General features: G+C 73.4%; 53 protein-coding genes (1 of these 53 running past the window's edge). 34 read left to right on the top strand and 19 right to left on the bottom strand.

Annotated features, from left to right (window positions below; genetic code table 11):
- Positions 1–689, top strand: partial view of an NADH-quinone oxidoreductase subunit D gene (locus IE108_RS00265; RefSeq protein WP_064729110.1) — the 3' portion only. 463 nt of this gene lie to the left of the window's left edge; only the last 689 of its 1,152 coding nucleotides appear in the window; its start codon lies beyond the left edge, outside the window; the stop codon is at positions 687–689.
- Here IE108_RS00265 and IE108_RS00260 read toward each other — a convergent pair.
- Positions 654–1,742 (bottom strand): SAM-dependent methyltransferase, encoded by a 1,089-nt coding sequence (locus IE108_RS00260; RefSeq protein ID WP_064729111.1) that lies wholly within the window; start codon positions 1,740–1,742, stop codon positions 654–656. The genes IE108_RS00265 and IE108_RS00260 overlap by 36 nt on opposite strands.
- 305 nt (positions 1,743–2,047) lie before the next feature.
- Here IE108_RS00260 and IE108_RS00255 point away from each other — a divergent pair, with 305 nt between their 5' ends.
- Genes IE108_RS00255 through IE108_RS00245 form a run of 3 tightly spaced genes read left to right on the top strand, consistent with a single transcriptional unit; the run spans position 2,048 to position 4,663 of the window.
- Positions 2,048–3,253, top strand: a complete 1,206-nt coding sequence (locus IE108_RS00255) for a sensor histidine kinase (RefSeq protein ID WP_064729112.1) — start codon at positions 2,048–2,050, stop codon at positions 3,251–3,253.
- A 53-nt stretch (positions 3,254–3,306) separates the two neighbouring features.
- On the top strand, positions 3,307–3,981 hold the full coding sequence (locus tag IE108_RS00250; protein WP_064729113.1) for a response regulator: 675 nt from the start codon (positions 3,307–3,309) through the stop codon (positions 3,979–3,981).
- 40 nt (positions 3,982–4,021) lie between these two features.
- Positions 4,022–4,663 (top strand): AAA family ATPase, encoded by a 642-nt coding sequence (locus tag IE108_RS00245; RefSeq protein WP_064729114.1) that lies wholly within the window; start codon positions 4,022–4,024, stop codon positions 4,661–4,663.
- Between the two features lie 31 nt (positions 4,664–4,694).
- Here the strand turns inward: IE108_RS00245 and IE108_RS00240 are convergent, their stop codons facing one another.
- On the bottom strand, positions 4,695–5,801 hold the full coding sequence (locus IE108_RS00240; RefSeq protein ID WP_064729115.1) for a DUF5937 family protein: 1,107 nt from the start codon (positions 5,799–5,801) through the stop codon (positions 4,695–4,697).
- Between the two features lie 166 nt (positions 5,802–5,967).
- Between IE108_RS00240 and IE108_RS00235 the strand changes: the two genes are divergently transcribed.
- Entirely contained in the window at positions 5,968–6,183 is a 216-nt protein-coding gene (locus tag IE108_RS00235; protein WP_064729116.1) for a hypothetical protein, read from the top strand.
- A gap of 127 nt (positions 6,184–6,310) precedes the next feature.
- On the opposite strand, the gene IE108_RS00230 is transcribed toward IE108_RS00235, so the two are convergent.
- The gene (locus tag IE108_RS00230; protein ID WP_064729117.1) at positions 6,311–7,564 is read right to left on the bottom strand and encodes a threonine aldolase family protein; all 1,254 of its coding nucleotides are present in this window, start codon (positions 7,562–7,564) and stop codon (positions 6,311–6,313) included.
- A gap of 169 nt (positions 7,565–7,733) precedes the next feature.
- Between IE108_RS00230 and IE108_RS00225 the strand changes: the two genes are divergently transcribed.
- From IE108_RS00225 to IE108_RS00180, 10 genes are all read left to right on the top strand, one after another.
- On the top strand, positions 7,734–8,789 hold the full coding sequence (locus IE108_RS00225) for a Rossmann-like and DUF2520 domain-containing protein (RefSeq protein ID WP_064729118.1): 1,056 nt from the start codon (positions 7,734–7,736) through the stop codon (positions 8,787–8,789).
- Positions 8,786–9,787, top strand: a complete 1,002-nt coding sequence (gene panC / locus IE108_RS00220; protein ID WP_064729119.1) for a pantoate--beta-alanine ligase — start codon at positions 8,786–8,788, stop codon at positions 9,785–9,787. Before IE108_RS00225 ends, panC begins: the two co-directional genes overlap by 4 nt.
- Entirely contained in the window at positions 9,784–11,517 is a 1,734-nt protein-coding gene (locus tag IE108_RS00215) for an L-aspartate oxidase (protein WP_064729120.1), read from the top strand. Before panC ends, IE108_RS00215 begins: the two co-directional genes overlap by 4 nt.
- A gap of 5 nt (positions 11,518–11,522) precedes the next feature.
- Positions 11,523–12,503 carry a carboxylating nicotinate-nucleotide diphosphorylase gene (gene nadC, locus IE108_RS00210; protein ID WP_064729121.1) on the top strand — a complete coding sequence of 327 codons (981 nt, stop codon included), beginning with the start codon at positions 11,523–11,525 and terminating at the stop codon, positions 12,501–12,503.
- Between the two features lie 4 nt (positions 12,504–12,507).
- The gene (locus IE108_RS00205; protein WP_064729122.1) at positions 12,508–13,305 is read left to right on the top strand and encodes a type III pantothenate kinase; all 798 of its coding nucleotides are present in this window, start codon (positions 12,508–12,510) and stop codon (positions 13,303–13,305) included.
- 122 nt (positions 13,306–13,427) lie between these two features.
- A complete protein-coding gene (locus IE108_RS00200) occupies positions 13,428–14,045 on the top strand; it encodes a hypothetical protein (RefSeq protein WP_107420237.1) in 618 nt (205 codons plus the stop codon).
- A 23-nt stretch (positions 14,046–14,068) separates the two neighbouring features.
- A complete protein-coding gene (locus IE108_RS00195) occupies positions 14,069–14,248 on the top strand; it encodes a hypothetical protein (RefSeq protein WP_064729124.1) in 180 nt (59 codons plus the stop codon).
- A 124-nt stretch (positions 14,249–14,372) separates the two neighbouring features.
- Complete coding sequence (locus IE108_RS00190; RefSeq protein WP_079163610.1) at positions 14,373–14,771, top strand: BlaI/MecI/CopY family transcriptional regulator; 399 nt, start codon at positions 14,373–14,375, stop codon at positions 14,769–14,771.
- Between the two features lie 9 nt (positions 14,772–14,780).
- Positions 14,781–15,290: an amino-acid N-acetyltransferase gene (locus IE108_RS00185; protein ID WP_064729126.1), complete on the top strand. Its 510-nt coding sequence runs from the start codon at positions 14,781–14,783 to the stop codon at positions 15,288–15,290.
- Between the two features lie 264 nt (positions 15,291–15,554).
- Positions 15,555–15,890 (top strand): histone-like nucleoid-structuring protein Lsr2, encoded by a 336-nt coding sequence (locus IE108_RS00180; RefSeq protein ID WP_064729127.1) that lies wholly within the window; start codon positions 15,555–15,557, stop codon positions 15,888–15,890.
- Between the two features lie 20 nt (positions 15,891–15,910).
- Here the strand turns inward: IE108_RS00180 and IE108_RS00175 are convergent, their stop codons facing one another.
- Complete coding sequence (locus IE108_RS00175) at positions 15,911–16,573, bottom strand: SCO3374 family protein (protein WP_079163611.1); 663 nt, start codon at positions 16,571–16,573, stop codon at positions 15,911–15,913.
- Between the two features lie 430 nt (positions 16,574–17,003).
- On the opposite strand from IE108_RS00175, the gene IE108_RS00170 reads away from it, so the two are divergent.
- A complete protein-coding gene (locus tag IE108_RS00170; RefSeq protein WP_064729128.1) occupies positions 17,004–19,529 on the top strand; it encodes an ATP-dependent Clp protease ATP-binding subunit in 2,526 nt (841 codons plus the stop codon).
- Between the two features lie 78 nt (positions 19,530–19,607).
- Here the strand turns inward: IE108_RS00170 and IE108_RS00165 are convergent, their stop codons facing one another.
- Positions 19,608–22,637, bottom strand: a complete 3,030-nt coding sequence (locus IE108_RS00165; protein ID WP_064729129.1) for an NACHT domain-containing protein — start codon at positions 22,635–22,637, stop codon at positions 19,608–19,610.
- Between the two features lie 66 nt (positions 22,638–22,703).
- Positions 22,704–23,369: an HAD family acid phosphatase gene (locus tag IE108_RS00160; protein ID WP_189397546.1), complete on the bottom strand. Its 666-nt coding sequence runs from the start codon at positions 23,367–23,369 to the stop codon at positions 22,704–22,706.
- Positions 23,370–23,925: 556 nt separating this feature from the next.
- Between IE108_RS00160 and IE108_RS00155 the strand changes: the two genes are divergently transcribed.
- A complete protein-coding gene (locus tag IE108_RS00155; protein WP_064729130.1) occupies positions 23,926–24,603 on the top strand; it encodes a M23 family metallopeptidase in 678 nt (225 codons plus the stop codon).
- Between the two features lie 10 nt (positions 24,604–24,613).
- Here the strand turns inward: IE108_RS00155 and IE108_RS00150 are convergent, their stop codons facing one another.
- Positions 24,614–25,201 carry a TetR/AcrR family transcriptional regulator gene (locus IE108_RS00150; protein WP_064731887.1) on the bottom strand — a complete coding sequence of 196 codons (588 nt, stop codon included), beginning with the start codon at positions 25,199–25,201 and terminating at the stop codon, positions 24,614–24,616.
- Positions 25,202–25,379: 178 nt separating this feature from the next.
- Between IE108_RS00150 and IE108_RS00145 the strand changes: the two genes are divergently transcribed.
- The gene (locus IE108_RS00145; protein WP_064729131.1) at positions 25,380–26,978 is read left to right on the top strand and encodes an MDR family MFS transporter; all 1,599 of its coding nucleotides are present in this window, start codon (positions 25,380–25,382) and stop codon (positions 26,976–26,978) included.
- A gap of 26 nt (positions 26,979–27,004) precedes the next feature.
- Here IE108_RS00145 and IE108_RS00140 read toward each other — a convergent pair whose 3' ends face one another.
- The gene (locus IE108_RS00140; RefSeq protein WP_372503094.1) at positions 27,005–27,472 is read right to left on the bottom strand and encodes an ATP-binding protein; all 468 of its coding nucleotides are present in this window, start codon (positions 27,470–27,472) and stop codon (positions 27,005–27,007) included.
- Positions 27,473–27,567: 95 nt separating this feature from the next.
- On the opposite strand from IE108_RS00140, the gene IE108_RS00135 reads away from it, so the two are divergent.
- On the top strand, positions 27,568–28,416 hold the full coding sequence (locus tag IE108_RS00135) for a helix-turn-helix domain-containing protein (RefSeq protein WP_064729132.1): 849 nt from the start codon (positions 27,568–27,570) through the stop codon (positions 28,414–28,416).
- Positions 28,376–28,573, top strand: coding sequence for a DUF397 domain-containing protein (locus tag IE108_RS00130; RefSeq protein ID WP_079163613.1), 198 nt, complete (start codon positions 28,376–28,378; stop codon positions 28,571–28,573). The genes IE108_RS00135 and IE108_RS00130 overlap by 41 nt, the downstream gene beginning before the upstream one ends.
- A gap of 42 nt (positions 28,574–28,615) precedes the next feature.
- Here the strand turns inward: IE108_RS00130 and cseC are convergent, their stop codons facing one another.
- The 5 genes from cseC to IE108_RS00105 all read right to left on the bottom strand — a co-directional run bounded on the left by cseC (position 28,616) and on the right by IE108_RS00105 (position 33,633).
- The gene (gene cseC, locus IE108_RS00125; protein WP_373296881.1) at positions 28,616–30,250 is read right to left on the bottom strand and encodes a two-component system sensor histidine kinase CseC; all 1,635 of its coding nucleotides are present in this window, start codon (positions 30,248–30,250) and stop codon (positions 28,616–28,618) included.
- Between the two features lie 100 nt (positions 30,251–30,350).
- Positions 30,351–31,055, bottom strand: coding sequence for a two-component system response regulator CseB (gene cseB, locus IE108_RS00120; protein ID WP_064729133.1), 705 nt, complete (start codon positions 31,053–31,055; stop codon positions 30,351–30,353).
- A 146-nt stretch (positions 31,056–31,201) separates the two neighbouring features.
- Positions 31,202–31,864 carry a hypothetical protein gene (locus IE108_RS00115; RefSeq protein ID WP_189397544.1) on the bottom strand — a complete coding sequence of 221 codons (663 nt, stop codon included), beginning with the start codon at positions 31,862–31,864 and terminating at the stop codon, positions 31,202–31,204.
- On the bottom strand, positions 31,852–32,391 hold the full coding sequence (locus tag IE108_RS00110; protein ID WP_100048447.1) for a SigE family RNA polymerase sigma factor: 540 nt from the start codon (positions 32,389–32,391) through the stop codon (positions 31,852–31,854). Before IE108_RS00110 ends, IE108_RS00115 begins: the two co-directional genes overlap by 13 nt.
- Positions 32,392–32,700: 309 nt before the next feature.
- The gene (locus IE108_RS00105; protein ID WP_064729135.1) at positions 32,701–33,633 is read right to left on the bottom strand and encodes an HhH-GPD family protein; all 933 of its coding nucleotides are present in this window, start codon (positions 33,631–33,633) and stop codon (positions 32,701–32,703) included.
- A gap of 256 nt (positions 33,634–33,889) precedes the next feature.
- On the opposite strand from IE108_RS00105, the gene IE108_RS00100 reads away from it, so the two are divergent.
- Positions 33,890–35,581: a sensor histidine kinase gene (locus tag IE108_RS00100; RefSeq protein ID WP_079163614.1), complete on the top strand. Its 1,692-nt coding sequence runs from the start codon at positions 33,890–33,892 to the stop codon at positions 35,579–35,581.
- On the top strand, positions 35,578–36,243 hold the full coding sequence (locus IE108_RS00095; protein ID WP_064729136.1) for a response regulator transcription factor: 666 nt from the start codon (positions 35,578–35,580) through the stop codon (positions 36,241–36,243). Before IE108_RS00100 ends, IE108_RS00095 begins: the two co-directional genes overlap by 4 nt.
- A gap of 4 nt (positions 36,244–36,247) precedes the next feature.
- Here the strand turns inward: IE108_RS00095 and IE108_RS00090 are convergent, their stop codons facing one another.
- Positions 36,248–36,892: a phosphatase PAP2 family protein gene (locus tag IE108_RS00090; RefSeq protein WP_189397543.1), complete on the bottom strand. Its 645-nt coding sequence runs from the start codon at positions 36,890–36,892 to the stop codon at positions 36,248–36,250.
- Positions 36,893–37,066: 174 nt separating this feature from the next.
- Here IE108_RS00090 and IE108_RS00085 point away from each other — a divergent pair, with 174 nt between their 5' ends.
- Positions 37,067–37,918, top strand: coding sequence for a hypothetical protein (locus tag IE108_RS00085; RefSeq protein ID WP_064729138.1), 852 nt, complete (start codon positions 37,067–37,069; stop codon positions 37,916–37,918).
- Positions 37,919–37,942: 24 nt separating this feature from the next.
- Here IE108_RS00085 and disA read toward each other — a convergent pair whose 3' ends face one another.
- Together disA and radA are read right to left on the bottom strand one after the other, a co-directional pair.
- Positions 37,943–39,067, bottom strand: a complete 1,125-nt coding sequence (disA, locus tag IE108_RS00080) for a DNA integrity scanning diadenylate cyclase DisA (RefSeq protein ID WP_064729139.1) — start codon at positions 39,065–39,067, stop codon at positions 37,943–37,945.
- 81 nt (positions 39,068–39,148) lie between these two features.
- A complete protein-coding gene (gene radA / locus IE108_RS00075; protein WP_064729140.1) occupies positions 39,149–40,558 on the bottom strand; it encodes a DNA repair protein RadA in 1,410 nt (469 codons plus the stop codon).
- Between the two features lie 485 nt (positions 40,559–41,043).
- Here radA and IE108_RS00070 point away from each other — a divergent pair, with 485 nt between their 5' ends.
- Positions 41,044–42,810, top strand: a complete 1,767-nt coding sequence (locus IE108_RS00070; RefSeq protein ID WP_064729141.1) for a BACON domain-containing protein — start codon at positions 41,044–41,046, stop codon at positions 42,808–42,810.
- A 46-nt stretch (positions 42,811–42,856) separates the two neighbouring features.
- Here IE108_RS00070 and IE108_RS00065 read toward each other — a convergent pair whose 3' ends face one another.
- Entirely contained in the window at positions 42,857–43,669 is an 813-nt protein-coding gene (locus tag IE108_RS00065; RefSeq protein ID WP_064729142.1) for a DUF3109 family protein, read from the bottom strand.
- A gap of 71 nt (positions 43,670–43,740) precedes the next feature.
- Between IE108_RS00065 and IE108_RS00060 the strand changes: the two genes are divergently transcribed.
- From IE108_RS00060 to ilvD, 4 genes are all read left to right on the top strand, one after another.
- Entirely contained in the window at positions 43,741–44,673 is a 933-nt protein-coding gene (locus tag IE108_RS00060) for a Ppx/GppA family phosphatase (RefSeq protein WP_064729143.1), read from the top strand.
- A 152-nt stretch (positions 44,674–44,825) separates the two neighbouring features.
- Positions 44,826–45,671, top strand: a complete 846-nt coding sequence (locus tag IE108_RS00055) for a sugar phosphate isomerase/epimerase family protein (RefSeq protein WP_064729144.1) — start codon at positions 44,826–44,828, stop codon at positions 45,669–45,671.
- Positions 45,668–46,279: a TetR/AcrR family transcriptional regulator gene (locus tag IE108_RS00050; RefSeq protein ID WP_064729145.1), complete on the top strand. Its 612-nt coding sequence runs from the start codon at positions 45,668–45,670 to the stop codon at positions 46,277–46,279. Before IE108_RS00055 ends, IE108_RS00050 begins: the two co-directional genes overlap by 4 nt.
- Before the next feature lie 131 nt (positions 46,280–46,410).
- The gene (gene ilvD, locus IE108_RS00045) at positions 46,411–48,264 is read left to right on the top strand and encodes a dihydroxy-acid dehydratase (RefSeq protein WP_064729146.1); all 1,854 of its coding nucleotides are present in this window, start codon (positions 46,411–46,413) and stop codon (positions 48,262–48,264) included.
- A gap of 43 nt (positions 48,265–48,307) precedes the next feature.
- Here ilvD and IE108_RS00040 read toward each other — a convergent pair whose 3' ends face one another.
- Positions 48,308–50,425, bottom strand: coding sequence for a serine/threonine-protein kinase (locus IE108_RS00040; RefSeq protein WP_064729147.1), 2,118 nt, complete (start codon positions 50,423–50,425; stop codon positions 48,308–48,310).
- Between the two features lie 182 nt (positions 50,426–50,607).
- Between IE108_RS00040 and IE108_RS00035 the strand changes: the two genes are divergently transcribed.
- From IE108_RS00035 to proC, 6 genes are all read left to right on the top strand, one after another.
- Positions 50,608–50,937, top strand: coding sequence for a hypothetical protein (locus IE108_RS00035; RefSeq protein ID WP_064729148.1), 330 nt, complete (start codon positions 50,608–50,610; stop codon positions 50,935–50,937).
- A 43-nt stretch (positions 50,938–50,980) separates the two neighbouring features.
- Entirely contained in the window at positions 50,981–51,493 is a 513-nt protein-coding gene (locus tag IE108_RS00030) for a hypothetical protein (RefSeq protein WP_064729149.1), read from the top strand.
- A 24-nt stretch (positions 51,494–51,517) separates the two neighbouring features.
- A complete protein-coding gene (locus tag IE108_RS00025) occupies positions 51,518–52,324 on the top strand; it encodes a class I SAM-dependent methyltransferase (RefSeq protein WP_064729150.1) in 807 nt (268 codons plus the stop codon).
- A 32-nt stretch (positions 52,325–52,356) separates the two neighbouring features.
- Positions 52,357–53,172 carry an ABC transporter ATP-binding protein gene (locus tag IE108_RS00020; protein ID WP_064729151.1) on the top strand — a complete coding sequence of 272 codons (816 nt, stop codon included), beginning with the start codon at positions 52,357–52,359 and terminating at the stop codon, positions 53,170–53,172.
- Positions 53,169–53,960, top strand: coding sequence for an ABC transporter permease (locus IE108_RS00015; RefSeq protein WP_064729152.1), 792 nt, complete (start codon positions 53,169–53,171; stop codon positions 53,958–53,960). Before IE108_RS00020 ends, IE108_RS00015 begins: the two co-directional genes overlap by 4 nt.
- 226 nt (positions 53,961–54,186) lie before the next feature.
- Positions 54,187–54,999 (top strand): pyrroline-5-carboxylate reductase, encoded by an 813-nt coding sequence (gene proC, locus IE108_RS00010; protein WP_064729153.1) that lies wholly within the window; start codon positions 54,187–54,189, stop codon positions 54,997–54,999.
- Between the two features lie 31 nt (positions 55,000–55,030).
- On the opposite strand, the gene trpS is transcribed toward proC, so the two are convergent.
- A complete protein-coding gene (gene trpS / locus IE108_RS00005; protein ID WP_064729154.1) occupies positions 55,031–56,041 on the bottom strand; it encodes a tryptophan--tRNA ligase in 1,011 nt (336 codons plus the stop codon).
- Positions 56,042–56,801: the final 760 nt, after the last annotated feature.

The raw sequence follows: 56,801 nt of genomic DNA, 5'->3' as shown, positions 1-56,801 counted from the left end.
AGGAGGTCTCCGGCGGGCGCATGCACTACATGTTCAACCGCGTCGGCGGCCTCAAGGAGGACCTGCCGGCCGGCTGGACCACGCGCGCGCGTGCCGCCGTCGCCGCCGTGCGCTCGCGCATGGACGTCTTCGACGACCTGGTGCTCGGCAACGAGATCTTCCGCGGGCGCACGCGCGGGGTGGGCGCGCTCACCCCGCAGGCCGTGCACGCGTACGGGGTCAGCGGTCCGATCGCCCGCGCCTCCGGCGTCGACTTCGACCTGCGCCGCGACGAGCCGTACCTCGCCTACGGCGAACTCCAGGACACCCTCAGGGTCGTCACCCGCGCCGAGGGCGACTGCCTCGCCCGCTTCGAGGTGCTCCTGGACCAGACGCACAACGCCCTCGACCTCGCCGACGCCTGCCTGGACCGGCTGGCCGAGCTGGAGCCCGGTCCGGTCAACCAGCGGCTCCCCAAGGTGCTGAAGGCGCCCGAGGGCCACACGTACGCCTGGACCGAGAACCCGCTCGGCATCAACGGCTACTACCTCGTCAGCAAGGGCGAGAAGACGCCCTACCGGCTGAAGCTGCGCTCGGCGTCGTTCAACAACATCCAGGCGCTGACCGAGCTGCTGCCCGGCACGCTGGTCGCGGACATGGTGGCGATCCTGGGGTCACTGTTCTTCGTCGTCGGCGACATCGACAAGTAGCGCGGCGGCGTCCACGGCGCCCACCGGCTGGAGCAGCCACCCGAAGTCGCCGAGACCGCCCGGCGCGAGCAGTTCGGCCGCCCGCGAGGCGTTCGCCAGGGCGCGCACGTAGGCCGCCGGGTCGCTGGAGGCCAGCGCGAGCGGGGGGCGTGCGCCGGTGACGCCGAGGGCGCGCAGGACCTCGCGCTGGGGGCGCGTGAGGGCTGGTGGGGGCGTGTGCCCCGGAGCGCACCTCTCGGCGTGGGCCGCCGCGACCGCGTCCAGCGCGACGTGCGCGGTGATGTCGCACGACCCGTCCGGCACCGGCCGCGTCTCCCGCCCCGCCCGGAACCCGGTGAGCGTCCCGAACGGCGGCCGGGCGGCCGCGGTGTGCCCGTAGTCGGCGGCCACCGCGAGCCCCGCGTCCAGCGAGGACACCGCCGAGGCCCAGGCGGCGTCCCGGGGCAGCCCGATCTCGGCGCGCAGCCCCTCCTCGCCGGCCAGCGGCCACCACCGCGCCAGCCACGCCGCTTCGGCCCCGGTCGGCGGCCCGCCGAGCCGCTCCGTACCGTCCCCGCGGACCAGCACCCTCCGCGCCAGGCCGGCCGCGTCCACCTCCGCGACGTCCACCGGTACGTTGTCCAGCCACTCGTTGGCGAAGAGCAGCCCGGTGACGCCGTGCGGCGGCTCGGCGCGCCACTCGATCCGGTGGTCGAGGCCCTCGGGCCGCCCGGCGACCTCCACGGCGTACGCGCGCGTGCGGGCCGACACGGCGGCGGGCAGCGCGGCCAGCACCCCGGAGACCAGCTCGCCCCGCCCGGCCGCCATGTCCACGAACGCCAGCGGGTCGGGCCGCCCCAGCGCCGCGTCGACCCGGCACAGCAGCCGCGCCACCGCCCCCGCGAACAGCGGCGACGCGTGCACGGACGTCCGGAAGTGCCCCGCGGGACCCTCCGGGGCGGTGCGGTAGAAACCCCCGGAGCCGTACAGGGCCTCCTGCGTGGCCTCCCGCCAGCCCCGCCAGCCTTCCTGCGCCTCCGGAGCCACTTCGGCCCCTGTCGTCCCTCGCGTCACAGACCCAGGCTAGGGTCTGTCGTCTGGATCAGGCCGGCTATGAGGGACGGTGCCTTGTCGGGCCGCCCGAGCGGGGTGTGGTGCGTGCAGCTGCAAGGCGGAGGAGGGCGACAGGGCGGAGCCCTGGCAACCGACGACAACGCCGCAGATGCGCGTGCCACACCCCGCGACTCCGGCATGATCCAGACGACAGGCCCTAAGGGCACAGGAGAGCGGGGCCTCCACCTTGCGGAGTATGCGCGGGGGATGCGGATCGGCCCTCCGGTTGACCCCTGCACCTATTCCGCTTCCCTACGCTGGGTTACGTGCAGCGCCTCTACGACTTCCTCCGCCGACACCCCACCGGGGTCGACTCCTTCTGGGCCCTCGTCGTGCTCGGGATCACCCTGGTGTCCGTGTCGGGTCCGGGGACGTCGGACGAGGGCACCCACCTCCTGGCGCTGATCATCCCGTTCGCCGTCCTGCTGAGCGTCGTGATCGCGCTGCGCCAGCGGATGCCGGAGCGGATGCTGCTGCTCGCCGTCGCCATCGGCGTGGGGCAGCTGGCGCTGGACGTCTCCACGATGCCGTCGGACTTCGCCTTCCTGGTGATCGTCTACACGGTCGCCGCGACCGGCGCCCGCTGGGCCTCCCGCACCGCGCTCGCCGTGGGGCTGTGCGCCGCCCCCTTCGCCCAGCTGCGCTGGGCCGACGACGAGCTGGGGATAGGGAGCAACATCGCCATAACGGTCTTCCAGGCGGTGCCCTTCGCGCTCGCCTGGGTCCTCGGCGACTCCATCCGCACCCGCCGCGCCTACTTCGCGCAGCTGGAGGAGCGGGCCGCCCGGCTGGAGAAGGAGCGCGAGGCGCAGGCCAAGGTCGCCGTCGCCGCCGAGCGCGCCCGGATCGCCCGCGAGCTGCACGACGTCGTCGCGCACAACGTCTCCGTCATGGTGGTCCAGGCCGACGGCGCCGCCTACGTCCTGGACGCCGCCCCCGACCAGGCGAAGAAGGCCCTGGAGACCATCTCCTCCACCGGCCGGCAGGCGCTCGCCGAGATGCGCCGCCTGCTCGGCGTGCTGCGCACCGGCGAGCACCAGGAGGCCGGGGAGTACGTCCCGCAGCCCGACGTCCAGCAGATCGAGGACCTCGTCGAGCACTGCCGGACCTCGGGCCTGCCCGTCGACTTCAAGGTCGAGGGCACCCCCAGGCAGCTGCCCAGCGGCGTCGAGCTGACCGCCTACCGCATCGTGCAGGAGGCGCTGACCAACACGCGCAAGCACGGGGGGCCCAACGCGGGCGCGAGCGTGCGGCTCGTCTACTTCGACGACGGCCTCGGGCTGCTCATCGAGGACGACGGCAAGGGCGCCCCGCACGAGCTGTACGAGGAGGGCGGGTTCGACGGCCAGGGCCACGGGCTGATCGGCATGCGGGAGCGGATCGGCATGGTCGGCGGGACCCTGGACGCGGGACCGCGACCGGGCGGAGGATTCCGCATCAGTGCGCTGCTGCCGCTGAAACCCGCACACTGACGACCGCCCCCGCACGCACGTACCGCGTTGACACCTGTAAGGAAGAGGCCCCGATGGCGATCCGCGTAATGCTCGTCGACGACCAGGTGCTGCTGCGCACCGGGTTCCGGATGGTGCTGGCGGCCCAGCCGGACATGGAGGTCGTCGCGGAGGCGGGCGACGGCGTCGAGGCCCTCCAGGTGCTGCGCTCGACCGCCGTGGACGTCGTCCTCATGGACGTCCGGATGCCCAAGCTGGACGGCGTGGAGACCACCGCCCGGATCTGCGTGGACCCGGACGCGCCGAAGGTGCTGATCCTGACCACCTTCGACCTCGACGAGTACGCCTTCTCCGCGCTGAAGGCGGGCGCCTCCGGCTTCATGCTCAAGGACGTGCCGCCCGGCGAACTGCTCGCCGCCATCCGCTCCGTGCACAGCGGTGACGCGGTCGTCGCCCCGTCCACCACCCGCCGGCTCCTGGACCGCTTCGCGCCGATGCTGCCCGCCACCGGCCAGGAGCCCCGGCACAAGGAGCTCCAGCGGCTCACCGGCCGGGAGCAGGAAGTCATGGTGCTGGTCGCGCAGGGCATGTCCAACGGGGAGATCGCGGCCCGGCTCGTGCTGTCCGAGGCGACCGTGAAGACGCACGTCGGCCGCATCCTGACCAAGCTGAACCTGCGCGACCGGGTCCAGGTGGTGGTGCTGGCCTACGAGACCGGCCTGGTCCGGGCCGGCGGGGGACAGGGCTGACGGGGCTCCGGCGGTGCCGCCGCGTCGGTAGGGTCTGCGCATGCTCCTGTGGATCAACGGCCCCTTCGGGGGCGGCAAGTCACAGACCGCGCACGAGATACGGCGGCGGCTGCCGGGCAGCGTCGTCTGCGACCCCGAGCACGTCGGCTTCGGGCTGCACCGCACGCTGCCTCCCGAACTCCGCGACGACTTCCAGGACTTGGCGTCCTGGCGGCAGGGTGTGGTGGAGGTGCTCGACCTCGCGCTCACCAGGCACGACGGAGTGGTGATCGCGCCGATGACCGTCACCGAACCGCGGTACTTCGCCGAGACCGTCGGCCGCCTGGGCGAACTGGGGCACGACGTACGCCACTTCACCCTCCTCGCCGAGCGCGAGACCGTGCTGCGAAGGCTGCGCGAGCGCGGCCTCGGCCGCCTCCTGCACCGCGCCGGGTACGCCGTCGGGAAGCGCCCCCGGCCGGGGCGCGAGAGCTGGGCCGAGGCACGGCTCGACCACTGCCTGGAACGGCTGGCCGAGCCGGAGTTCGCGGAGCACCTGTGGACGGACCGCACCACCGTGCCCAGGACCGCCGACCGGATCGCCGTACTGGCGGGGCTCACCCTGCGGCCCAACGACGAGGGCGCCCTGCGCACCCGGATCAGGCAGGCGGGCGTCGCGCTCCGGCACGTCCGGACCGACTGACGCCGGCGCACGCGGGCCGCCCGGACGGGCGCTAGCGGAGTATGCCCTCCAGGAAGTCGCTGCCGAGCCGGGCGACCACCGTCACGTCCAGCTGGTGCAGCACGTACCGGCCGCGGCGGCGGGTGGTGACCAGGCCCGCCTTCTTCAGCACGCCCAGGTGCCGGGATATCTCGGGGGCCGTCATGCCGTGCACCTGCGCCAGCTCGCCGGTGGTGTACTCACTGCGGGCCAGATAGCGGCAGATCCGCATCCGGACCGGGTGGGACAGCGCGGTCATCCGCAGCGTGAGCTGCTCGACCGAGGCGGGCGACGCCAACTCCGGGGAGCCCACCGGGTAGTGCAGCACCGGCTGCCAGGCGTGCCGGTGCAGGACCATCAGGTGCGGCCAGCCCAGGCTGGTCGGCACCAGCAGCAGACCGCCGTCCGCCGTGGCGCTGCGGCCGTCGCCCAGCTTGTCGACGGTGATCCGCGCGGCGTCCTCGTCCAGCGTCACCGCCGGGGAGACGGCGGCCAGCGCCTCGGCGAGGCCCCTGCGGCGCAGCAGATCCGTCTTGTGCCGGGCGTCCGTCGCCAGCTGGTGGCGCAGCCGGGACCAGGCCTCCGCGAAGAAGGCCTCGTCGCAGTCGTGCGCGAACTGCCGCAGCCAGCCCCGGATCCGCGGCGGGTCGACCAGCAGCCGCTCGCTGAAGCGCAGCTGCTGCGGGCCGCGCGCGGCGGCGAGGTCCAGGGCGCGCCGGCGCACCTGCGCGTCGGCGAGCGCGGAGACCCCGCCCGTGCTGTACGGCAGCGCGCAGGTGAACTCCAGCGCCGCGTCCACGAACTGCTCGTCGGACAGCTTGTCCAGCAGGTCCAGGTCCTCGGCGAGGGTGGCGCCGGGCAGCGTGCTGCGGCCCGGCACACCGGCGAACGGCATGAACAGGTCCGAGAAGGTCGTCCGCCACAGGAAGTCGGCCTCGCACATCCGGTCGGCCAGATGCGAGTCGAGCCGGGCGGTGACGCCCGTCGCCCAGCCCTGCAGCCCCGGGTGGTGTCCCGGCTCGGACAGCGCGTGCAGCGCCATGCCCAGCTCGGCCAGGGGCGAGGGCACGACGGCGACCCTCTCCGGCCGCAGCCCCGCGATGTCGATGCGCACGCTCATGCCCCCATGGTGCACGCCGCCACCGACAACGCGGCCGCCGATTGACCGCCGCCGTCAATCGGCGCGACCGCGCGGCGGGACCCGGCGCAGGCTGGGGCCACCGGGGCGACCACCTGGCCGGCGCCCGGCCCCTTCCCACCGCCCCGTCTCCCGAGCAGGTGATCCCGTGAGCAGCACGCAGCAGTACCTCCTCGACGCCTACCGCGCCCGGCAGCTCGGCGAGCCCGCGCCGCCCGCGCCGGGCACCCACGAGTCACGGGTCGTGCGCGAGTGGCGGGAGCGCCGCCGGTTCCGGGCCGTGCTCGCCGGACGCCGGCTCCGCGGCGGCCCGCGGCTCCTTCCGCGCCGTCGACGGTCCCGGGAGCCGGGCGCCCTGGGGTGAGGGTCCACCGCGTACGTCTAGCGCGCGGGTCCGCCGCGTACGTCCGCCGCGAGGGCCTGCCGCGTACCTCTGCCGCGCGGGTCCGCTGCGTACGTCGTCGCGCGGGTCCACCGCGCGGGCGGGCTGCTCAGTCCTCCAGCGCCGCGACGAAGCCGGCCACGGACGCCCGCACGTCGTCGGGCGTCCACTCCAGGCCGGCCGCTCCCACGCCGACCTCCGCCACGGAGATCCCGGGCCCGGCCGGGTCAAAGGGTCCGGAGAACAGCAGGACACCCGTCTCCTCGCCCTGCCGGAGCGCGGCCTCGCCCAGCGCCTCGGCGTCGTACGGCAGCCAGACCCGGAACTGGTGAGTGTGCGGCACCTCGGGCGTCACGCGCGCCCAGGGGACGCCGGCCGCCGCGAAACCCTCGCGCAGCGCCGCGGCCACCACGCGCGCGTGCGCCACCTGTTCCGGCAGCCGCGGCAGCGCCCGCTCCAGGCCGGCCAGCGCCGACAGGGCGGTGGGGAACTGCTGGAACAGGTTGCCGCCGTAGCGGTGCCGCCAGGCCCGCGCCTCCTCCACCAGCGTGCGGGGGCCGGCGAGCGCGGCGCCGCCGAAGCCGCCCAGCGACTTGTAGTACGAGACGTAGACGCTGTCCGCGAGGCCCGCGATCTCCTCCAGGGGCCGGCCGAAGTGCGTGGTGGTCTCCCACAGCCGGGCGCCGTCGAAGTGGACCACCGCGTCCCGCTCCCGCGCCGCGGCGACGACCTCGGTCAGCTCCTCCCAGGTGGGCAGCACGTACCCGGCGTCCCTGAGGGGCAGCTCCAGCATCAGCGTGCCGAAGGGCTCCTCGAAGTCGCGCACCTCCGCCGCCGTCGGCGGCCGGGGCTCGCTGGTCAGCCGCACCGGGCGCAGGCCGCTGACCCGGCTGAACGCGTTCCGTTCGTGCACCTCGGGGTGGCTGAGGCCGTGCAGGGCGACCACCGGATCCCCGGTGCGGCCGGCCCAGCAGCGCAGGGCGACCTGCTGGGCCATGGTGCCCGTCGGGAAGAAGACGGCGGCCTCCAGACCGAGCAGTGCGGCGGTCCGCTCCTCCAGGGCCTCGACGACGCCGTTGCCGTACATGTCGACGGGTCCGTCCAGGTCGTGGAGGTCCTGGACGTCGTCGAGCAGGGCCAGCCGTTGGCGGAGGGTCTGCAGATGGCCGGGCCGGTCCAGCACCCGGCGGGCGGTCCGGTGCACGGCGATCCGCCGTTCCCGCGTCCGCCGGTTCCGCTCCGCCGTGGGCGACTCCCCGTCCGCCGAAGGAAAGCCTTCCTCCGCCGAGGGAGACCCTTCCTCCGCCGAGGGCGCCTGCCCGGCCGTCGCGCCGCTGTCCTGCTCGTGCACGGTGTCGGTCATGCGGGGATCATGCCGGGCGGCACCGCGCGGGGCATCCGGTTTCCGTCGGCGCGGGGCCCGGACGACCCACAGCCTGTGGACAACCGGACGCTCCCGGAACCAATCGCGTTAACATGACGAGAAATCGTCCGGTACCCCGAGCGGACTGGAACGGGAAGGCCGCCGTCGCGTGAACACAACCCCACTGCCCGACCCCAAGGACCGCCCCGCGCGGCTCACGGTAGGCGTCGTCGGCGCCGGACGCGTGGGCCCCGCGCTGGCCGCGTCCCTGCAACTCGCGGGGCACCGCCCGGTGGCCGTGTCCGGGGTCTCCGACGCCTCCAGGCGCCGCGCCGCCGCGCTCCTGCCCGACGTGCCGCTCATGGCGCCCGCGGAGGTGCTCCAGCGCTCCGAACTGGTCCTGCTGACCGTCCCCGACGACGCCCTGCCGGGCCTGGTGGCCGGGCTCGCCGAGACCGGCGCGGTGCGGCCGGGCCAGCTGCTGGTGCACACCTCCGGGCGGTACGGCGCGCGGGTGCTGGACCCGGCGCTGCGGGCCGGCGCCCTGCCGCTGGCCCTGCACCCGGCGATGACCTTCACCGGCACCCCGGTGGACGTCCAGCGGCTGGCCGGCTGCTCCTTCGGCGTCACCGCCCCCGAGGAGCTGCGGCTGGCGGCCGAGGCCCTGGTCATCGAGATGGGCGGCGAGCCGGAGTGGATCGCCGAGGACCGGCGCCCGCTGTACCACGCGGCGCTCGCGCTGGGCGCCAACCACCTGGTCACCCTGGTCGCCCAGTCCATGGAACTGCTCCGCACGGCCGGCGTCGCCGCCCCCGACCGGATGCTGGGCCCGCTGCTGGGTGCCGCCCTGGACAACGCCCTGCGCTCCGGCGACGCCGCCCTCACCGGCCCCGTCGCGCGCGGGGACGCGGGTACCGTCGCCGCGCACATCGAGGAGCTGCGCGAGCACGCGCCGCAGGCCGTGGCCGGCTACGTGGCGATGGCCCGCGCGACCGCCGACCGCGCGCTGGCCCACGGGCTGCTGAAGGCGGAGCTGGCGGAGGACCTGCTGGGGGTACTCGCCGAGGGACGGCCCAGCGGCACGGGCGCCGGCGGCAGCTCCGGCCCGGGCGGCGGCCCCGCCCCCGGCGACCCGGCCGGCCCCCACGGACCGCCCGGCCCCACCGCCCCCGAGGACCCCACCGACCCCGACGACCCCCGCGGCCCCGAGGGAGACGACCGATGACCGCCGCCCCGCCCGTCCTCCTGCGCACCGCCGACGAACTGCACGCGCGCGTACGCGGCGGCCGGCGTGCCGTCGTGATGACCATGGGCGCCCTGCACGAGGGCCACGCCACGCTCGTCCGCACGGCGCGCGACCTGGTCGGCCCGGACGGCGAGGTCGTCACCACCGTCTTCGTCAACCCGCTCCAGTTCGGCGCCGGCGAGGACCTCGACCGCTACCCGCGCACCCTGGACGCCGACGTGGAGATCGCCGGCCGGGCCGGCGCGGACGCCGTCTTCGCCCCCTCCGTCGACGAGGTCTACCCCGGCGGCGAACCCCAGGTGCGCGTCACCGCGGGCCCCATGGGCGAACGCCTGGAGGGCGCCTCCCGCCCCGGCCACTTCGACGGCATGCTCACCGTCGTCGCCAAGCTCCTCCACCTCACCCGCCCGGACCTCGCCCTCTACGGCCAGAAGGACGCCCAGCAGCTCGCCCTGATCCGCCGCATGGTCCGCGACCTCAACTTCGGCGTGGAGATCATCGGCGCCCCCACGGTGCGCGAGGAGGACGGCCTGGCCCTCTCCAGCCGCAACCGCTACCTCTCCGCCGCCGAGCGCCGCACCGCCCTCGCGCTCTCCCAGGCGCTCTTCGCGGGCCTCGACCGGCTCGCCGCCCAGGAGGCGCTGCGCGCGCGTGCCCGCGAGGTCCCGGCGACCGAGTCCCGCGCCGAGGCGCTGAGCGCCCTCGGGGAGTCCCGCGCGGCGGCCGACGCCCACGCCGTGGCCACCTCCGCCCCCGGCAGCGCCACGGCGGTCCGGGCCGCCGCCCGCCAGGTCCTGGACGACGCCGCCCGCGCCACCCCGCCGCTGGAGCAGGACTACCTCGCCCTCGTCGACCCCGCCGACTTCACCGAGATCGACGACGACCACACCGGCGAGGCGATCCTCGCCGTCGCCGCCCGGGTCGGCGCGACCCGGCTGATCGACAACGTCACCCTCACCTTCGGAGCCGCCTCGTGACCAGCACAGGCATACGACTGCACGCCCCCGCGCCCGGCTGGGCCGTCGACGCGGACGTGGTGGTCGTCGGATCCGGCGTGGCGGGCCTCACCGCCGCCCTCCGCTGCGAGGCCGCCGGGCTGCGCACGGTGGTGGTCACCAAGGCCCGCCTCGATGACGGCTCCACCCGCTGGGCGCAGGGCGGCATCGCCGCGGCCCTCGGCGAGGGCGACACCCCCGCCCAGCACCTGGACGACACCCTGGTCGCCGGCGCCGGCCTGTGCGACGAGGAGGCCGTGCGCATCCTGGTCACCGAGGGCCCCGACGCCGTACGCCGCCTCATCGAGACCGGCGCGCACTTCGACGAGTCCACCGAGGGCGGCCTGGCGCTCACCCGCGAGGGCGGCCACCACCGCCGCCGCATCGCGCACGCCGGCGGCGACGCCACCGGCGCGGAGATCTCCCGCGCACTGGTCGAGGCCGTACGCGCGCGTGGACTGCGCACCGTCGAGAACGCCCTGGTGCTCGACCTCCTCACGGACGCCGAGGGCAGGACCGCCGGCGTCACCCTGCACGTGATGGGCGAGGGCCAGCACGACGGCGTGGGGGCCGTGCACGCCCCCGCCGTGGTCCTGGCGACCGGCGGCATGGGCCAGGTCTTCTCGGCGACGACGAACCCGTCCGTCTCGACCGGCGACGGCGTCGCGCTCGCCCTGCGCGCGGGTGCCGAGGTCAGCGACCTGGAGTTCGTCCAGTTCCACCCCACCGTCCTCTTCCTCGGCCCGGGCGCCGAGGGGCAGCAGCCCCTGGTCTCGGAGGCGGTGCGCGGCGAGGGCGCCCACCTGGTGGACGCGGACGGCGTGCGCTTCATGGAGGGGCAGCACGAACTCGCGGAACTCGCCCCGCGGGACATCGTCGCCAAGGGCATCCTGCGCCGCATGCTGGAGCGCGACGCCGAGCACATGTACCTGGACGCCCGGCACTTCGGCGCCGACATGTGGGAGAGCCGCTTCCCCACGATCCTCGCCGCCTGCCGCACGCACGGCATCGACCCGGTCACCGAGCCGATCCCGGTGGCCCCGGCCGCCCACTACGCCTCCGGCGGCGTCCGCACCGACGCCGCGGGCCGCACCACCGTCCCCGGCCTCTACGCCTGCGGCGAGGTCGCCTGCACCGGCGTGCACGGCGCCAACCGCCTCGCCTCCAACTCCCTCCTGGAGGGCCTGGTCTACGCGGAGCGGATCGCGGCCGACATCGCGGCGAGCCACGCGGACGGCGGCCTCCACACGCGCGTGCCCGCCCCGCTCCCGCACCCCGCCCACCCGGCGCACCCCCTGCTGCCGCCGGAGTCCCGCCTCGCCATCCAGCGGATCATGACCGAGGGCGCCGGCGTCCTGCGCTCGGCGGACTCCCTCGACCGGGCCGCCGAACGGCTGCACGACCTGCACACCGAGGCCCGCGAGGCCCTGCGGGACCACGGCAAGACGTCCGAGCCCGGCGTCGACACCTGGGAGGCCACCAACCTCATGTGCGTGGCCCGCGTCCTGGTCGCCGCCGCGAGCCGGCGCGAGGAGACCCGCGGCTGCCACTGGCGCGAGGACCACCCGGACCGGGACGACACCGCGTGGGGCCGCCACGTCGTCGTACGCCTGAACCCGGACCGATCGCTCGCCGTGCACACCACGGACACGCCAGAATTCCCCCCGACCGTCCGGGCATCCCGGCCCACGCAGCGTCCCCAGGAGCAGTGAGAGCAGTGAACACCCCCGACCTTCCCCTCGCCCCCTCCGGAGGCTGCGGCGACGGCTGCGCCTGCGGCGCGGAGACCGACGAGGACGCCTACCTGGAGTGCGGCCTCGACCCCGCGCTCGCGGCGCTCCTGCTGGACTCCGGACTCGACCCCGTGGAGGTCGAGGACATCGCGAACCTCGCGATCCAGGAGGACCTGGCGGGCGGTGTGGACGTGACGACCGTCGCCACCATCCCCGAGGACGCCGTGGCCACCGCCGACTTCACCGCCCGGGAGGCGGGCACGGTGGCCGGCCTCCGGGTCGCGGAGGCGGTCCTCTCGGTCGTCTGCACCGACGAGTTCGAGGTGGAGCGCCACGTCGAGGACGGCGACCGCGTCGAGCCCGGCCAGAAGCTCCTGTCCGTCACCACCCGCACCCGCGACGTCCTCACCGCCGAGCGCAGCGCGCTGAACCTGCTGTGCCGCATGTCGGGCATCGCGACGGCCACGCGCGCGTGGGCGGACGTCCTCCAGGGCACGAAGGCCGCGGTCCGCGACACCCGCAAGACCACGCCCGGCCTGCGCGGCCTGGAGAAGTTCGCCGTCCGCTGCGGCGGCGGCGTCAACCACCGCATGTCCCTGTCCGACGCGGCCCTGGTGAAGGACAACCACGTGGTGGCCGCCGGCGGCGTCGCGCAGGCCTTCGAGGCGGTCCGCGAACGCTTCCCCGAGGTCCCCATCGAGGTGGAGGTCGACACCCTGCACCAGCTCCGCGAGGTGCTGGACGCGGGCGCCGACCTGATCCTGCTGGACAACTTCACCCCCTCCGAGTGCGAGGAGGCGGTCGCCCTGGTGGCCGGCCGCGCGGCCTTGGAGGCATCCGGCCGCCTGACCCTCGCCAACGCCAAGGCGTACGCCGACACGGGCGTCGACTACCTGGCCGTGGGCGCACTCACCCACAGCGCACCGATCCTGGACATCGGCCTCGACCTGCGAGCGGCGGAGTAGGGCCATGCTGCTGACGATCGACGTGGGCAACACCCACACCGTGCTGGGACTCTTCGACGGCGAGGACATCGTCGAGCACTGGCGCATCTCCACGGACCCGCGCCGCACGGCCGACGAGCTGGCGGTCCTCCTCCAGGGCCTGATGGGCATGCACCCGCTGCTCGGCGACGAGCTGGGCGACGGCATCGACGGCATCGCCATCTGCGCGACGGTCCCCTCCGTCCTGCACGAGCTGCGCGAGGTCACCCGCCGCTACTACGGCGACGTCCCCGCCGTCCTGGTCGAACCGGGCGTCAAGACCGGCGTCCCCATCCTCACCGACCACCCCAAGGAGGTCGGCGCCGACCGCATCATCAACGCCGTCGCCGCCGTCGAGCTGTACGGCGGCCCGGCGATCGTCGTGGACTTCGGCACGGCGACGACGTTCGACGCGGTCAGCGCGCGCGGGGAGTACATCGGCGGCGTCATCGCCCCCGGCATCGAGATCTCGGTCGAGGCGCTCGGCGTGAAGGGCGCCCAGCTCCGCAAGATCGAGGTCGCCCGGCCGCGCAGCGTGATCGGCAAGAACACGGTCGAGGCGATGCAGTCCGGCATCGTCTACGGCTTCGCCGGCCAGGTGGACGGCGTGGTCAACCGGATGGCCCGCGAGCTGGCGAGCGACCCGGAGGACGTCACGGTCATCGCCACGGGCGGACTCGCGCCGATGGTCCTCGGCGAGTCCTCCGTCATCGACGAGCACGAGCCGTGGCTGACCCTGATGGGCCTGCGCCTGGTCTACGAACGCAACGTGTCCCGCATGTAGCGGGCGGGCCCCCGGGGAGCGGGGCGCCGCGGACTCCCCGGCCGACCAGCCGAGTGGGTGGGCGCCCGCGCCACACCCGCCCCCTATGCCGAGTTTGTCTGATTAGCGCGTATCGTCACCGCATGCCCACGCCCTACGGAACCCGCGGCGGCATGGCGTTCGGTGCGCAGGAGCTGTGTGTGCTCCGGCGCGCCCTCGCCGTTGCCCTGAACCCCAGTCCAGTCTCGGCCGAGGAGGCCCAGGACTGCCTCCGCCTCGCAGAGTCGCTCGACGAGGCGATGCGGGAGAGCGCGCGGCTACGCGCCTTCCTGGTGGCCGACCTCGCCCGGTACCGCGCCGCCCTCCCCGGCACCGCCACCGGCTACCTCGCGCTCCTGGACGAGGCCCTGGGCGCCGGCCACCGCCCCCACGCGGACGACCTCGCCGCCCTCGGCGCCCTGCGCGCCAACCCCGCCGCGGCGGCGCTGCTGGCCCGCTGCGCGCCCCACGCCGACCCGCCCCCCGCGGTGCGGACGCCCGTCGTCCGGCTCCCGGCCGCCCGCTCCCACCTCCAGGCCCTTCCCGGGGGCCAGCAGGCCGACAAGCCGCCCGCGCCCAAGCCCGCCCAGAAGCCGTCCCCCCGACCGGCCCCGGCGCCCGCCGCCCCGAAGCGCCCCGTCCCGACCCCCGGCGAGGTCTTCCCCCGCCGCAAGCCCGCCCCGCCCGCCCCGGGCTCCCGGCACCACCTCGCGGCCGGCTGACGGCCCCTGGCTACCCTGGAGCCATGGACTACGTCTCCGCGCTCCTGCCCCCGGCCGTCATGGCCGTCTTCTTCATCGGTCTGATCCGGGTGATCGTGAAGACCCAGGGCGGCGCCAACAAGGCCAAGGAGGACGCGGCCGTGGACGCCGCCCTCGCCCGGGCCGAGGGCGCCCGGCAGCAGTCCCCCCACCCCGAGGGCTGATCCCACCGGGCGTACGGCTCCACGGGAGCCGTACGCCCTTTCCGCATCCTTTTGCCGGTAAAACCGCACGTCCGGCACGCGATCGGCCGGATCTCCCACTATCGTGCTGAGGGTGCCTCGCCCATTGGGAGAACTCGAAGACGCGGTCATGACGAGGGTGTGGAAGTGGAACCGCCCCGTGACCGTTCGAGAAGTCCTGGAAGACCTCCAGCAGGAACGGTCCATCGCGTACACCACCGTGATGACCGTTCTGGACAATCTCCATCAGAAGGGCTGGGTCCGCCGGGAGTCGGAAGGCCGGGCCTATCGATATGAGGCGGTCTCCACCCGCGCCGCCTACGCGGCCGCGCTGATGAACGACGCGTGGTCGCAGAGCGACAACCCCGCCGCCGCCCTCATCGCCTTCTTCGGCATGATGAGCGAGGAACAGCGGCAGGCTCTCAGAGACGCCATCCGCATCGCGCAGGGACCGGAAACCCCCGCGCCGGGCCCCGGCTCGGTACCGGAGGCCGGCGAGCGATAGCGTCCCCACATGCCAAATGCCCTCACCGTCCGGCGGGCCCGTACCAGGGATGTCCCGGACGTACGCCGGCTCCTCGACGCGTACGTGCGCGACCGTATCCTGCTCGACAAAGCGATGGTCACCCTTTACGAGAGCATCCAGGAGTTCTGGGTCGCGGAACGGGACGACAACGCCGAGGTGGTCGGCTGCGGTGCCCTGCACGTGATGTGGGAAGACCTCGCGGAAGTGCGCACTCTCGCGGTGAAGCCCGGGCTCAAGGGGGCCGGGGTGGGCCATCAGTTGCTGGAGAAGTTGCTGGACACCGCGCGCTGGCTCGGTGTTCGCCGCGTTTTCTGCCTGACCTTCGAAGTGGACTTCTTCGTCAAGCACGGCTTCGTGGAGATCGGGGAGACGCCGGTCGACACGGATGTCTACGCGGAGCTGCTGCGTTCCTATGACGAGGGCGTTGCGGAGTTCCTCGGTCTCGAACGAGTGAAACCGAACACCTTGGGCAACAGCCGGATGCTTCTGCATCTGTGATCGCCGGACAGCGCTCGGCAACCGCGGTCCTTCGCGGCCTTCGCCAGGTTTATTCGACCGGAACACCCTTCGTGGGTTCCCTATGTCCGAAACGCGCATGTTTCCGGCCCGGAGCCGGGCTGCCGGTCTCCGTCGAGGGTTTGTGTTTTTCCGGCAAAAGCGGTTTGCTTTCCGGCGTAGTGCAGTACTGCATATAACAAGGGGCGGCGATACGGCGGACGCCGACGGAGCTCCGGCCCTCAGTTATCGATGAAAGGAAATCCGGTGGCACAGAAGGTTCAGGTCCTTCTTGTCGATGACCTCGACGGCGGCGAGGCAGACGAGACCGTGACGTTCGCGCTCGACGGCAAGACGTACGAGATCGACCTCACCACCGCCAACGCGGACAAGCTCCGCGGCCTTCTCGACGCCTACGTCAAGGGTGGCCGTCGTACCGGTGGCCGCGCCTCGGGCGGCCGCGGCAAGGCGCGCGCCTCCTCGGGCGGCAGCCAGGACACCGCGGCGATCCGCGCCTGGGCGAAGGAGAACGGCTACGAGGTCAACGACCGCGGCCGTGTTCCCGCGATCATCCGCGAGGCGTACGAGAAGGCCAACGGCTGATCACCCCCTCCGCGTCACCGTCACCGTCGCCGACGGCCGCCCGCACCGGCCGTGCCGGCGGCGAGCCGGACCCGGTGGACTTGCGTGGCCAGGGTGTGGACGAGCCGTGCGAGATCCGGGGCGTCTGCGCCGCCGGGGACCGACAGCGCCGGCAGCGAGGCCTCGGCCTCGCCCCCCGGCTTCGGGGGCCGCAGCCAGAAGGCGGCCCCCTGCCGCCCCTCGCGGCCCGGTGCCGGCCCGCCGGCGGGCACGAGGGGCGCCTCCATGAGGCCGCCCGCGCCCACCGCCGACAGATCGAGCGGCAGCGAGCCCCACTCCAGCCACTCCAGCAGCCCGGGCACCTCCTCCGCGCCGCCCGCCGCCACGAGCAGCAGCATCCGCTCGCCGAGGACGGCCACCGGGCCCGTCGGCCCGAGCCGCGCGAGCGCCGCGTGACCGGCCTCGGCCGGGACGTCCAGGACGTCGAAACGGACGCCCACACGCAGCCGGAGCGGGACCCCGGGCGCCGTCGGCCACCCGAGCACCCGCTCGTACCAGGACCGCACCCCCTCCTCCCGCCGCGGACCCGCGCCGGGAGGCCGGCGCGGCGGCGGAACGACGACGGGGCCCGTGGGGCTCCCGTGGAGCACGGGGGCGACGGGGTACGCGTGGCCCGCGGGAACCGGGGGCAGGGCGCCGACCATGCCAAGTGCAACAGTCGAAAAGGCGCCCGAGTTACGCTGGGTGCCGGTCCGGATGCACAGAGTGCCGGAATCGGGGGCGCGCAGGGGTGCGGGGAGGCGCGAGGTTGTTCGCCCGTAGCGGAGGGAACCGGTGCACGCGGCATGGAGTGTCCGTCCCAGCGGGTAAGACATCCCTAGTGGGAGGGGGCGACACGCAGCCCGGGCCGTCTCGCGTTCGCCATCGGCGTACTGGCGAGTGGGGTAAGTGCCTGGCCTGCGGGAACATCGTCTCGCACCATCGGGTTGTGGCAGATGTCGGCGTCAGGGGTCAGGAGGCCATCGACGGTGTCGGCAGTTGGAATGAGCGGTCCCCGCTTGCGGGACTAAGCTGCGGAAGGACAGGGAGGGGAAGTTCCCCTTACTGCCTGACCGCTCTGAGGAGCGATTAACGATGTTCGAGAGGTTCACCGACCGCGCGCGGCGGGTTGTCGTCCTGGCTCAGGAAGAAGCCCGGATGCTCAACCACAACTACATCGGCACCGAGCACATCCTCCTGGGCCTGATCCACGAGGGTGAGGGTGTCGCCGCCAAGGCCCTTGAGAGCCTCGGGATTTCGCTCGAGGCGGTCCGCCAGCAGGTGGAGGAGATCATCGGGCAGGGCCAGCAGGCCCCGTCGGGTCACATCCCCTTCACCCCCCGTGCCAAGAAGGTCCTGGAGCTGTCGCTCCGCGAGGCCCTCCAGCTGGGTCACAACTACATCGGCACGGAGCACATCCTGCTCGGCCTGATCCGTGAGGGCGAGGGCGTCGCCGCCCAGGTCCTGGTCAAGCTGGGCGCCGATCTCAACCGGGTGCGGCAGCAGGTCATCCAGCTGCTCTCCGGTTACCAGGGCAAGGAGACCGCCGCCGCCGGCGGTCCTGCGGAGGGCACGCCCTCCACGTCCCTGGTCCTCGACCAGTTCGGACGGAACCTCACCCAGGCCGCCCGCGAATCCAAGCTCGACCCGGTCATCGGGCGCGAGAAGGAGATCGAGCGGGTCATGCAGGTGCTGTCCCGCCGCACCAAGAACAACCCGGTGCTCATCGGTGAGCCCGGCGTCGGCAAGACCGCCGTCGTCGAGGGCCTCGCGCAGGCCATCGTCAAGGGCGAGGTGCCCGAGACCCTCAAGGACAAGCACCTCTACACCCTGGACCTCGGCGCCCTGGTCGCCGGCTCCCGCTACCGCGGTGACTTCGAGGAGCGCCTGAAGAAGGTGCTCAAGGAGATCCGCACCCGCGGCGACATCATCCTGTTCATCGACGAGCTGCACACGCTGGTCGGTGCGGGTGCCGCCGAGGGCGCCATCGACGCCGCCTCGATCCTGAAGCCGATGCTGGCCCGCGGTGAGCTGCAGACCATCGGTGCGACCACGCTGGACGAGTACCGCAAGCACCTGGAGAAGGACGCGGCCCTGGAGCGCCGCTTCCAGCCCATCCAGGTCGCGGAGCCGTCGCTGCCGCACACGATTGAGATCCTCAAGGGCCTGCGCGACCGGTACGAGGCGCACCACCGCGTCTCCATCACCGACGAGGCCCTGGTGCAGGCGGCCACGCTCGCCGACCGCTACATCTCGGACCGCTTCCTGCCGGACAAGGCGATCGACCTGATCGACGAGGCCGGCTCCCGGATGCGGATCCGCCGGATGACCGCGCCGCCGGACCTGCGCGAGTTCGACGAGAAGATCGCCGGCGTCCGCCGCGACAAGGAGTCCGCGATCGACTCGCAGGACTTCGAGAAGGCCGCCTCCCTGCGCGACAAGGAGAAGCAGCTCCTCGCCGCGAAGGCCAAGCGGGAGAAGGAGTGGAAGGCCGGCGACATGGACGTCGTCGCCGAGGTCGACGGCGAGCTGATCGCCGAGGTCCTCGCGACCGCCACCGGCATCCCGGTCTTCAAGCTCACGGAGGAGGAGTCCTCGCGCCTGCTGCGCATGGAGGACGAGCTCCACAAGCGGGTCATCGGCCAGGTCGACGCCGTCAAGGCGCTGTCCAAGGCGATCCGCCGTACCCGTGCCGGTCTGAAGGACCCGAAGCGTCCGGGTGGCTCGTTCATCTTCGCCGGTCCCTCCGGTGTCGGTAAGACCGAGCTGTCCAAGGCGCTCGCGGAGTTCCTCTTCGGCGACGAGGACGCGCTGATCTCCCTCGACATGTCGGAGTTCAGCGAGAAGCACACGGTCTCGCGGCTCTTCGGTTCGCCTCCCGGCTACGTCGGGTACGAGGAGGGCGGCCAGCTGACCGAGAAGGTCCGCCGCAAGCCGTTCTCCGTCGTCCTCTTCGACGAGGTCGAGAAGGCCCACCCGGACATCTTCAACTCGCTGCTTCAGATCCTGGAGGACGGTCGCCTGACCGACTCCCAGGGCCGGGTCGTGGACTTCAAGAACACGGTCATCATCATGACGACCAACCTCGGCACGCGGGACATTTCCAAGGGCTTCAACCTCGGCTTCGCCGCCGCGGGTGACAAGAAGACCAACTACGAGCGCATGAAGAACAAGGTCCAGGACGAGCTGAAGCAGCACTTCCGGCCCGAGTTCCTCAACCGCGTCGACGACGTGGTCGTCTTCCCGCAGCTCAGCCAGGACGACATCCTGCGGATCGTCGACCTGATGATCGGCAAGGTCGACGAGCGCCTCAAGGACCGGGACATGGGCATCGAGCTCTCCCAGTCCGCCAAGGAGCTGCTGTCCAAGAAGGGCTACGACCCGGTGCTGGGCGCGCGTCCGCTGCGCCGCACGATCCAGCGCGAGGTCGAGGACACGCTGTCGGAGAAGATCCTCTTCGGCGAGCTGCGCCCGGGCCACATCGTGGTCGTGGACACGGAGGGCGAGGGCGACGCCCAGACCTTCACGTTCCGCGGCGAGGAGAAGTCGGCGCTGCCCGACGCCCCGCCGATCGAGCAGGCGGCCGGCGGCGCTGGGCCGAACCTGAGCAAGGAGGCGTAACCCTCCTGGGGTGAGCCTGGAAAGGGGCCGCCCGGGACTTCGGTCCCGGGCGGCCCCTTTCGTCGTATCCGGCGTCCCTCAGTCCAGGGTCACCTCGGCGCCCGGGAAGAGGGCCGTGAGGCGGTCGCCGTCGAGGACGGCGCCGGGGGCGGCTTCCAGAGCCACCATCCGTAGGCCGGGGAGGCGGGAGGCGAGAACCGACAGGTCCTCGTCCCCGTCCAGGGCGGTGAGGAAGAGGTCCTCGACGCCCGGGAGCACGGGCATCGCCCCGCTGCCGTCGGGGAGGGCGCGGCTGTGCAGGCCCAGGATGGTGAGATCCGGCAGCCGCTGGATCTCCGCCCAGTCCTCGGCCGTGAGCGGCGTGCCGGTCGCCAGGTACAGGGCCTGGAGAGTCCGCCAGTGGACGAGGCCCCGGAGACCGGTGCCGGCGATGGCGTCGTCGCCGAGGTAGAGGTACCGCAGGGGCGCCTCCGTCGGGAGGGCCGCCGGCAGCCGGGAGCCGGGAAGCCGGGTCGCCACGGTCAGGTGGGTGAGCGACGACAGGGCCGGCAGGCCGGTGAGGTCCGCGGTCCGGCTGATCAGCAGGGACGTGAGCGGAAGCCGTGCGAGCGGCCCCAGGTCGCGGACCTCGTGGCAGTCGAGCAGCAGGAGCCGCAGCGAGGTGAAGAGGCCCGGCAGGCCGTCCAGCTCGGTCACCTCGGTGTTGTTGACGAGGTGCAGCTCCTCGACGGCCCCCGGCTCCGCCACGCAGGCGGTGATCTCGGCCGCCCGGTGTGCCCCGAGGAACGTGAGGTGGGTCCACGGCGCCATCACCGGGAGCGCCTCGCGCTGGGCCTCGGTCCGGCAGGTCAGGAACAGGTCCGTGCGGTCGAGGTGGTCCAGCACCTCGGTCGCGTACGTCCGCGTCTCGAAACGGCCCCACGTCCCCACCAGCTGCCGCCGCACGTCCAGTGAGGAGTGGTCCCGGAAGCGGCGCAGCACGGCCAGCGAGCCCCCCGGGTCCCGCTCGGCCAGCAGGGAGGCCGTCACCGTCACGCCGTGCGCCTCCGTGTCCGTCAGCCCGTCCGGCCCCGGCAGCAGCTCCAGGACCAGGGGCCCCGCCTCCGCGAGGACCCTGGCGTCCCGCGTCGAGGCCGGCGGGATCAGCGTCGCCGCCCGCGCCTCCACCTCCGCCCGCACCGCGGGATCCAGCGCGGTCGCGTGCTCCAGGCAGGCCAGGGCCAGCAGCGTCAGCCGCGGGGTCCCGGCCGCCAGCAGCCGGCGCAGCAGGACGGCGCGCTCGCCGGGCCTGGCGTGGGCCACCGCCATGCGGATCACGTCCTCCCACTGGGTGTCGCCCGCGTGGCCGGAGAGGACGTCGAGGTGGCCCTCCTCGACGGCGTACCGGGCGCCCAGGTAGTCCTGGAACGTGCGGTGCACGAAGTGCAGGGTGCCCTCGTCGGTCCTGCGCAGGAGCCCGCTGCGCAGGACCAGGGCGCGCAGGACGGTCCCCGTGTCGCCCTGCCCCGCCGCCGAGGCGACCGACGGCAGCGCGCGCTCCACGATGCCCTCGGCCGTGGCGACGTCCATCTCCGTGCGCCCGCTCAGCACCAGCGCGTACGCCAGCCGCTGGAGCAGTTCGAGCTGCGCCTCCTCGCCCAGCTCGACCGCCTCCATGCCCCGCTCCCGGTCCCGGCGGGCCAGCAGCATCGTCAGGGCGGCGTCGTACAGCTCCTTGCGGCCGGTGGGGAGGTAGCCCCGGCGCTCCCGGTGCAGGGCGCAGATCAGGCCGCACATCAGCGGGTTGGTGGCGAGGCCGGCCAGGTCGCGCTTGGTGTGCAGGGAGTCGAGGAGCCGGGCCTCGTACTCGGGGGCGCGGGCGGCCTCGTGCCAGCGGTGGACGAAGGTCGTGACGTCCGGCTGCCGCATCGGCGTGAGGGCCAGTTCCCAGAAGCCCTCGGCGGCCAGCCAGTCGGGGCGTACGGCCGTGGGGCGGGAGGTGAGCAGCCAGCGGTTGCCGGGGTAGGCGCGGATCAGGGCGAGGAGCCAGTCGCGGGTGCGGTGGCGTTCGGCGGCCGGGATCTCGTCCAGGCCGTCGACGAGGACCAGGCCCCGGCCGGCCGTCAGCACCCGCTCCGCCCAGCCCTCGGGCGGGGTGAGCGGGCATCCCACGGCCGTGAGGAAGGCGGTGGGCGCCGGGAGCGTGCCCGCCCAGACGAGGGTGCGCAGCGGCAGGACGTACGGGATCCGGGCGCCGTCCCGCGCCGCGGTCACCGCCAGCCACTGCACCAGCGTCGTCTTGCCGGAGCCCGCGTCGCCGCGCAGCAGGACCCGGTCGTGGGCCGCCAGCGCGCTCTCGGCGGGGAGGCGGACCGTGCGTTCCCGCTCGGCGTGGTCCCCGAAGAGCGGGGCGCGGTCCTCCTCGGCGGTCGCCTCCAGGCTCAGGTAGGCGACCTCCAGCGGCCACCGGTCCGGGGAGTCCCGCAGGTCGACGCCGTAGAGGGTGAGGTGGTCGTGGCGTTCGGCGGCGTACGGCAGATAGCGGCGTTCGAACGCCGTGTCCCGCGCGTCCGGGCGGGGGACACGGGTGATCAGTTCGTCGACCTTCGCGATCAGGTCGGCCTGGCCGCGGGTCTGCTCCACCAGGGTGCGGGCGACGAACGTGGAGCGCCGGGTGAAGAACTCCAGGATGTGCAGGCAGGCCCACTCGGTCGCGGTGTCGAGGAAGTGGCCCGCGTCGGCGGAGAAGCCGCCCCAGGGCCCGGCGGCGGTCCGCAGCCGGGCGGCCAGCTCCCGGTGCCCGAGCCGCACCGCCTGGACGTCGTCCATCTCCAGGTCGCCCAGCGCGAGCAGCCGTGCGGCCAGGGCGTCGGCGACGGCGGTCTCCTCGTCGCGGGGGAAGGGCGGCTCGCCCGGGGAGGCGAGGGAGTCCGCGACCAGCCGGCCGGCGAGCCCGCGCACCTGCTCGTCGCCGAGGGTGCGCTGCTCGCCCCGGAAGGACACCAGACGGGTCAGCCGGACCGGCCGGTCGACCAGCCCGGCACCGGGGCCGCCGGCCGCGAAGAGCCGCTTCACCAGCGGGGCGACCAGAGCGGACGCCAACTTCCCGCCGAGCACGGCCGGTTCCATCCAAGACCCCCTGGTCGGTGCTGGTCGGTCGACCAGGGGAGCCTATCCGGCGTCAGGACGCCGGTGTCAGGACAACTGGCCGTCGTAGTCGGGCAGCTTGAACGTCTTCTCGGCGTGCCCTCCGGACAGGTCGGTGGCGCTGTTGCCGATGTTCGCGATGATCGTGTAGCCCTTCGACTCGATCTTCGCCCGCTGTTCCGTCTTGTACTCGGCGACGTTGCGGAACAGGTCGACGAAGCCCCGGACGTAGAGACCGGAGGACTCGTAGCCGGCGTGGTCGAGGTTCCACTCGGTGGGCAGCCCGATGATGCCCGGCCGGGCGGTCACGAAGAACAGCGCGACGCCGCGCTCCTGGGCGTACCGGGCGGCCTCCAGCACCGGCCGGTTGGCGGGCTGCGGGTAGCTGAAGCCGAAATCGGTCTCCAGGGAGGTGTTGTCGATGTCGAGGACGATCGCCTGCTTCTCCCCGGGCCGGGCGTCGCCGATCCGGTCCTTCAGGTACGGCAGGGCGGCGTCCATCACGGCCCGGCAGTCCCGCTGCCAGGTTTCGTAGTCGACGTCCGCCGCGGCCGCCGTCGCGGTCGCGGCGGGGGGAGCCGCCGGGGCCTCGGGGACGGCGGCGCCGGCGGGGGTGACCGTCGCGGCGAGCGCCGCCGCGGTGACGGCCGCCGTGCCGGCGGCCTGCTTCCAGGTGCGCCGGGACTGTCTGGTCTGTCCGGTCTGTTCGGTCATGGGGGGCTGGATTCCTCTCATGCCTGCGCGGATGCCTGACGGCACCAAAGTTGTCGCGAGCATGCTCGCCCCAGCAAGTGGCCGGACGGCAACGATTGGGTTACTGAGTAGTAGTTACCAGGCCGCCCCCGGCCCCGGGGCTGTGACGTGGGCCATGAAGCGAGCCCAGGTGAACGCCCTTGCCAGGGGGGCGGGTTAACCGGGACGGGAGTAGCCCGGGTCACATTCGGCGGTCCTCCGGCCATGATCGCCGGTGACATGGCGCACAGGCCTTTCGTCCTTTACTACGGGGAATAGTGGAGGCGGCGGGAACCGCGAAATCGGACATAACGGTGCACGGTGGGCGGCGGCCGCCGTGCGCCTGAGCTGGTTTTGTCCGGAATGGGGGCTCTGTCAAGAGTCGGGAAGTATCGCGCTCAAGTACTAAATAAGATCGTAGGTCACACCTTTGTGCGGTTCGGGGCCGCCGGGTTACCAAGGTTGAGCCCGGCCGACGAGCGCCCTGTGCGTCTCGCTCGGAGGGGCTTTCCTCTGTACCCGTCCCCATGAGGTTCGAATGTTTCCGCGTGTCACGTCCCGTTCTTCCCGTACGACCCTTCGCACCCGCGCCGCGGTGATGGCCGCCGGCCTCGGAGCCTCGGTCGCACTGGGAGCCGGGGTCGCGGCCGCCACCGGCACCACGGCGGCCTCCACCTCCTCCACCACGGCGAGCGCCGTCGAGGCCCAGGCCGCGGCGCAGGCCAAGGCGGCGAAGGCCGAGCAGGCCGGCGCCAAGAAGGCCACCGCCAAGAAGACGGCCACCAAGAAGAAGGCCGCCTCCTGGGTGGACCCGGTGAAGAAGTACAAGCTCAGCGCCAGCTTCGCCCAGAACGGCGGCATGTGGGCGCACAAGCACAGCGGCCAGGACTTCGCCGTGCCGATCGGCACCAACGTCGTCGCCGCGCACGGCGGCACCGTGGTCAAGGCCGGCGGCAACGGCGCCGGCGACGGCCCCGCCTACGGCAACGCCATCGTCGTCAAGCACGGCAACGGCACGTACTCCCAGTACGCCCACCTGTCCAAGGTGAACGTCAAGATCGGCCAGGTCGTGAAGACCGGCCAGTCCATCGCGAAGTCCGGCAACACGGGCAACTCCAGCGGCCCGCACCTGCACTTCGAGATCCGTACGACCGCCAACTACGGTTCGGCCGTCGACCCGGTCTCCTTCCTGCGGGACAAGGGCGTGACCGTCTGACGCACGGGCGTCACGCCTGCCCGGCCCCCCGGTGGGCCTGGGTCACCAGATCGATGGCGACCTCGAGAACAGCCGCGCGCTGTTCCTCGGGGTCGCCTTCGAGGTCCCGCAGGGCGAACATCCCGGCGTGCATCGTGAAGAGCGCGCTGATGCAGCGGACCTGGTCCACCAGGTCGGCCTCCGGGTCGATGAGGATGTCGCGCAGACCGAACATGCGGGTCTTGAACAGCTCGCCGATGCGCAGGTCGCGCACGGTCGCCTGGTTCTCCTGCATGAAGCGGAAGAGCGGCGCCGCGCCCGCCAGCGCCTCGCTGTAGCGGCGGATGATCTCCTGCTTCGTCTCCAGGCCGTGCGGCTGCTCCCGCCCCCAGGCGATCAGGTCCTCCAGCGGTCGCGAGAGGTCCTCGAAGATGCTGACCAGGATCTCTTCCTTGGTCTTGAAGTGGTAGTACAGCGCGGCCTTGGTGACGTCCAGGGCCTCGGCGATCTCCCGCAGCGAGGTCTTCTCGTACCCCTGCTCGGCGAAGAGTCCGAGGGCCACGTCCTGGATGCGCTGGCGGGTGTCCCCGCGGCGTCGCTGCTGCCTGGTGCCGTTCATCGTGCCGCCCATTCTCCCGCGCACCTCCTGTTCAGCGCACTCTGCCCGCTCCGCGCCCTTTCCCAAAAACTTACTTGACGCCCGGCTAGTTACGCGACTACCTTCCCGAGTGTAGTCAGCTTGCCGGTCGGCAAGTAAGTGGACCGGAGTACGGCGGTGGCCGGGGGAAGTGGGAGCGATGGCGGAGACAGCGCAGGCGGACACCGGTGAGGCCGGTGCCGGCAAGCAGCCGAGGAGCGTGCGGGTGGTCCTGCTCGCCCTCATGATCGCGATGATGCTCGCGATGCTCGACAACATGATCATCGGCACCGCGATGCCGACGATCGTGGGCGAGCTGGGCGGTCTGGAGCACCTGTCCTGGGTGGTCACCGCGTACACGCTCGCGACCGCGGCCTCGACCCCGCTGTGGGGCAAGCTCGGCGACATGTACGGGCGCAAGGGCTCGTTCATGACCTCGATCGTGATCTTCCTGGCGGGCTCCGCGCTCAGCGGCATGGCCCAGGACATGGGCCAGCTCATCGGCTTCCGCGCCGTCCAGGGCCTGGGCGCCGGCGGTCTGATGGTCGGCGTCATGGCCATCATCGGCGACCTGATACCGCCGCGGGAGCGCGGCAAGTACCAGGGCATGATGGCCGGCGTCATGGCGCTGGCGATGATCGGCGGACCGCTGGTCGGCGGCACCATCACCGACCACTGGGGCTGGCGCTGGTCCTTCTACATCAACCTGCCGCTCGGCGCGATCGCGCTGGTGGCCGTCAGCGCCGTCCTGCACCTGCCGAAGAAGCGCAGCCAGGCGCGGATCGACTACCTGGGCGCCGCGCTGCTGACCGTCGGCATCACGGCCATCGTGCTCGTCACCACCTGGGGCGGCACCGAGTACGCCTGGACCTCCGCGCGGATCATGGAGCTGACCGGCATCGGCGTCGCCGCGCTGGTCGGGTTCGTGTTCTGGCAGACCAGGGCCGCCGAGCCGATCGTGCCGCTGCACATCTTCCGCAGCCGCAACTTCACGCTGATGTCCGTGATCGGCTTCATCGTCGGCTTCGTGATGTTCGGCGCGACCCTCTTCCTGCCGCTGTACCAGCAGTCGGTGCAGGGCGCGTCCGCGACCAACTCCGGGCTGCTGCTCCTGCCGATGCTGGGCGCGATGCTCGTCACGTCGATGGTGGCCGGGCGGGTCACCACCAACACCGGCCGGTACAAGATCTTCCCGGTGCTGGGCGGCGCGCTGATGACGGTCGGCCTGTTCCTGCTGTCCACCATGGACACCGACACCACCCGCTTCACCTCCGGCCTCTACATGGCCGTCGTCGGTCTCGGCATGGGCTGCCTGATGCAGATCACGATGCTGGTGGCGCAGAACAGCGTGGAGATGAAGGACATGGGCGTCGCGTCCTCGTCCACCACCCTCTTCCGCACCCTCGGCTCCTCCTTCGGCGTCGCGATCATGGGCGCGCTGTTCAACCACCGCGTCCAGGACGTGATGGCGGAGCGGGCGGGGGCGCTGGGCTCCAAGGTGACCGAGAGTTCGGCGCAGCTGGACGCGGCGAGCCTGGCCAAGCTGCCCGAGGCGGCGCGCGAGGCCTACCAGCACGCGGTGTCCTCCGGCACCCACGGCGCGTTCCTGCTGGGCGCGGCGGTGGCCGTCCTGGCCCTGGTCGCGTCGGTCTTCGTGAAGGAGGTCCCGCTGAAGGGCGCGGGCCCGCAGGCCGCCGACGCCTCGGCCGGCGGCGAGGACGGGGCGAGCGCGAAGACGCCGGTGACCGAGACGGTCTGACCGCACGGCGGTCCGCCGCCCGCTCACTAACAGGCCCCCGGGTGGCTTCGTCCGCCCGGGGGCCTTCGTCGTACGTCCCGCCGCGGCACGCACTCGAACCACACCGTCTTGCCCCGCCCGTCCGCGTACGGCGTGACGCCCCACCCGTCGGCCACCGCCGCGACGATCACGAGCCCCCGCCCGCCCTCACTCAGCGCGTCGGCGTCAGCCGGGACCGGCAGCTCCGGGCAGTCGTCGGCGACCTCCACCCGCAGCCCGTCCGGCCGGAGCAGGAAGCACACCCGGCACCGACGGCCCGGCACATGCCGTACGACATTGGCGACCAGCTCCGTGAGCGCCAGCTCGGCGGCCTCGGTCACCTCGGCCAGCCCCGAGCGGACCAGGTACAGCCGCAGGACGCGGCGCAGGTGCCGGGCCGAGTGCGCGCCCATGGCGAACTCGGCGTGGTACTGGCTGTCGACGTCCGCCGCCTGCGGACCGGTTACGTGATTCACGCCACGACTCTGCGACCCGCTGCGTACGCTCGACTACGCACAGAAACGAACGTCGTGAGGCGTTGCCGACCGCAGTCCCGGAGCGAGGTGCCGCAGTGGCCAACATCCAGTCTCTCGACCCGACCGCCTCCCCCCTCGACTACTACGGCTGGGAGCTGCGCCGCCAGCGCGAGGCGCACGGTCTCAAGCAGGGCCAGCTCGGCGACATCATCTTCTGCACCGGCTCACTGGTCGGCCAGATCGAGACCACGAAGAAGGTCCCGACGCGGGACTTCTCCGAGCGGGTGGACGCCGCGCTGGGGACGGACGGTCTGTTCTCGCGGCTGATCGGCCTGGTGCTGCGCAGCCAACTCCCGGCCTGGTTCCAGCCGTACGCGGAGATGGAGGCGAAGGCGGCGTACATCTCGACGTACCAGGCGCAGCTCGTGTACGGGCTGTTGCAGACGGAGGAGTACGCGCGGGCGGTGCTGGCCACGGGCAAGCCGGACGATCTGGAGGGCTTGTTGGCCGCCCGGATGGAACGCCAGCGCATCCTGGAGCGGGAGCGGCCGCCGCTGGCGTGGGTGGTGCTGGACGAGGCCGTACTGCATAGGCCGATCGGCGGCCCCGAGGTCATGCGGCGGCAACTGGCCCGGCTGTTGGAGTTCGCCAGTCACCGCTGGATGCATGTGCAGGTGCTGCCGAACAAGGCGGGAGCGCATGCCAGCCTGGCTGGTTCGTTCAACTTCCTGCGCTTCGACGACAACCTGGACGTCGTCTACACGGAGGACATCATCTCCGGGCACATGACGGCCAATCCGGAGACCGTCAGGGAAGCCGCCCTCCGATACGCTCGCTTGCAGGCTGCCGCCCACTCCGTGGAGGATTCGGCCGAACTGATCATCCGCGTGATGGAGGAACGCTATGGAGTCTGCTCCCAGCCCGAGGAACCTTCAGTGGCGTAAGTCCAGTTACAGCGGAAACACCGGCGGTGACTGCGTCGAGGTCGCCGATGGCTGCCCGGCCGGCGCCGTCCCCGTACGCGACAGCAAGAACCCGGACGGCCCGGTCGTGACCGTAGGTGGAAAGGCCTGGCAGTCGTTCGTCGACGGCCTGCGGTAGCCGCCGCAGCCGTGACCCCGTGGAGCCTGCTCGGCCTCGCCGCTAGACGCCGCCCGAGCCCGCCCGGTCCGGCAGCATCGGATAGCTGCCCGTGTTGGTCGGCGCGTGCTCCGGCAGCCACAGGACGGCGACCGCGCCCTCGGCCGGTACGTGGTCGGGGGCGCCCGCCGGGCGGACGTTGCGGAAGGTGAGCCGGGCGCCCAGTACCCGGGCCTGGCCGGCCGCGATGGTCAGGCCCAGCCCGTGCCCGCGGCCCGCCCGGTCCGCGCTGCCGGTGCGGAACCGGCTCGGCCCCTCGGCGAGGAGGTCCTCGGGGAAGCCCGGTCCGTGGTCGCGGACCCGGATCACCCGGCCCTCGACGCTGACCTGGACCGGCGGGCGGCCGTGCCGGGCGGCGTTGGCGAGCAGGTTGAACAGCACCCGCTCCAGGCGGCGCGGGTCGGTGGTGACCGCCGACTCGTGGATCACCCGCACCTCCACCGCCGGGTCCTTCGCCGCCACCCGCCGGGACACGAAGTCGCCCAGCATCAGGTCCTGCAGCTCGGCCCGCTCCGAGGCCCCGTCGAGCCGCGCCACCTCCAGGACGTCCTCGACGAGGGTCCGCATCGCCTTCGCCCGGTCCAGGACCAGCTCGGTCGGCCGGCCCGGCGGCAGCAGCTCCGCGGCGGTGAGCAGCCCGGTCACCGGGGTGCGCAGCTCGTGCGCGATGTCCGCGGTGACCCGCCGTTCGGCCTCCAGCCGCTTCTGCAACGCGTCCGCCATCGCGTCCACCGCGCTCGCGAGGTCGTCGGTCTCGTCCCGGACGACCCCGCCGATGGCGTCCCGCACGCGCACGTCCGGCTCCCCGTTGGCGACCTGGTTGGCGGCGGCGGCCGCGTCGCGCAGCCGCCGGGAGAGCTGGCGGCCGATGAGCACACCGAGCGCGCTGCCGCCGAGGACCACCGCGATGGAGCCGATGACCAGGGCCTGGTCGAGATCGGTGAGGATGTCGGCGCTGCGGTCGGTGAAACCGGAGTGCAGGGACATCACGTGCCCGTCCTTGAGCGGCACCGCGGCCCAGATGTCGGTCACCCCGTCGTCCCGCTCGGAGACGTACGTCGCCCGCCGCCCGGCCTCGACCTTGCGGCGCAGCTCCGCCGGCAGCTCGGGGTCGTCGATCTTGGCGTTCGGGAAGTTCTGCCGCCCGGACAGCTCGTAGTTGCGCTGGGCGATCAGGACCCGGTCGTCGGCGAGGTCCCGGGCGTTGTCCAGCATCGAGACCCGGGCGGCGTTGTGCACGACCAGGCTCAGGACAACGGCCACCAGCGCGCCGACCAGCGCGATCGCCGCGCTGAGCTTCCAGCGCAGCCCGGTGCGGATGCCCCGGGCGCGCAGCCCGCGCGGACGCGGACCACGCGTGGCGCCGCCGGACCCCGCACCGCCGCGCGAACCCGCGCCGCTCGTGGCCGCCGTACCGCTCTCGCGCCCGGTGCCGCCCGTGGCCGCCGTACCGCTCTTGCGCCGTCTACCGCTCCTCGGCCCCGCGCCGCTCCTCGGCTCCGCGCCGCCCGTCGGTCTCGCACCGCTATCCGGACCCGCACCGCTCTCCGGTCCCGCGCCGCCGCCCGCTCTAGCGGCGCCGCCGGCCCTCGCACCCCCGTGCGGCCCGGCCACCCCCTCCGGACCGCCGCCGCTCATCGACCCCGCGGCGCCGCCCGGCCCCGTAGGGCCGTCCGGACGTCCCTCGGGTGAGGCGGACCGGCTTCGGAAGAACCCCCGCATGTCCCGCGCCCCCGCCTCAGGCCTTCAACTTGTAGCCGAAGCCGCGGACCGTCTCGATCCGGTCCTGGCCGATCTTGGTCCGCAGCCGCTGCACGTGCACGTCGACGACGCGGGTGTCCCCGCCCCAGCCGTAGTCCCACACCCGCTCCAGCAGCTTGTCGCGCGAGAGCACCGTCCCCGGCGCCGAGGAGAACTCCAGCAGCAGCCGCATCTCGGTCGGGGTGAGCGCCACCGGCCGTCCGGCCCGGCGCACCTCCATGCCGTCGGTGTCCACCTCCAGCTCGCCGAAGGTAAGCACGCCCCCGGTGTCCGCGTGGCCCGCGGTCTCCGCCCGCTCCCCGCCACCGGCGTGCCCGAAGCGCCGCAGCACCGCCCGGATCCGGGCGACCAGCACCGCCCCGTCGAACGGCTTGGTGACGTAGTCGTCGGCGCCGGCCTCCAGACCGAGGACGACGTCGATGGAGTCCGCCCGCGCCGACAGCATGATCACCGGCACCGTGGACTCGTCCCGGATGCGGCGGCACAGGCTGACCCCGTCGAGACCGGGGACCATGACGTCGAGCAGCGCGATGTCGGGCCGGTCGGTCCGGAAGGACTCCAGGCCGGACAGCCCGTCGGGCATCGCGGTGACCGCGAAGCCGTCCCGCTCCAGGGCGAGCTGGGTGGCCTCGCGGATGACGTCGTCGTCCTCGACGAACAGGACGTGGGTCTGGTCTGCCATCCCGGTGCTCTCAGTCCTCGTTGTGGTGGGTCGGGGGCGGTGGCCGGACGCGGGTGCGGACGTCCACCGGATCGGACGCCGGGGACGCGCGCCGCGTTCACCCGGTCATCGCGGTGGGCGCCCCGATCGGTTCACGCCCGTCCGCCTCAGCCGTCGGTGTCCGGGGCCGGGGTGGGCGCGTTGCCCGCGGCGTTGCTGTAGTCGTTGTGGGTGCGGTACTGCTCCGAGAAGCGGCCCGACGCCCACCGGTAGGTGATCACATTCTCGCCGGACGGGCTGGACACGGGGTCGCCCCGCTCGTACACCTGCTTGGTCACCACCAGGTCGCCGCGGTCGATCTCCGCGTAGACCGGGGGCTCCTCGGTCCGGAACACGTTCTGGTAGGCGCCGTCCTCCTCGCGGTACACGTAGCTGCCCACACCCACCGCGTCACCGCAGGTCAGGACGTTCACGACGACGTCCTCCGCCGATCCGCCGGTCAGCTCCCCGTACGACACGTCGACGGGGTACTCGTCGGCGACGCACGGCTTCAGCTCGTGCTTGACCTCCGCGGAGACCGAGGGGTCCGACTTGACCAGCCGCACCGCGTCCACCCGGTCGGGGACCTTGGAGGGGGAGGCCGCGGGGGAGGAGGCCGCGGCGCCGCCGACCGCGTCCGCGTGCGCCGCGCCCTCGTCGCGGGTGCCGGTGCCGCCGGCCGCGCAGCCCGACAGGCACACGCCGAGGGCGACGAACACGGCCACCGCCGCACTCGCCGCCTGCGTGCTCCGGGCCTCCCCGGGTGATCGACCGACGCTCAGGCCGCGCAACGCTCCCGCTCCTCACGCTCCAGCGCCCGTGCGTCCAGATCGCGGGCGACCAGCTCCTCGCGGAGCCGGGCGAGCGCCCGGTGCAGCGTGCTCTTGACCGTCCCCGCCGACATGCCCAGGGCCGCGGCGGTCTCCTCCGTGGACATCTGCTCCCAGTGTCGCAGCACCACGACGCTGCGCTGCTTCGGGGCGAGGACCTTCATGACGTCCATCAGCAGGGCGCGGTCCGCGTGCTGCTCGGTGGAGTCGTCCACGCAGGACTCGGGGAGCTGCTCGGTCGGCACCTCCTCCAGCTTCCGCGCCCGCCACCACTCGGTCCGCGTGTTGATCATGACGCGGCGCAGGTAGGCGTCGGCCAGCCGCTTGTCCTCGATGGTCGACCAGCGGCGGTACGTCCGCGCCAGCGCGGTCTGGAGCAGGTCCTGGGCGTCGACGGGGTCCGGGACCAGGCGCCGTGCACTGCGCAGCAGCGCGTCCTGCCGGGTACGGACGTACTCCTCGAACTCGAGCACCTCGCCCATGGTCAACCGCCTTCCGATCCCCGTACTCCGCCGGTGCCGTCACCGCCGGCCCACTGCCTGTGGTCCCTGGTCTTGCCGTGCCCGCCGGGCACAGAAACGAAGGTAGGGAAGCGTTGTCACGGCGCTGTGCGAAGCAGCCTGCGGGGAACACTCGGCTGTCCGTCGGTTGTGTAACGGAAGTAGGAACCGGGTAAAGCGGCCGACCACTTGATGGGAGTAAAGGGTGATTTGTCCGCTGCCGGGACGGTGACGGAGGCCGACGGAACCGGCACTTGTGTCACACCCGTACCCGCGGCCCCTGTCCCGCGCCGTACGTCAGCTCAGCGGCAGCCGGTACAGCCCGTCCGCCAGCGGCTCCACCAGACCGTCGGAGACGAGACCGTCCAGGGCGCGGGCCCGCTGGACCGGTTCGTGCCAGACCTGGTCGAGGGCCGACTGCGGCACCGCTCCGGACGCCTCCCGCAGCACCGCGAGCAGCCGGCCGCGCACCTGCCGGTCGGTGCCCGCGTACGTCTGGCCGCGGCGCGGCGGCCCTTCGTGCGCGGGCTTGCCGGCCAGCCGCCAGGCACACTGCCCGGCGATCGGGCAGCGCCGGCACGACTCGTTCTTCGCCGTGCAGACCAGCGCGCCCAGCTCCATCGAGGCGGCGGCCCACCGGGCGGCCCTGCTCTCCTGCTCCGGCAGCAGCGCGCGCGCCAGCTTCCGCTCGGCGGCGGTGGTGGCGTTCGGCGGGTACTGCACGCCGGTGACCGCGCGGGCGAACACCCGGCGGACGTTGGTGTCCAGCACGGGGTGCCGCTGCCCGTAGGCGAAGGAGGCGACCGCGGCGGCCGTGTACTCGCCGATGCCGGGCAGCGCCAGCAACTGGGCGTGGTCCGAGGGCACGTCGCCGCCGTGCCGTTCCGTTATGGCCGCGGCGGCGCCGTGCAGGCGCAGGGCGCGGCGCGGGTAGCCGAGCCGGCCCCAGGCGCGGACGGCCTCGCCGGGTGCCTCGGCGGCGAGGTCGGCGGGGCGCGGCCAGCGCGCCAGCCACTGCTCGTAGACGGGCAGGACGCGGCTCACCGGCGTCTGCTGGAGCATGAACTCACTGACCATCACACCCCACGCGCCGGCCTCCGGGCGCCGCCACGGCAGATCGCGGGCGTGGTCGGCGAACCAGTCGATGACGGGGGCGTGCAACGGCACGCCGGACGAGGCGGCGGCGGGGTCGGAGGGTCCGCTGTGCGAGGACTTCGTGGGCGCAGTCATGACCCTCCGATCCTGCCACGCCGGAACCACCCCGCGGGCGCACCGCCACCCGGTGGCGCCGGGCACACCCACCGTTCGCCGCGCGCCCGAAGCGGTGACGTCGGGTGCCGGAAGGTTTCAGCGGATGCCTTGACCGTTCGGTGGCCCGGATGGGGGGAGGTCTCGCGTCCGCCGGGGTCCCCGGACCGTCCGGCGGTCGGGGCACCTGACGATCGGCAGGGGCGCCGCCCCGCCCGGCACTTGTAGCGTCGGGCGGATGGAAGGTACCCGTCCGGCCGCCGGGGCCGGAGCAGGCGACGCCGGCCCCGGCACCCGGGCGCACGCCGGACCACGCGCCCCCGTGCCCGCGGCCTCCCGCGCCCCCGGTACGCGCCCCGCCCGGCTCGCCCCCGTCGGCCGGGGCGCGCTGTTCTGGTGCGCCCTCGCGCTCCCCGCCGTCACGGCGGACCGGATCGGCCTCAACGAGCCGCGCCCCCTCTGGCAGCAGCTGACCGGACTGGCCGTGCTCGCCACGGCCGCCGCGCTGGCCCGGCGCGGCCCGCTCGCCGCGTTCGCACTCGCGGCCGCCCTGAGCCTGGCCGACACCCCCGCGCTGTTCAGCGTCTCCTACGGCCCCGCGCTCGCCGTCCTCGCCCTGCTGCTCGGCCTGCGCGCTTCACGGGCCCACCCCGCGGTGGCCGTCCTCGCCGGCACCGCCGTCGTCGGCGTCGCGCGGATCGCGCTCGTCGGCGTCGACCCGGCGCCCGAGGTGCTGGTCCTGACCGGCACCCTGCTCTTCGTCTGCGTCCTGCCCTGGCTGGGCGGCCGCTACTGGCGCCAGAGCCGCGCGCTCGCCGAGGCCGGCTGGACCCGGGCGGCGCGCCTGGAGGACGAGCGACGGCACGCGGAGGAGCGGGCCAGACTCCGTGAACGGGCCAGGATCGCCCAGGACATGCACGACTCCCTCGGCCACGAACTGAGCCTGCTCGCGCTGCGCGCCGCCGCCCTCCAGGTGGCCCCGGACCTCGGCCCCGCCCACCGCGCCGCCGCCGCCGAACTGCGGGTCGCCGCCGCCGACGCCACCGACCACCTGCACCGCATCATCGGCGTCCTGCGCGAGGACGACGAGGACGACCGGGAGGACGGGCCCCTGCCCCTCGCCCCGGCCGGCGAGAGCGTGGAGCAACTCGTCGCCCGGGCCGCCGAGTCGGGACTGCCCGTCCGCTGGGAACCCCGGCACACCCCCGACCCGCCCGCCGACCCCGGCGGCCTCGCCGACCGGCTCCTCTACCGGATCGTGCGCGAGGCGCTGACCAACGCGGCCCGGCACGCCCCCGGCGCCCCCGTCGCCGTGTCCCTCACCGGGCAGGCCTCCGGCACGACGGTGACCGTCACCAACACCGCTGCGACCGGGCCCGGTTCCCCCTCGGCCGGGGGCTCGGGCCTGCTCGGGCTGCGCGCCGCCGTCGCCTCCCTGGGCGGCGAGTTCACGGCGGGCCCGCACGGGGAGGGCTTCCGCGTCCGGGCGTACGTCCCCGCCGTCCGTACCGCGGCCCCCGCCCCGGCTCCCTCACCCACCGCCCCCTTCACCCGCGCCCGCCGCCGCGTCGCCCTGGGCCTGGGCGCCGCCGCCGTCGCGGGTCTGGTCCTGCTCGGCGCTGCCTTCGGCTGGTACGCGTACACCGAGACCCGCTCCGTGCTGACCCCGTCCGCCTACGCGCACCTGCGCACCGGCACGCCGTACGAGGAGATGGCACCGGTACTGCCGTCGCGCGAGGCGCACGACCCGCCCACCGGCCGCGCCCCCGCGCCGCCCCCGGGCGCCGACTGCCGCTTCTACCGGGCGAGCGGCGAACTCCTCACCTCCATCGACCACTTCCGGCTCTGCTTCGACCGACGCGACCGCCTCGTCGCGAAGGACGTCGTCCCGGGCCTGCACGACGCACGACGAGAGGAGATCCGACGGTGATCCGGGTCCTGCTGGCCGACGACGAGGCCATGGTCCGCGCGGGAGTACGCGCCATCCTGGCGAGCGGCGGCGAGAGCGAGGTCGTCGCGGAGGCCGGCGACGGCCGCGAGGCGGTCGAACTGGCCCGCGCCCACCGCCCCGACGTGGTCCTGCTGGACATCCGCATGCCCCGCCTGGACGGCCTCACGGCGGCCGAGGAGATCGTGCGCACCGTCCCCGGCACCGCGGTCGCCATGCTGACCACGTTCTCCGAAGAGTCCTACGTGGCCCGCGCCCTGGCCGCCGGCGCCACCGGCTTCCTGCTCAAGTCCGGGGACCCGTACGAACTGATGGCGGGCGTCAGGGCCGTGGCGGAGGGCGCCGCCTTCCTCTCCCCGAAGGTCGCCCGGTACGTCGTCGAGGACCTCGGCCGGGACGGCGGCCGGATCGCCCGCGAGGAGCACGCCCGCACCCGCGTGGCCCGCCTGAGCCCCCGGGAACGCGAGGTCCTCGGCCTGGTCGGCGCGGGCCTGTCCAACCCGGAGATCGCCGCCCGGCTGCATCTCGTCGAGGGCACGGTGAAGGCCTACGTGAGCGCGGTCCTGGACCGGCTGGAGGTGCGCAACCGCGTCCTCGCCGCGATCGTCGCCCATGAGGCGGGACTGGTCGACGCGGACGCCTGAGCCGTCAACGGCGCCGGTGCGCGGGGGAGCCGGCCCCCGACTCCACCGCCCCCGGCCCGGTCACCCACCGCACCACCGGCGCCGACGAGTCCCGCATCGCCCCGGCCACCCGCGTCGCCGGCCGTATCCCCAGGCGTACCGCCGCGACGGCGACGACCGCGCCGAGCAGCAGCCCGGCGACGACGTCGTGCGGGTAGTGGACGCCGACGAAGACCCGGGAGAAGGCCATCAGCAGGGCGAGCGGCACCGTCACCCGGACCGCCGTCCAGCGGACCAGGGCCAGGGCGGCGGCCGCACCGCCCGCGATGGTCGCGTGGTTGCTGGGGAAGGACCAGTCACCGGTCGGCGGGCACTGCGCCAGCGAGGACACCGCCCCGGCGACGGCACGGCACGGACGCTCCTCCTCGACAAAGGACTTGAGCAGCTCACTGCACACGTACGCCACAGCCGTGGCCAGGGGTGCAAGGACCGCGATCGCGAACGCTCGCGGGTCGCCGCGCCGCGACCGCCACCAGGCCACGACGAACAGCGCGCCGAACACCAGGAGTCCCGCCTCCGTCCCCACCTCCGCCGTGTGCCGGACCCACGCGGGGCTGTCCTGGGCGATACCGGTGATGTCACGGTAGAGAGCGTCGTCCTCGAAGGTCATGCTCACGGACGGTAGGCGGACGCCGGAAACGGTCACACCCCGCGATCGACACCCGCGTCACCCGACGATCGGCAGGGGGTCCGGTCGATCTCCGGAATGATGATCCGTAAAAGTTGCGGGCCTGAACGGCGGGTGGGACCGGGGAACGCGCGGATCTCTCGTACAGTTTGCGCCGTGGGATCTCTGCGCAATCCGGTCGGGCCGCTTCCCTCCTCCATCTACTGGCGACGGAGGGCCGTACTGCTGTCCCTGCTCGCCCTGTTGGCGCTGCTGATCACGTGGATCGTGGTCTCCGGCGGCGGAGGCGGCGGCAAGGGCCGCGACGACGGAGCCGACGGCAAGAATCCGGCCCCGTCGATCACTCCGGGGCCCTCGGGCTCCGGGCCCGCGATCAGTGAGGCCCCGGGCGGCCGGGACGAGTCGGAGGGCACCGACTCCGGTGGCACCGGCTCGGGTTCGGGCTCCGGAGGCGGGGACGGCTCGGACGAGGGCGCCGGTTCGGGCTCCGGCTCCGGCGGCGGCTCCGGCGACCCGGGCAGCGCCGGCGGCGCGGGCTCCGGGGGCGGCGCGGTGACCGGCGTCGGCGCGGGGGACGTGCTGCCGGGCGGTTCGGCCCTGCCCAACTGCACGCCGGGCGCCGTGAAGTTCAGCCTGCGCAGCGTCCGCAACAGCTACACGCCCGGCCAGACCCCGGCCTTCGAACTGACCGCGCGGAACACGTCCGGCGGCGACTGCAAGGTCGATCTGGGCCCCGAGCACGCGGTGTTCACCATCACCCCGGCCACCGGGGACGACGCCTACTGGGCCTCGGACGACTGCGTGAAGGACAAGAGCAAGGCCAGCCTGAAGTACCGGGTGGCCGCGGGCAGCGGCATCACCTACACGGTGAAGTGGGACCGCAGGCCGAGCGCCCCCGAGTGCGGTACGCCCCCGGCGGGCTCGGCCAAGGCAGGGACGTACCTGGTGGAGGCCAAGGCACCCGGCTTCGAGAAGGTCCGCACGTCCTTCGTGCTCAAGGACGACTGACCCGACCCGGGAAGGACCGCGCGGTCAGACGTACCGCTCCAGGATCGACGACTCCGCGAGCCGCGACAGCCCCTCGCGCACGCTGCGGGCCCGCGCCTCGCCGACGCCGTCGACCGTCTGGAGGTCGTCGACACTGGCGGCGAGCAGCTTCTGCAGCCCGCCGAAGTGCTCCACGAGGCGGTCGATGATGGCGCCCGGCAGCCGCGGCACCTTCGCCAGCAGCCGGAAGCCGCGCGGCGAAACCGCCGAGTCCAGCGTCTCGGGGGACCCGGTGTAACCCAGCGCCCGGGCCACCGTGGACAGTTCGAGCAGCTCGGCGTGGCTGAGCTTGTCCAGCTCGGCGAGCGCCTCGTCGACCGTACGGGACCGCTTGGCGGTCGGCTCGGGCACGTAGTCCCGCACGACCAGCTCGCGTTCGGGCTCCACGCCGGCGATCAGCTCGTCCAGCTGGAGCGCGAGCAGCCGCCCGTCCGTCCCCAGCTCGACCACGTACTCGGCGATCTCGGTGGCGATCCGGCGCACCATCTCCAGCCGCTGCGCGACCGCCGACACGTCCCGGACGGTCACCAGGTCCTCGATCTCCAGCGCGGAGAGCGTGCCGGCGACCTCGTCGAGGCGGAGCTTGTAGCGCTCCAGGGTGGCCAGCGCCTGGTTGGCCCGGGACAGGATCGCCGCGGAGTCCTCCAGCACCCGCCGCTGCCCGTCGACATAGAGGGCGATGAGCCGCATGGACTGCGAAACGGACACGACGGGGAAGCCGACCTGCTTGCTGACCCGGTCCGCCGTACGGTGCCGGGTGCCGGTCTCCTCGGTCGGAATGGTCGGGTCGGGCAGCAGCTGCACACCCGCCCGCAGGATCTTCGACAGGTCCGAGGAGAGCACGATGCCGCCGTCGAGCTTGCACAGCTCGCGCAGGCGGGTCGCCGTGAACTCGACGTCCAGCACGAAGCCGCCCGTGCACATCGCCTCGACGGTCTTGTCCGACCCCAGCACCATGAGACCGCCGGTGTTGCCGCGAAGGACCCGTTCCAGGCCGTCCCGCAGCAGGGTGCCGGGCGCCACGGCGCTCAGCGAGGCGCGCATCAGGCCATCGGCACCGGCACTCCCACCGGACTTTCCGGGAGCTGCTGCCCGGTCGTTGGCTGCCACTGCACTCCTCCGGTCGCAGGTTCTTCTGGCGCGCCCGCGTCGCACACTCGGTCGTACGGACGGGCGAGACCAGGGCAAAGTCTACCGGCGGTCCTCCTCCTCCCGTGGGGCGTCTCGCCGACGCGAGCGCGGAAGCACCCGCAGGGCGTCCCCTATGTCCGCGACTTCCAGGACCTTCATGCCGTCGGGAACCCTGCCGGGGTCGCTCGGTACCAGGGCGTGCGTGAAGCCCAGCCGGTGCGCCTCGGAGAGCCGGCGCTGCACGCCCGTGACCCGTCTCACCTCCCCGGCGAGGCCGACCTCACCGATCGCGACGAGGTTCTTGGGCAGCGGGGTGTCGCTGGCCGCGCTGGCCAGCGCGAGCGCGACGGCGAGGTCGGCGGCCGGCTCGGACAGCTTCACCCCGCCCACGGTCGCGCTGTAGATGTCCCGCTTCCCCAGCGCGCTGATCCGGCCGCGCTGCTCCAGCACCGCCAGCATCATGGACACCCGGGACGTCTCGAGCCCCGAGGTCGTGCGCCGGGGCGACGGAATCTGGGAATCCACGGTGAGCGCCTGCACCTCGGCCACCAGCGGACGGCGCCCCTCCAGGGTGACGGTCAGACAGGTACCGGGCACCGGCTCGGCGCGCCGGGTGAGGAACAGCCCGCTGGGGTCGGCCAGCCCGGTGATGCCCTCGTCGTGCAGCTCGAAGCAGCCGACCTCGTCGGTCGTCCCGTACCGGTTCTTGACGCCCCGCACTAGCCGCAGCCGCGCGTGCCGGTCGCCCTCGAAGTGCAGCACGACGTCCACCAGGTGCTCCAGCAGCCGCGGCCCGGCGATCGCCCCGTCCTTCGTGACGTGACCGACCAGCAGGGTGGACATCCCGCGCTCCTTGGAGGCCCGGATCAGCGCGCCCGCCACCTCCCGCACCTGTGCCATGCCGCCGGGAGCGCCGTCGATCTCGGGCGAGGCCACGGTCTGCACGGAGTCCATGATGAGCAGCGACGGCTTGACCGCGTCGAGGTGCCCGAGCACCGCCGCGAGATCGGTCTCGGCGGCGAGATAGAGGTGATCGTCGATCGCCCCGATCCGGTCGGCCCGCAGCCGCACCTGGCTCGCCGACTCCTCACCCGTGACGTACAGCGTCCGGTGCTCGTCGCTCGCGGACTTCGCGGCGACGTCCAGCAGCAGCGTGGACTTCCCGACCCCCGGCTCGCCCGCGACCAGCACCACGGCCCCCGGCACAAGACCCCCGCCGAGCACCCGGTCCAGCTCGGGCACACCGGTCGACCGCGCGGTCGCCTGCCGCCCGTCGACCTGCCCGATCGGCACGGCCGACGTGGTCACCCGCCCCGGCGCCGTCGTCCGCACGGCGGGCGCGCCGTACTCCTCGACGGTGCCCCAGGCCTGGCACTCGGGACAACGACCGAGCCACTTGGCCGTCTGCCAGCCGCACTCGGTGCAGCGGTAGGACGGCCGTTCCTTGGTGGACTTCGCACGAGCAGCCATGCACGAACCGTAACGGCCCCCACTGACACCGTGCCGGGCCCGCCCCCGGGCGACCCGAACCCGGCGTTCCCCAGTCACCCGGGGTGGGTGCGGGCCGGGGGTGGGTGACGCAACCCGGCGTAACGGGGCGCCGCCCGCGCCCACCCGTGCCGCCCCAGCGGCACGACTGCCCGCGGTAGCGAAGGCGGGTTGGCCGCGGACGGCGAGAAGGGGGTGTGCCGGGGGGTGTCCGCCCGCAGCGGTTGGCGCGTCAACGCCCCGCACATCTTGAGTCACCGATTCCGCGCCGTTCCGAGGACGGACACCCCCCGGCGCACCCCCGACCCACCCCCGAACCGAAGGCGCTACACGCACCCCCACCGGACCAGCCACAGGCCGCCGCAGGCACCTCCTGTCCCCTTATGAGGGATCGTTTCACCCGTACGGATTAAATGTGTCCAACGCGCCAGTTCGCGCCACCCACAGCCCCCTACGGTCGCCGAGTGATGAGGAGCAGTCCGGAGACCACGACCCGCACGACCGGCGCACACCGGGCGCACCGGGAGGCGCGCGACCGCGCCGCGGCGCGTTCGCTGGCGCAGCGACCTCCCGCGCGGTACGCCGCCTACGACGCCTATCTGGACGGCCTGTTCACGTACTGCCTGTCCGTCCTCTGCGACCACGCCGCCGCCACCGACGCCCTGAGCGACGTCCTAGCCCTGGCCCAGCGCCGCGGCCACCGCCCCCACCGCGCCCCCGGCGCCGCCCAGGACCGCAGGGCCTGGCTGTACGCCCTGGCCCGCTGGGCCTGCCTGCGCAAGCTGGCCGAAGCCAAGCAGAAACGTCAGAGCAGCCACCACACCCCGTCAGGCCCCGCCAAGACCACCTCCACCCCCACGCCCACCCCCACCTCCACGCCCGAACCCACCCCACCCGACGAGGCCACCCAGCAACGCCACCGCACCGAACTCGCCCTCCTCGCCTGGCCGGAGGCCGCCGGCACCACCCCCGAGCAGCGCGAGGCCCTGGAACTCGCCGTCCGCCACCGCCTCGCCCCGCACGAGGTGGCCGCGGTCCTCGGCATGGACCTGGCCACCGCCCGCGAACTCCTCGCCGCCGCCGCCTGCGAGGTCGAACGCACCCGCGCCGCCCTGGCCGTCGTGGAGACCGGCACCTGCGGCGGCGTGGCCCGCCTCACCGGCGACAACCGGTACGTGCTCAGCGCGGCCCTGCGCCGCGAGCTGGTCCGCCACGTGGACGACTGCCCCCGCTGCCGCCGCACCGCCGAGCGCGCGATCCCCGGCCGCTGGCCCGGCACCACCGTCACCCCGGCCGAACTCCCCGTCCTGGAGGCCCCGCGCGCCGCACTGCAGAGCACCCCGGCGCACCCCACGCGCGCGCGTCCCGCCGCTCCCCGCTTCGACCGCCGCGGCTTCCCCATGGACCCGAAGGACCGCGCGGCCCGCCGCGACCGGCTGCGCGCGCGTGCCGTGACGACCACGGTCGTCGCCACCGTCGTGGCCGCGCCGGTGTTCGCCCTGTGGGCGGCCTACCGCGGTACGCCCGTCGTCGAGGGCGAGGACGGCCGCTCGTCGAGCGCCAGCGAGGCGCAGAGCCCCGACGGCCTGGACGGCGACTCGGGCGGCGCGGGCTACGAGAACGCGGGCAACGCCAGCACCACCCCCGGCGCGGGCTTCGGGAAGAACGGCGGATCCGACGTCTCCGTGGAGGTCGTCAGCGTCTCCGGCGCCGACGAGAAGGGCGCCGCCGCCCTGCGCGTGACGGCCGGCAACCACGGCGACACCACGCTGATCACCCTGACCGCGACCGCGACCGGCGACGCCCCCGTGCGCTGGTCCGCGTCCACCGGCGCGTCCTGGCTCTACCTGAGCGAGTCCTCCGGCACCCTGCGCCCCGGCCAGTCCCTCACGATCCGGGTGCACGTCGACCACCTGCGCGAACCGTCCGGCCACTGGACCGCCCGGGTGGCCGTCTCGCCCGCCGGCGCGGTCGTCACCATCGACGGCTACGGCACGGCGCCCACACCGTCCCGCCCGGGCCCGCGCCCCAGCACCCCCGGCCACTCACCGTCGCCGTCCGCCCCGGACCCGGACCCGTCGCCCTCGACGTCGCGGCCGGACCCGGACCCGACGCCCACCGACGACCCGTCCCCCACGCCCACCGACCCGACCCCCACCGGCCCGTCCCCGACGGGCGGCACCGGCTCACCCCCGCCGACCGACACCGACGCCCCGAGCCCGACGACCCCCTAGAAACCACGCCCCACGAGCACCCCGGAACGCGGCACCGCGGCACCCCTCAGTGAACGGGATCCGCCGGATGCGGCGCCACCAGCGGCAACCGCGACGCCAGCCGCTCCTCGCACAGCTCGACCAGCCGGTCGTACCCCGCCTTGCCCATCAGCTCGATCAGCTCGGGCCGGTACGACACGTACACGGGGTCGCCCGCGCCGTGCGCGGAGGTCGCCGAGGTGCACCACCAGTGCAGGTCGTGCCCGCCCGGCCCCCACCCGCGCCGGTCGTACTCACCGATCGACACCTGGAGCACGCGCGTGTCGTCGGGCCGGTCGATCCACTCGTACGTCCGCCGCACCGGAAGCTGCCAGCACACGTCCGGCTTGGTCTCCAACGGCTCCCGCCCCTCCTTCAGGGCCAGGATGTGCAGCGAGCAGCCCGCGCCCCCGGCGAAACCGGGCCGGTTCTGGAAGATGCACGAGCCCTGGAAGGGCCGGGTCTGCCGGGAGCCCTCGTCGTCCTCGGAGATCCAGCCGTCGCGCGTGCCCTCGGCGTGGTGCTGCCAGATGTCCGGCGTGAGCCGCGCCACGTGCTCGGCGACGCGCTTCTCGTCGTCCTCGTCGGAGAAGTGCGCGCCCAGCGAGCAGCACCCGTCGTCCGCGCGGCCCGCCTGGATGCCCTGGCAGCCGCTGCCGAAGATGCAGTTCCAGCGGGAGGTCAGCCATGTCAGATCGCACCGGAAGACCTGCTCGTCGTCCGCCGGATCGGGGAACTCCACCCACACGCGGGCGAAGTCCAGCCCCTTCTCGTCGCCCACTACGCGCCTCTTGTCCTTCTTGGCCGACTTTTCAGCCTTCGCCTTTTTCGTCTTTGGCACGGCTCCAGGGTAAGACGCCGGAGCCGGATCGGGGCACCGCCGCCCGCCCCGCGGGCAGTAGCGTTCCGTACATGAGACTCGGTGTCCTCGACGTGGGTTCGAACACGGTGCACCTGCTGGTGGTCGACGCGCACCCCGGCGCCCGCCCCCTGCCCGCCCACTCGCACAAGGTGGACCTCCGCCTCGCCCAGCTCCTCGACGAGGACGGCGCCATCGGCCCCGACGGCGTCGACCAGCTGGTCGAGGTGGTCCACGAGGCGCTCCAGGCGGCCGAGGACAAGGGCGTCGAGGAGATCCTGCCGTTCGCCACCTCGGCCGTGCGCGAGGCGAGCAACGCCGACGACGTCCTCGCGCGCGTGCGGACCGAGACCGGCGTCGAGCTGACGGTGCTCAGCGGCGCCGAGGAGGCGCGGCTCACCTTCCTCGCCGTCCGCCGCTGGTTCGGCTGGTCGGCGGGCAAGCTGCTGGTCCTGGACATCGGCGGCGGCTCCCTGGAGATCGCCTACGGCATGGACGAGGAACCGGACACGGCCGCGTCGCTGCCGCTGGGCGCGGGCCGCCTCACCGCGGCCTGGCTGCCCGGCGACCCGCCCGACCCGGACGACGTCAGGGCGCTGCGCCGGCACGTCCGTACGGAGATCGCCCGGACGGTCGGCGAGTTCAGCCGCGCCGGTGCCCCCGACCACGTGGTCGCCACGTCCAAGACCTTCCGGCAGCTGGCCCGCATCGCGGGGGCCGCCCGCTCCGCCGAGGGCCTCTACGTCCAGCGCGAGCTGAAGCGGGCCTCCCTGGAGGCCTGGGTGCCGCGCCTGGCCGCCATGACCGCCGCCGAGCGCGCCGAACTCCCCGGCGTCTCGGAGGGCCGCTCCGGCCAGCTCCTGGCCGGCGCCCTGGTCGCCGAGGCCGCGATGGACCTCTTCCGCGTGGAGACCCTGGAGATCTGCCCGTGGGCCCTCAGGGAGGGCGTGATCCTCCGGCGCCTGGACCACATGGGCCAGCCGTGACGCGCCCCGAGGGAGCGCGGGGCCGTATCGACCAGCGGCTCCGCCGCGTGGGCCCGAGCGACCACACGGGACCCGCGGCCGCCCCGCGGCCGTCACCGCAACGGCGAACGGGCCCCCACACCCTCCAACCCGCACCCCGTACCCTGACCCCCGTGGCAAATCCCAGGGACGCAGTGCGTATCCCGGACGCGAAGGTCGCCCTGTCGACGGCTTCCGTCTATCCGGAGTCGACGGCGACGGCCTTCGAGATCGCCGCACGCCTCGGCTACGACGGCGTGGAGGTGATGGTCTGGACGGATCCGGTCAGCCAGGACATCGACGCGCTGCGCAGACTCAGCGACTACCACCGCGTGCCGATACTGGCCGTGCACGCACCGTGCCTGCTCATCACCCAGCGCGTCTGGTCCACCGACCCCTGGGTCAAGCTCCAGCGCGCCCGCGCCGCCGCCGAACGGCTCGGCGCGAGCACCGTGGTCGTGCACCCCCCGTTCCGCTGGCAGCGCCAGTACGCGCGGGACTTCGTCGACGGCATCTGGCGGATGGCCGACGAGACGGACGTCCGGTTCGCCGTCGAGAACATGTACCCCTGGCGCTACCGCGACCGCGAGATGCAGGCCTACGCCCCCGACTGGGACGTGACCAAGGACGACTACCGCCACTTCACGATCGACCTCAGCCACGCCTCCACCTCCCGCACCGACGCCCTCGACATGGTCGGCCGCATGGGCGACCGCCTGGGCCACGTCCACCTCGCCGACGGCAAGGGCTCCGCCAAGGACGAGCACCTGGTCCCCGGCCGGGGCGACCAGCCCTGCGCGGAGCTGCTGGAAGGGCTCGCGGACACCGGCTTCGACGGCCATGTCGTCATCGAGGTCAACACCCGGCGCGCGATGTCCGGCGCCGAACGTGAGGCCGATCTCGCCGAGGCCCTGGCCTTCGCCCGCCTGCACCTGGCGTCGGCGTCGCCGGCCTCCGCGGCGAAGGCGCGCGGCCGGTGAGCGACGCGGGCGGGACCACCCGCCGCCGCGGCCGGCCCCCGCGCGCGGAGTCCGGGGACACCCGCGACCGCATCCTCGACACCGCCCGCGAGGAGTTCTCCGAGCGCGGCTTCGAGAAGACCTCCGTGCGCGGCATCGCCAAGGCCGCCGGCGTCGACGCGGCGCTCGTGCACCACTACTTCGGCACCAAGGAGCAGATCTTCGAGGCGGCGATCGAGGTCGCCTTCGCGCCCGCGCTGGAGGCGCCGACCGCCATCGGCGACGGCCCCCTCGACCGGGTGGGCGAGCAGCTGACCCGCTTCATCTTCGGCATCTGGGAGAACCCGACGACCCGCAAGCCGGTGCTGGCCATCGTCCGCTCCGCCGTGAACAACGACGCCGCCGCCACCGTCTTCCGCCGGCTGATCGCCACGCAGGTGATGCAGCGGGTCGCCGCCCGCCTGGACGCCCCGGACGCCGAACTGCGCGTCGAGCTGGCCGCGGCGCAACTCGTCGGCTGCGCGATGCTCCGCTACGTGATCCGGGTGGAGCCGCTGGCCTCCGCCGACCCGGAGCGGATCGTGGCCCGGCTGGCCCCGGTCGTACAGGGCCACCTCACGGGCCCCTGAGGCCACGCCCGAGCCACGACCGGGGCCCGTACGCGAGACGAGCGTCCCGCATTCCGGACACCCTGTCCCGACCCCTGGATGACGGGCGTACGCTCGACGGCAGTCATAACTCTCCGAAGGAGCGAGCGACGATGCCCGAACTGAGGTCCCGCACAGTCACCCACGGCCGCAACATGGCGGGCGCCCGCGCCCTTATGCGTGCCTCCGGTGTACCCGGCGCGGACATCGGGCGGAAGCCGATCATCGCCGTCGCCAACAGCTTCACGGAGTTCGTGCCGGGCCACACCCACCTCGCCCCGGTCGGCCGCATCGTCAGCGAGGCGGTCGTCGCGGCCGGCGGCATCCCGCGCGAGTTCAACACCATCGCCGTGGACGACGGCATCGCGATGGGCCACGGCGGCATGCTCTACTCCCTGCCCTCCCGCGACCTCATCGCGGACAGCGTGGAGTACATGGTCGAGGCCCACTGCGCCGACGCCCTGATCTGCATCTCCAACTGCGACAAGATCACCCCGGGCATGCTCAACGCGGCCCTGCGCCTGAACATCCCGACGGTCTTCGTCTCCGGCGGCCCGATGGAGTCCGGCCGGGCCACCCTGGTGGACGGCACGGTCCGCACGCTGGACCTGGTCGACGCGATGTCGGAGGCGGTCAACGAGAAGATCTCCGACGAGGACATCCTCCGGATCGAGGAGAACGCCTGCCCCACCTGCGGCTCCTGCTCCGGCATGTTCACCGCCAACTCGATGAACTGCCTGACCGAGGCCATCGGCCTCTCCCTGCCGGGCAACGGCTCGGTGCTGGCCACCCACACGGCCCGCAAGGCGCTCTACGAGAACGCCGCCCGCACGGTCCTCGACCTGACCCGCCGCTACTACGAGCAGGACGACGACTCGGTCCTGCCCCGCAACATCGCCACCCCCGCGGCCTTCGGCAACGCCATGGCCCTGGACATCGCGATGGGCGGCTCCACCAACACGATCCTGCACCTGCTGGCCGCCGCCCAGGAGGCCGAGGTCTCCTACGGCCTCGCCGAGATGGACGCCCTCTCGCGCAGCGTCCCCTGTCTCGCCAAGGTCGCGCCCAACGTCGCCAAGGACCGCACGTACTACATGGAGGACGTGCACCGCGCCGGCGGCATCCCCGCCCTCCTCGGCGAGCTGCACCGCGGCGGCCTGCTCAACGAGGACGTGCACTCCGTGCACAGCCCGTCCCTGGCCGACTGGCTGAAGACCTGGGACGTGCGCGGCGGCTCCCCCTCCCAGGAGGCCGTGGAACTCTGGCACGCGGCCCCCGGCTGCAAGCGCTCCGCCGAGGCCTTCTCCCAGTCCGAGCGCTGGGACTCCCTGGACGACGACGCCGAGGGCGGCTGCATCCGCTCCGTCGAGCACGCCTACTCCAAGGACGGCGGCCTCGCGGTCCTGCGCGGCAACCTCGCCGCGGACGGCTGCGTGGTCAAGACGGCCGGCGTCGACGAGTCCATCTGGACCTTCGAGGGCCCGGCGGTCGTCTGCGAGTCCCAGGAGGAGGCCGTCCAGAAGATCCTCACCCAGCAGGTCAAGGAGGGCGACGTCGTCGTCATCCGCTACGAGGGCCCCAAGGGCGGCCCCGGCATGCAGGAGATGCTCTACCCGACCTCGTACCTGAAGGGCCGCGGCCTCGGCAAGGCCTGCGCCCTGGTCACCGACGGCCGCTTCTCCGGCGGCACCTCGGGCCTGTCCATCGGCCACGCCTCCCCGGAGGCGGCGGCCGGCGGCACGATCGCCCTCGTCGAGGACGGCGACCGGGTCCGCATCGACATCCCGAACCGCTCCATCGAACTGCTGGTGGACGACGCCGAACTGGCCCGCCGCGACCAGGCGCTGAACGGCGTGTACGCCCCGAAGAACCGCGACCGCAAGGTCTCCGCTGCCCTCAGGGCGTACGCCGCCATGGCGACCAGCGCGGACAAGGGCGCGGTCCGCGACGTGACCAAGCTGGGCTGACCCGCCCGGGACTCCGCCCGCAACCCAGTCGAGGACCCCGCCCCTACCAGGAGGCGGGGTCCCGCGCGTCCAGGCCGAACACGGTGCCGTCGGGCGCGGCGGCGAAGACGTGCCCGCCGGCGACCAGGGGCGAGGGCAGCGAGGCCGGGACCCGGTCGGAGTCGGGGCCGAGCCGCGTCCGGGTCTGGCCGAGGAGCTTGCCCGTGCGGGCGTCGACGCCCAGCAGCCGCCCGTCGGGCGCGGTGACGTACACGTGCCGGCCGTCGGACGCGGGAGCCGAGCCCCGGCTCACCCCCGTCTCCAACCGCCACTTCTGCCGCCCGGCCGCCATGTCGACGGCCACCAGCGAACCGCCCGCCCCGGCCAGGTACACGGTGTCCCCGTGCACGCCGGCCACCGCCTGCTCGACCGGGATCGGCAGGTCCACCCGGCGGGTCTCCCCGGTGGCGGGCGTGTAGCGCACGACGGCCCGCGCGTCGCCGTGGGCCGCCTCCTCGGGGACGAGGTACACGGACCCCTCCGCCGCCCCCACCAGCGCCAGCGACCCCTCCAGCTCCGCCTCCCACCGCACCTCACCGCCGGCCGGGTCCACCGCCGTGACCCGGGTGCGGCTCCCGTCCGCGGTCTCGCTCGTCGCGTACGCCGCGGGGCGCCGCTCCCCGGCGAACGACGTGAAGTACGGCACGGCCTGCCCGGGGATCCGGTGCGCCCAGCGCGTCCGCCCCGAGGCACTGTCCACGCCGGTCACCATCCCGTCGGCGCGGGTGAGCACGATCATGTCGCCGACGGTCCGCATGCCGTCGTACTGGGGCATGCCCGCCTGCCACACCGGCTCGCCGGTGGCCGGGTCGAGCGCCTCCTGCGGGCCCAGCAGCCCCGTCTCGGGCTGCACGAGCCCGCCCGACAGGACCGGCGGTTCGCTCCGCACGGACTCCTCGACGGCGTGCCGCCACAGGACACCCCCGTCGGCCGGGTCGACGGCGTAGACGAGCCCCGGCCGCGCGCACAGCAGGCGCCGCTCGGCGTACGAGCACTGGGGCATGCCCCCGCCCTCCCCGGCGGGCTTCGCCTCCCACGCGCGGAAGCCGCCCGGCGCCCCCTGCGCGGTGGGCGTCCCGCGCGCGGGTGCGCCGCCGTCGAGGACCTGGACCGCGACGAGCCCGCCGAGCACGGTGAGGCACAGCGCACCGGCCACCAGCGCGGCCCGCTTCCCGAGCCGCCGCCGGCCGGCCGCGGGCGGGGCATCCGGTGCCGCGCCGGGCGCCGGGTCCGATCCCTCTCCGGCAGCCTCTTCGTCCCGCTGCGCCGGTATGAACACCTGCGTGTCGTACGCCGCCGACTCCGACCGCATCCGCCGCATCAGCTCGTCCGGCGTGGGCCGTTCGTCCGGGTCCTTGGCCAGGCACCGCAGCACCAGCGGCGCCAGCGACTCGGGCACGCCGGTCAGGTCGGGCTCGTCGTGCACGACCTGGTAGGCGACGACGTACGGGCTGTCGGAGTCGAACGGCCCCCGCCCGGTCGCCGCGTGCACCATCAGCGACCCGAGGGCGAACACGTCGGCCGCGGGCCCCACCTCCCGGGGCCGCCGGAACTGCTCGGGCGCCATGAAGGGCGGTGTCCCGATCAACTTGCCGGTCTCGGTGCGCAGTTCGCTGTCCTTCGGCCGGGAGATGCCGAAGTCGATGACCTTCGGGCCGTCCTCGGCGAGCAGCACGTTGCTCGGTTTGAGGTCCCGGTGCACCACGCCGACCCGGTGGATGTCGCGCAGCGCCTCGGCGAGCCCGGCCATCAGCCGGCGCAACTGGGGCTCGTCCATGGGCCCGTTCCGCTTCACCTGCTCGGAGAGCGTGGGCCCGGGGATGTACAGCGTGGCCATCCAGGGCCGCCCGGCCTCCGGATCGGCGTCCACGACCGGCGCCGTGAAGGCCCCGCTGACCCGCCGGGCCGCGGCCACCTCCTGCCGGAAACGGCCCCTGAACTCGGGGTCCTTGGCATAGGAGGCGTGTACGACCTTCACCGCGACCCGCATCCCGGAGGTGCCCCGGGCCAGGTGGACGACACCCATGCCGCCGGAACCCAGGCGGGACTCCAGCCGGTAGTGACCGGCATAGTCCGGAACTTCCGCTTCCGCTCCCGCTCCGGCGTTCTGCTGCGGCGCCATGGCCCACTCCTGTGCTGTTCGTTCGCGCGAGCGACGCTCGGAGCCTAGTCGATGGGGCGTACGGGACAGAGGCGGCAGGCCGCCCTTCGTGTGCGAGTTGCGAACTGGTGTTTCATGGCTTGTTCTTGGGGTATCAACGGGGCCCCACGGAAGAGCGTGGGGCACAAAGGGGGAGGATTTCCATGTCTGTCGACCAGATTCCGGCCGTGGGGGACGGCGAGGACGCGAAGGCGGCGCCGGTCGCTGTGGCCACGGCCGCCGCGGCCCTGCGCACCTACCCGGTGGCACCGGGCTACCGGGTCAACGTCCGCAGCGGCCCCGGCACCGGCTACGCCGTCGTCCGGGTCCTGTCCGAGGGCGCCTCGGTCTCGATCGGCTGCCAGACGCCGGGCACCCGGGTCTCCGGCCCGTACGGCACGACGAACATCTGGGACGCCATCGGCGCCGGCCAGTACGTCTCCGACGCCTACGTCCGCACCGGCAGCGACGGCTACGTGGCGCCGCGCTGCTGATCCCGCCCGGAGCCCGCGGCACGTCCGGCGCCATAATCGACCCGTGAGCGCAGAGAACGGCAAGAACGGCATCCCGGACACCCCCGCGGGCTCCGCACCCGGCCCACGCCCCGAACCCCTCCGGTTCTACGGCACCACCTGGGTCGACCACGACGGCGGCTACGGCGCCCGGCGGGCGGGCCTCGCCGTCGGCTCCCTGGCCGTGGCGGCCGCCGCCTGCTTCGTACTCCGCATCGCCTACGACGGCCTTCAGATCGCCGACATCGGCAGCTTCGTCTCGCTGCTCATGGTCGTAATGTTCGCGATCTGCAGCGCCCTCGCCTTCCGCCACACCTGGTCCGCCTTCACCAGCCGCCCCGACCCCGACCGCCAGGCCTCCCTGCGCGGCCTGCTGGCCATCGGCTTCGTCGGCTCCCTCCTCGCCTACTTCCTCCGCACCCTCACCGAGGCCCCGGGCGAGAAGCTCCACCGCGCCGAGTACGAGAAGGCCCGCACGGAGTACGAGAAGCGCGCCACCCGCCGCTCCGGCAACCCGAAAAAACGCCGCCGCCGGTAGCGGGGACGCGGCCACCATGGCCGTATGACCACACCCGTGACCCCCGGGGAGGCCCGGCCCCCCGCCCGCCCCGACCGCGGCGCCCGCGCCCACTCCTTCAACGCCGCCGCGGCCCAGTACGCCGCGAACCGCCCCTCCTACCCGCCCGCCCTCCTCGACGCCCTGGAGGAGCTGGCCGGCCGGCCCCTCGCGGGCGCCCGCGTCGTGGACGCCGGCGCCGGCACCGGCATCGCCACCGCCCTCCTGCACGCCCGCGGCGCCGACGTACTCGCCGTGGAGCCCGGCGCCGGCATGGCCGCCGAGTTCCGCCGCGCCCTCCCCGACGTGCCGGTCGTCCGGGGCGACGGCAACGCCCTGCCCCTCGCCGCCCACCGCGCCGACTTCCTCACCTACGCCCAGGCCTGGCACTGGACCGACCCCGCCCGGGCGGTCCCGGAGGCCTGCCGGGTCCTGCGCCCGGGCGGCGCGCTCGCGCTCTGGTGGAACACCGACGCCCTCGACGTGCCGTGGATCGCGGCGGCCGCCCGCCGCATCGAGCACCACTTCGAGATCGACGTCGCCGCCGAGAAGCGCAACGGCGACGCCCGCGCGGCCGACCCCGCGCACACCCTCGCCTTCACCCGCCGCGACATCCGCTGGAGCCGCCGCGTCCCCCTCGACGTCCACCTCGCCAACCTCGGCAGCCACTCCGTCTTCCTGACCCACGGCGCGGACCACGCGGCCGCCTTCCTCGCCGAGGAGCGCCGCCACCTGCTGGCCGTCTTCCCGGACGGCGTCGTCGAGGAGACCTACGACGTCAACCTCCTCGTCGCGAGGACACCGACGGGTTGACGTCACGGGCCGCCGGGAGGAGTATTCATCACATGATGAATTACGCCTCCCGGCCCTCCGGGACGGCGGGCGGCGACGCCACCCCGCCCGCCGTCCGCGCACAGGACCTCACCGTCGTCCGAGGCCCCCGCACCGTCCTGCGCGGCCTCGGCTTCACCGTCCCGCGCGGCCGCATCACCGGCCTCCTCGGCCCCTCCGGCTGCGGCAAGTCGACCCTCATGCGCGCCATCGCCGGCACCCAGGCCAAGGCCACCGGCACCCTCAACGTCCTCGGCCGCCCGGCCGGCCACCCCGCCCTGCGCACCCGCATCGGCTACGTCACCCAGGCCCCCTCCGTCTTCGACGACCTGACCGTCCGCCAGAACCTCGACTACTTCGCCGCGATCCTCGCCCCCGGCCGCGCCGAGGCCGCCCACCGCCGCGAGGACGTCACCCGCGTCGTCGCCGAGGTCGACCTCACCGCCCACGCCGACGCCCTGGCCGGCAACCTCTCCGGCGGCCAGCGCAGCCGCGTCTCCCTCGCCGTCGCCCTCCTCGGCGCCCCCGAACTCCTGGTCCTCGACGAACCGACAGTCGGCCTCGACCCGGTCCTCCGCCGCGACCTGTGGACCCTCTTCCACTCCCTCGCCGCCGACCGCGGCACCACCCTCCTCGTCTCCTCCCACGTCATGGACGAGGCCGAGCGCTGCCACCGCCTCCTCCTCATGCGCGAGGGCCGGATCCTCGCCGACGACACGCCCGACGCCCTGCGCACCCGCACTGGCCGGGAGACCGTCGAGGAGGCCTTCCTGCACCTGGTCGACGAGGCCGGCACCGCCGCCCGTACAAAGGAGACGACCACCTCATGACCACCTCCGCGGCCCCCGCGCCCACCCTCACGCCCGCCCCCACCCGCGCCCTCAGCCTCACCCGCACCACCGCCACCGCGGCCCGCGTCCTGCGCCAGCTCGGCCACGACCCCCGCACCATCGCGCTCCTGCTCCTCATCCCCTGCGTGATGCTGTTCCTGCTGCGCTACGTCTTCGACGGCAGCCCGCGCACCTTCGACAACATCGGCGCCTCACTCCTCGGGATCTTCCCGCTGATCACGATGTTCCTGGTGACGTCCATCGCCACCCTGCGCGAGCGCACCTCCGGCACCCTCGAACGCCTCCTCGCCATGCCCCTCGGCAAGGGCGACCTCATCGCCGGCTACGCCCTCGCCTTCGGCACCCTCGCCATCGTCCAGTCGGCCCTCGCCACCGGCCTCGCGGTCTGGTTCCTCGGCCTGGACGTCACGGGCAGCCCCTGGCTGCTCCTCCTCGTGGCCCTGCTGGACGCCCTCCTCGGCACCGCGCTCGGCCTCTTCGTCTCGGCCTTCGCGGCCTCCGAGTTCCAGGCGGTGCAGTTCATGCCGGCCGTGATCTTCCCCCAGCTGCTCCTGTGCGGCCTCTTCACCCCGCGCGACAAGATGCACCCCGCCCTGGAGGCGATCTCCGACGTCCTGCCCATGTCCTACGCCGTCGACGGCATGAACGAGGTCCTGCGCCACACCGACATGACCGCGGCCTTCGTACGCGACACGGCCATCGTCGCGGGCTGCGCCCTCCTGGTCCTGGCCCTGGGCGCGGCAACCTTGAAACGCCGAACGGCATGACTCAGCCCGTCCGGCGTTTGAGGACGAGGCCGTCAGGCCGAAAGGGGGGTCTGGGGGCGCAGCCCCCAGGGACGGGACGGGAAGGGGCGGCGGGGGCGAAAACCCCTCGACGGCCGCCACCACCCACGTCCCGCGGACTGGACGCGGAGCCCGGCCCACCGCCGTGAGTGCGAGGATGACACCGGCCGAAACACACCAGACAGGGCACCGGAGGTCACCGAACGCCATGACCCAGAAAGTCGCAGTCCTCGGCACCGGCAAGATCGGCGAAGCCCTGCTCAGCGGCATGATCGGAGCCGGCTGGTCACCCGCCGACCTCCTGGTCACCGCCCGCCGCCAGGAGCGGGCCGACGAACTCCGCACCCGCTACGGAGTCACCCCCGTCACCAACGCCGAGGCCGCCAAGACCGCCGACACCCTCATCCTCACGGTCAAGCCGCAGGACATGGGCACGCTCCTCGACGAACTCGCCCCGCACATCCCCGCCGACCGCCTGGTCATCAGCGGCGCGGCGGGCGTGCCCACCAGCTTCTTCGAGGAGCGCCTCGCCACCGGCACCCCCGTGGTCCGCGTCATGACGAACACCCCCGCCCTCGTCGACGAGGCCATGTCCGTCATCTCCGCCGGCACCCACGCCACCGCCGGCCACCTCGCGCACGCGGAGGAGATCTTCGGCGCCGTCGGCAAGACCCTCCGCGTCCCCGAGTCCCAGCAGGACGCCTGCACCGCCCTCTCCGGCTCCGGCCCGGCGTACTTCTTCTACCTGGTCGAAGCCATGACCGACGCGGGCATCCTGCTCGGCCTGCCCCGCGACAAGGCCCACGACCTGATCGTCCAGTCCGCGATCGGCGCCGCGAAGATGCTCCGCGACAGCGGCGAACACCCGGTGAAGCTCCGCGAGAACGTGACCTCCCCCGCCGGCACCACGATCAACGCCATCCGCGAACTGGAGAGCCACGGCGTCCGCGCCGCGCTCATCGCCGCCCTGGAAGCGGCCCGCGACCGCAGCCGCGAACTGGCCTCCGGCACCAAGGACTGAGGCGGGCCCCGAAGGAGCCCGCCCCCCCGGCCTAGGGCGTCGCCGTCCCGGGCGGCAGCAGCCCGATGGCCCGGTAGGCCGCGTCGACGGTCGGCCGGGCCATGCCCCGCGCCTTCTCTGCACCCTCCCGCAGCACGCCCTCGACGTAACCGGGATCCGCGCACAGCTCCTGGTGCCGCCGCTGCACCGGCCGCAGCACCTCGACGACCGCCTCCGCGGTGTCCTTCTTCAGGGCGCCGTACGAGTCGTACTTCCCGGCCAGCTCGGCGGGGTCGCCGCCCGCGCACGCGGCGAGGATCTCCAGCAGGTTCGCGAGCCCCGGCCGCTCCTCCCGGTCGTACACGACCTCGCGCCCGCTGTCGGTCACCGCCCGCATGACCTTCTTGCGCACCACGTCCGGCTCGTCGAGCAGGTAGACGATCCCCGGCCCGACATCGTCGCTCTTGCCCATCTTGGAAGTCGGCTCCAGCAGGTTCATCACCCGCGCCGCCACCGCCGGACTCGTGGCCCGCGGCACCACGAAGGTGTGCCCGTAGCGCTGGTTGAACCGCACCGCGAGGTCCCGCGCCAGCTCCACGTGCTGCGTCTGGTCGTGCCCGACCGGCACCTCGTCCGTCCCATACGCCAGGATGTCCGCCGCCATCAGCACGGGATACGTCAGCAGCGACAGCCGCACACTCCCGCCCCGCTCCCGCTCCCGCGCGGCCTTCTCCTTGTACTGGATCATCCGCCGCATCTCCCCGTCGGTCGCCACGCACTCCAGTACGTACGACAGCCGGGCGTGCTCGTCCACGTGACTCTGCACGAACACGGTGCACAGCTCCGGATCCAGCCCGGCCGCCAGCAGCAGCGACGCCGCCTGCCGGCTGAGTCTGCGCACCCGCGCCGGGTCGTGGTCCACGGTCAGCGCGTGCAGGTCCACGACACAGAACAGGGCGTCGGACCGGTGCTGGTCCACCGCGGCCCACCGCCGCATCGCCCCCAGGTAGTTCCCCAGCGTCAGGTGCCCCGTCGGCTTGACCCCACTGAAGACCCGCGTCATCTCTCCACCTCCTGGCCAGGGCCGCCGCCACCCGCCGGCCGCCCCTCCTGGAGGGAGATACGAGAACGGCCGCCGAAGCGGCGGCCGTTGAGTGCATACGTGACTACGGCCGCCGTCAGGCGGCCCACCAGAGCTGGCTACACGTACGCGTCGTCATGAGCGCCACACTACGCCTCCGGAGGCCGCCCCGACCTGGATTTGACACGGCCCACCCGCACTCGTAGTGTGCTCCGAGTTGTCCGACGTGAGCGCCGACCCCGGTCGGTCCCCGGACAGCGATTCCGCAACTACCGACCTTCGACGGGTTACCCGTTCATTGGCGTGCGTATTTACGGAATGAGGAATCCACGTTCGAAAGGACACGGCCCCCGATTAGCTCGGGAGCTGGGAATCCGCTAGAGTCTCACCTCGTCGGAACGGCCCAACAGCCGGGAAGACAGCCCCCTCTGACGGGGAATCAGAGCCCGAAAGGATCTGATAGAGTCGGAACCGCCGGAAAGGGAAACGCGAAAGCGGGAACCTGGAAAGCACCGAGGAAATCGGATCGGAAAGATCTGATAGAGTCGGAAACGCAAGACCGAAGGGAAGTGCCCGGAGGAAAGCCCGAGAGGGTGAGTACAAAGGAAGCGTCCGTTCCTTGAGAACTCAACAGCGTGCCAAAAGTCAACGCCAGATATGTTGATACCTCCGGCCTGACCGGTTCTTCCGGTTCAGGTTGAGGTTCCTTTGAAATACACACAGCGAGGACGCTGTGGACAGT

Origin of the sequence: Streptomyces parvulus, from assembly GCF_014648855.1 — a bacterium.
GTDB lineage: Bacteria > Actinomycetota > Actinomycetes > Streptomycetales > Streptomycetaceae > Streptomyces > Streptomyces parvulus.
Note: the sequence above shows the minus strand (reverse complement) of the source record. Positions and strands in the feature narration are given on the sequence as shown.

Coding starts and splice junctions, on each gene's coding strand:
- IE108_RS00250 (WP_064729113.1), top strand. CDS start 3,307: ATGGCGATCCGCGTAATGCTCGTCGACGACCAGGTGCTGCTGCGCACC.
- IE108_RS00245 (WP_064729114.1), top strand. CDS start 4,022: ATGCTCCTGTGGATCAACGGCCCCTTCGGGGGCGGCAAGTCACAGACC.
- IE108_RS00240 (WP_064729115.1), bottom strand. CDS start 5,801: ATGAGCGTGCGCATCGACATCGCGGGGCTGCGGCCGGAGAGGGTCGCC.
- IE108_RS00230 (WP_064729117.1), bottom strand. CDS start 7,564: ATGACCGACACCGTGCACGAGCAGGACAGCGGCGCGACGGCCGGGCAG.
- panC (WP_064729119.1), top strand. CDS start 8,786: ATGACCGCCGCCCCGCCCGTCCTCCTGCGCACCGCCGACGAACTGCAC.
- IE108_RS00205 (WP_064729122.1), top strand. CDS start 12,508: ATGCTGCTGACGATCGACGTGGGCAACACCCACACCGTGCTGGGACTC.
- IE108_RS00200 (WP_107420237.1), top strand. CDS start 13,428: ATGCCCACGCCCTACGGAACCCGCGGCGGCATGGCGTTCGGTGCGCAG.
- IE108_RS00195 (WP_064729124.1), top strand. CDS start 14,069: ATGGACTACGTCTCCGCGCTCCTGCCCCCGGCCGTCATGGCCGTCTTC.
- IE108_RS00185 (WP_064729126.1), top strand. CDS start 14,781: ATGCCAAATGCCCTCACCGTCCGGCGGGCCCGTACCAGGGATGTCCCG.
- IE108_RS00175 (WP_079163611.1), bottom strand. CDS start 16,573: ATGGTCGGCGCCCTGCCCCCGGTTCCCGCGGGCCACGCGTACCCCGTC.
- IE108_RS00170 (WP_064729128.1), top strand. CDS start 17,004: ATGTTCGAGAGGTTCACCGACCGCGCGCGGCGGGTTGTCGTCCTGGCT.
- IE108_RS00165 (WP_064729129.1), bottom strand. CDS start 22,637: ATGGAACCGGCCGTGCTCGGCGGGAAGTTGGCGTCCGCTCTGGTCGCC.
- IE108_RS00160 (WP_189397546.1), bottom strand. CDS start 23,369: ATGACCGAACAGACCGGACAGACCAGACAGTCCCGGCGCACCTGGAAG.
- IE108_RS00155 (WP_064729130.1), top strand. CDS start 23,926: ATGTTTCCGCGTGTCACGTCCCGTTCTTCCCGTACGACCCTTCGCACC.
- IE108_RS00150 (WP_064731887.1), bottom strand. CDS start 25,201: ATGAACGGCACCAGGCAGCAGCGACGCCGCGGGGACACCCGCCAGCGC.
- IE108_RS00145 (WP_064729131.1), top strand. CDS start 25,380: ATGGCGGAGACAGCGCAGGCGGACACCGGTGAGGCCGGTGCCGGCAAG.
- IE108_RS00130 (WP_079163613.1), top strand. CDS start 28,376: ATGGAGTCTGCTCCCAGCCCGAGGAACCTTCAGTGGCGTAAGTCCAGT.
- cseC (WP_373296881.1), bottom strand. CDS start 30,250: ATGAGCGGCGGCGGTCCGGAGGGGGTGGCCGGGCCGCACGGGGGTGCG.
- cseB (WP_064729133.1), bottom strand. CDS start 31,055: ATGGCAGACCAGACCCACGTCCTGTTCGTCGAGGACGACGACGTCATC.
- IE108_RS00105 (WP_064729135.1), bottom strand. CDS start 33,633: ATGACTGCGCCCACGAAGTCCTCGCACAGCGGACCCTCCGACCCCGCC.
- IE108_RS00100 (WP_079163614.1), top strand. CDS start 33,890: ATGGAAGGTACCCGTCCGGCCGCCGGGGCCGGAGCAGGCGACGCCGGC.
- IE108_RS00090 (WP_189397543.1), bottom strand. CDS start 36,892: ATGACCTTCGAGGACGACGCTCTCTACCGTGACATCACCGGTATCGCC.
- radA (WP_064729140.1), bottom strand. CDS start 40,558: ATGGCTGCTCGTGCGAAGTCCACCAAGGAACGGCCGTCCTACCGCTGC.
- IE108_RS00070 (WP_064729141.1), top strand. CDS start 41,044: ATGAGGAGCAGTCCGGAGACCACGACCCGCACGACCGGCGCACACCGG.
- IE108_RS00060 (WP_064729143.1), top strand. CDS start 43,741: ATGAGACTCGGTGTCCTCGACGTGGGTTCGAACACGGTGCACCTGCTG.
- ilvD (WP_064729146.1), top strand. CDS start 46,411: ATGCCCGAACTGAGGTCCCGCACAGTCACCCACGGCCGCAACATGGCG.
- IE108_RS00040 (WP_064729147.1), bottom strand. CDS start 50,425: ATGGCGCCGCAGCAGAACGCCGGAGCGGGAGCGGAAGCGGAAGTTCCG.
- IE108_RS00035 (WP_064729148.1), top strand. CDS start 50,608: ATGTCTGTCGACCAGATTCCGGCCGTGGGGGACGGCGAGGACGCGAAG.
- IE108_RS00025 (WP_064729150.1), top strand. CDS start 51,518: ATGACCACACCCGTGACCCCCGGGGAGGCCCGGCCCCCCGCCCGCCCC.
- IE108_RS00020 (WP_064729151.1), top strand. CDS start 52,357: ATGATGAATTACGCCTCCCGGCCCTCCGGGACGGCGGGCGGCGACGCC.
- IE108_RS00015 (WP_064729152.1), top strand. CDS start 53,169: ATGACCACCTCCGCGGCCCCCGCGCCCACCCTCACGCCCGCCCCCACC.
- proC (WP_064729153.1), top strand. CDS start 54,187: ATGACCCAGAAAGTCGCAGTCCTCGGCACCGGCAAGATCGGCGAAGCC.
- trpS (WP_064729154.1), bottom strand. CDS start 56,041: ATGACGCGGGTCTTCAGTGGGGTCAAGCCGACGGGGCACCTGACGCTG.